A 56,670-nucleotide genomic window follows, 5' to 3' on the forward strand; every position below is an offset into this window, starting at 1 on the left:
CACGCGACATGCTCAAGCACTGGTGCACCTGCGTCATGCGTTCCAAGGTCGAACCCATGAAGGAGGTCGCCGCCATGGTCCGTCGCCACCTCGAGGGCATCGTCGCCTGGGCCCAGACCCGCCAGACCAACGGCTTCCTCGAAGCGCTCAACGGCCTGTTTCAGTCCGCCAAGCGCCGCGCTCGCGGCTTCACCCGCTTCACCACTATCAGAACCGTCATCTTCCTGATCGCCGGCAAGCTCGACTTCGCAGTGATCAACCCTCATGCCCGGCAACCCACTTGAAATTCAACAGAGCCCCTCGGTTGCATATGGCATAACGCTTTTCGCTTGATTGAGAACAGACCCTACGGCTACAGCCGCGAAGAATTCCTGGACATGCGCATCACCGATCTCTGCGCGCCGGAAGATGCATCCAAGCTGCTTCGTGATCTGCAGGCGGCGCGCGTGGTTTTTCCCTTCTCCGGAGAATGCCGTCACCGACGCAAGGACCAGCGCGTCATCGATGTGGATATGAGCTCGCATACCCTGGATTTCCGCGGCCACCCGGCCGCCCTGGTCATCGCCGAGGATGCCACCACGCGCAGGTGCGCGGAGGAGGCCCTGCGCCAAAGCGAGGCGCGCTTCCGGGCCACCTTCGAGCAGGCGGCAGTGGGGATGGCTCACTCTGATCCGCAAGGGAATTTCCTGCAGGTGAATCACAAACTCTGCGAGATACTCGGCTACAGTGCCGAGGAACTGCTGCGGATGCATTTCGTGGACATCACCCATCCCGACGACCTGCAAGCGGACGTGGCGCTGATGCAGCAGCTGCTCGCCGGCAAAATCCCGACCTACACCCTGGAAAAACGCTACATCCACAAGGATGGCCAACTGGTCTGGATCAATTTGACGGTGTCCCTGGTGCGGGACCCGGTGGGCAACCCGGATTACTTCATCGGCGTGATCGAGGACATTACCGAGCGCAAACGCGGCGAAGAAGCCCTGCGGGCCAGCGAGGAATTGCTGCGCACCGTGCTGGATAATCTGCCGGTGGGGGTCTGGCTGGCCGACAGGACGGGGCACATCTTTCAAAGCAACCAGCTGGGCAGGCGAATCTGGGCGGGCAGCAAATACGTGGGCATCGAGCATTTCGGTGAATACAAGGCCTGGTGGCTGGAGTCCGGCAAGCGCATCGAGCCGGAGGAGTGGGCCGTGGCCCGGGCGATCCGCAAAGGCGAGGTTTCCCTGAACGAGGAGATCGAGATCGAGTGCTTCGACGGCACCCGCAAGATCATCCTGAATTCGGCCGTGCCCATCCGCGACAAGCACGGCGAGGTCATCGGCGCCGTCAGCATCAATCAAGACATCAGCGAGCGCAAGCGGGCCGAAGCGGAAGTGCAGAGATTGAACACCGATCTGGAACAGCGGGTGACGGAGCGCACGGCGGCGCTGCAAGCCACCAATCAGGAACTGGAGGCGTTCAGCTATTCGGTGTCGCACGATCTGCGCGCGCCGCTGCGCGCCATCGACGGCTTCAGCCGCATCCTGCTGGAAGAATACCGGGATCGCCTGGATCCGGAAGCCCAGGGGCTGCTGGAACGCGTGCGCAATGCCACCGTGCGGATGACTCAATTGATCGATGACCTGCTCAGCTTGGCGCAGGTGAGCCGCAGCGAGATGCACCGGGAGCCGGTGGATCTGAGCGAAATCGCGCGCAGCTTCGCGCAGGAACTGCAGTCCAGTCAGCCGCAGCGGCAGCTGGAGTGGGTCATCGCCCCGGCGGTGGTGCTCCACGGCGATCGCCGCCTGCTGCGCATCGTCCTGGAGAACCTGCTGCGCAATGCCTGGAAATTCACCAGCAAGCAGGCGCAGGCGCGGATCGAAGTCGGCATCCTGCAGCAGGACGGGCAGCCAGTCTATTTCGTGCGCGACAACGGCGCCGGCTTCGACATGGCTTACGCCCACAAGCTCTTCGGCGCCTTCCAGCGCCTGCACGGGACGGCGGAGTTCGCCGGCACCGGCATCGGCCTCGCCACAGTGGCGCGCATCATCCACCGCCACGGCGGGCGCATCTGGGCCGAGGGCGCGGTGGGCCAGGGCGCGACATTTTATTTCACCGTGCCCGACGGGTTGGATCACCAAAGCTAACTTGATACATGTATGTGGAGCTCTCCGCCAACTCACAATCAAACACTAATGGCGAGAGTCGCGCCAATTTCCACAAGCTCCGCCTGTGATCCCTAAAACCCGCCGCTGGCCACGGTCTCCAGCACCTCGCGGATGTCCTGCTCGAAGGTGTCGAGCGCCGCCGTGCCCGCCGGGGACAGCTTGTCCTGCGGCAGGCTGTCCCGGATGTGCCGCGGGCGCAGGACCTTGATGGTGGTCTTGCCGCCCGCCTCGAAAAGCGCCATGCGGCAGGGCGCGAAGATTTCGAACTCGTTGGCCGTGCGGGTGACCTGGTAAGCCTTGCTCAGATTGCAAAACTCCACGAGCTGGATCGGATGCGCCTCGATGCCGCGCCCCTTGAGTCCTTCCTGCACGTTCAGGACGTTGATGATGGTGTAGTTCTTCCCCTCCAGGGCGGAGATCAGATTCTGCTTGGTGGCCTCGATCCCGCCGTCCACCGTCACCTGGTACATGAGGCGGTCGGCATGCACGGCCTCCGCGCTCCAGGCTGACGATGCCTGGCATAGCACAGCCAGGTACAGGGCAGCGAGCAGAAACATCTTCATCAGTGCTGTCGTCGATGCGGTTTTCTCCTGAACGGCCATGTCTCAATCCTCCTCCGTGGATGAATCTTGCTCAAGGGCGGAAGCTCAGGCCGACCACGCTCGCCCAGTCCGAGGTGAGCTGCACGCCGTTGACCCGCTGGTAGAGCGGCAACTGCACCAGGGCGTAGGCCTGCACGCGGTCGCCCAGGAGCATGCGCACGCCGGGGCTCAGGTACACGAACTCCCCACCCGAATCTTCCCTCTCCGCCTCCGGCCCCCGATCCCGGCCGCGCAGCACCGCGTTGACCTGCAGCATACCGGCTACCCGGTCTGGCAGCCCCAGCGACAGCCCGGTGTCGAGGTTCAGGCGCTGGCCCGGTTCGAAGCCCTCGCGCTCGCCCAGGGGCTTGGCCCACAGCACCTGGCCGAACCAGTTGAAGGCCCCGATGTGGCGGTTGAGATAGGCGCCGGCCAGCACGTCCGCGGTGCCGCTGCCCGGCTGCAGGGTGCGTTCGGCCAGATCGCCGTCGGCATTGCGGACGTGGAAGCGCCCGGTGGGCAGCTTGGCGCCCAGGAGGACGCCGGCGCTGGCCTCGCGACTGTGCAGTAAGCTGTAGCGCCCCAGCACGCGCGCGTCGCCCAGTCCGGAGAATTGCCACTGCTCCAGCAACTGTTCCCCATGATGATGGTGAATGTGCTCGTGGCTCCGGTTCATGGCCGGCAACTGCACGCTGAGCCCCCAGGTGCGGTTCCAGCTGTAGTCCAGGGTCAGGAGCAGGTTGCGGTTGATGGTCCGCAGTTCGTCGTGATGGCTGGGGATCTCGCCCGGCGCCACCTCCCGCCGCCCCGCCCGCCGCGTGTCCTGGTCGATGTACTCATGGCGCAGGTCCAGGCGCAGCCCTCGCTCCGCCCAGGTGCCCTGGGTCTCCCAATCGGTGTTGACCGAGCACAGCGCCGAGCCGCAGCTCGCCTGTGCTTCGCCGGCCAGTGCGATCATGCCCGTCAGAACCCAGATGCAACACAACTTTTTCATGCTCCCCCCTCTCCTGGCGGCTCGATTGGCTTTCGGCTGTCACGGCGTGCTTCAGGCGCCATGCAGCACATCTTATAACGTAGCCGTTTCAGCCCAGGGCGGCGTCTACCGTTTCCGTTGCCTGTGCCGCATGCACGTGGCGGGTACCGCGCCTACCAGGCGCAAGGACCCGGCTTGAAATCGGGGCAAGTGGTCCCGGCATCGGTGGCGACGTCCGTCAGCTCCGCTTCCTTGAAGTCCGCTGCGCTGAGATCCGCTCCGCGCAGGCTGACGCCGCGCATTTCCGTAAAGTACAGGCGGGCCGAATAGAGATCGGCGCCATCGAGCTTGGCACCATGGAGCATGGCAGCCTCCAGGTCCACATATTCCAGCTTGGCCTGCCGGAAGTCGGCGTTGCTCAGATCGGCGCGGGTCAGCCGGGCCCGATTGAGGTTGGCGCCTTCGAGCCGGGCACCACGCAGATCTGCGTTCATCAGGTTCACGCCGCCCAGGATGGCGCCGCGCAAATCGGCGCCCTGCAGATTGCAGCCGCTCAGGTCGGCGCCAACCAGATTGATGTTGCGTAGGGCGGCACCCGCCAGATTGGCGCCGCGCAGATCGGCCCCCAGCAGGCCGGCACCGATCAGTTCCGCGCCGCGGAGATCGCAGGCTGCGCAGGCGTTGCGGCTCAGCAGGGTTTGCCGGTTGGCCTGCACGTCGCCGGCACCGGCCACCTGCCCGGTCCAGGCCAGCACGGCACCGCAGAGGGCGGCCGCCATGCCGCACTTTCGCCGACGTTTCTCCGCATCTGCTCTCATGCCCATCTCTCCTCTCCTGCTTGCCCCGGAGATCGCGGACTCAGCCCGGGTGATGATGGTGCGCCACGCTGCTCGTCCGCGCACCCGGCATGAAGCGCGCCTGCACCGGCTGCTGGCCCTTCATCGCCACCGTCACGATCACCCGCAAATCCTGGCTCGGCTGGATGCGGGCATCCTTGCCGGCCAGCCCATGCTCGCCCGTCGGGCTCAACTTCACCAGGATCCGGCCGCCTGGGCCCACCACGGTCGCCGTGCCCTCGGCGCCTGCAGTCGACTGCGGCTGGTTGCCATGGTCCGTCATCCACACCTGCAATTCGCCGTTGCGCACCACCAGCTCCATGTGATAGAGCCCCACGGCCCGCAACTGGCCGCCGTGCGCCCCCTGCATGTGCTGCAGCACCTCGTCGCCATGCGCCCCCGCCAGCCCCGGGCTGAGCAGCAGACAACCGCCGATGAGCAGCACCTTGATTGTCGATCCGAATCGCCGCATATCCCGCTCCTTTGTTTGGAGAGCGGCCCACCGGGGCCGCTCCAGGTCAGACCACGCTAGACGGAGGTGCTGCGCGAAGCCTTGAGCCCTTCCCAGGATTCCGGCACCACCACGTGGTCGTGATGGCCGCCCGGGCTCGGCAAGCGGGCAACGATCTCGTTGGAATCCGCATGGATCACCACGAGCCCCGACTGCCCGCCCTGATGGCCGCTGTACACCGTCGTGATGTACTGGCCATCAACCGTGCAGTCGCAGGTGTGCGGGTCCGGGCCGGTGTCCCACTTGGCCACCACCTTCCAGGACTTGGGGTCCACCTTGCAGATGAAGCCGTTGTTGGGCTTGCGCGCCCAGATGGTAAAAAAGGCCCAGCGGGAATCCGGCACGTTGCCCATGTGCAGCGGCAGGTACTTGTCGCCGAAACCCTCCACGAAGGCCTCCTTCTTCCACTTGAGCGGATTCTCGTCCTCCGAGCGGTAGACGGCGATGTTGTTCTGCAGCACGTTGTTGCAGGCCAGGAAGTACTTGCCGCTGGTGATGAAGCCGGCTTCGTGCAGCGGCGTCAGCACCGACGGCACGCTGAAGGTCCAGGTGTAGCCCGACTGCTTGACCAGGGGGAAGTTGTCCGGCGCGCCCTTGGCCGTCGACAGCAGCGCCACTGGCTCCCAAGTCTTGGTATTGATGATGGCGCAGCAGCCCAGGCGACGCACCAGGATGGCGCCCAGTGGCAGGGTCGGATGCCAAGTGAAGGCATCCACGAAGACGGCGGTCGGATCGGCGGGCATCAGTTCCTCGCCGAGCATGGCCTCGTGGGTGGTTTTGATGCCCTTGCGGCCTTCCAGATCGAACTTGCCGGTGCTCGAATCCGGGAAGACGTGGGAAACGTTCACTTGGCGGGCCACCGGATCGTAGTCCAGGCGGAACGCCTTGACGATCTTCGGGTTGTCGTCGATGGTGGTGATCAGCACCATGTCCTTCTGGCCATCGGCGAAGGCCACGTACTTTTTGGCGTTCTCGCCGACACCGATGGACACATGTACCCCTAAGGCCATGCCGGTGGTCGCCGACACATCGTTGACTACCGTGATGGCATTCTGTGATCCGCTGCCATCATAGCGCATCTTGAACATCTTGAAGTCACCACGGTTGCGCCATTCGGGCGAATTTTCGTTGACGTAAGGCGCCATGGGCGGCTGCATGGTCTGGTAGAAATCGAAGCCCTTGAAGGGATCGCCCGAAGGCATGGCGGCGATGTGGTGCGGAATAGGCATGTTGACACCGGCCAGACCATAGTTGTACCAAGCCAGCGTTTCCGGCACGCTCAAATCCATGGCCTGGACCGTACCGTTGAATTTGCCCGGCAGCAGCACCACATTGCCCTTGAAGCGCTCAAACATCTTGTATTGCGCTTCTTTGGCCATTTCTGCCGCACTACGGGCCGCTGCATTGGCATCTCTCATACCCGGATAAGCACCGAATGTACCCAAGGCGCCGGCTGCAAAGGCGCCTTTGATAAAGTTTCTCCTGGAAATAGTCATTTCACCTTTCCTCCGTCTTCCTGCTGGATTAAATATCGCCCTTCTTCCAATTCTGTGCACCCACGAACACCTTCTCCACGGTGCCGTCCGCCTTCAAAACGAAGACTGTTGGCAAGCCTCTGAAACCCAGGCGATTGGATATGGCTTTCGGACTCAATGCGTCATTCGGAGCAACGTAAACAGCATTCATCAATCCGTGCTCCTTGTGGACCAGCTTGGCTGTCCTGATCGTGGCCTGCAACGCCTTGGACGGGCCCCCTTCCAAAGCAGTACCGACCGTGTCGGCATGAATGCTAAAGACCTGGACGCCGGGTGCATTCGTTTTTACAAATTGCTCCAGCTTCTTTACTTCGTTTATGGAAGCAGGCGCTCCGGAAATGAAGAACGCGATCACGCTCCGCTTTCCACTGATCAGCCGGTTGAGATCGACCTTGCTGCCGCTTTCGTCATACACATCGAAATCGGTCGGAAACTTTTGACCAATACCAATGCCTTTGGGAAACACATCTCCACCAACCTGCTCCGCCGTTGGAAAGACCCCGTCCTTGCTGTCCGCCAGCACGCTGCCCGCTGCGAGCAGTCCGGCAAGCCCGCACACGGCCACCAGGGAAGGCTTGCCCAGCGTTCCCCAGGCAAGTTTTCTGCTCTGCTTTTCCTCTGCTTTCATGGATATCCTCCTTCTCCTCAAGACCCTTAATCAGCATCGCAGCAGTCAAGGTGATTGGCCGGGTTACCCTGCCATTCTGCTACGTTCAAGTCATTGCAATCGCCATGCCATACTGGGTTTTCATGAATTTTCTTATTAATATGCATTTATGCTTGGTTTAATGCAGGCATTGGAATTAGTACGTTTCAAAGCGAAACAATCCATTTCACTTTTGAAAAAAAACGGCTTGCCCAAGCCGGACAAGCCGAAACATCTGCACGCTACCTTGCTGCGCGATCGGGCCTCACAGGCCCGGATACTTGAAGATCAGATACATCCACGCCTTGCGCGTATCCGCGTTCAAGCCGGTCGTGCCGGGGAACGCAGCGCCTTCGCCGTCTTTGGCTGAGTAGTCCGCGTATTTCGCGGCCAGCAGCAGGTTTTTGTTGGCCTGATACGTCGCCAGCAGGTCCAGCTCGTTGCCGTAATGCAGCCCCTGCGCGTCGGAGCGGTACTGGTGATAAACCGCCCATAGGTTCAGCGGGCCCGCCACGTTGGCACTGGCCGTCACATGCAGATCCTTCAAGCCGGTCGCTGGCGTCGCGGTGAACATGTTCGCCCAGCCATTCAGCGGATGCTTGGTGGCGAAGGGGGTTTGAAAGGCGTAAGTTGCCGTGTCGTTGGCGCCGAGGACTTCGTAATCGGCGCGCAGATACCAGCGCGCCGCGGCCACGCCGGCGCCCAGGTGCCAATAGCTGGCATCGACGTCCGGACGACCGTCCGCGTAATCGCTTTGCTTGGCGTACTCCGCCGTATACAGGATGCGGTACTGGCCGGGCGCGATGCCCTTGACGGTGCTCAGCAGGCTGGGATCCAGCGTCAGCTTGCCCGCGCCCGGCGCGGCGCCGTCCAGCCGGATGCCGTAGGTCTGGCTCGAAATGTTGCTGGCAGCGCCGTCGGGCTTGCTTTTGTCATCGTAGAGATAGCCGTAGGCCACCAGATGGGTGTTGCGGACGGGCTCCACGTCCGCATGCAGCACGTAGGTGCGCATCGGCTGCAGATTCAAGCCGGCCGGCAACTGGAAGTTGGCATAGCTCGACTTGGTACGGAACAGATAACCGGCGAACAGAGTGGTGTTCGGCAGGCTCTTATTCTCGACGGTGACCGCGTCGAAGGTCTGCGGGCTCTGCCGCCAGTCCACGCTGCCGAAGAAGCGCTGGTTGGCCAAGTTGACGAGTTGCCGGCCAAGACGCAGTTGGGTGTCCGGCAAGCCGGCATAGTTCAGGAAGGCCTGGTTCACCTTGGTCGACTCGGGATCGGCCACGACCGGATATCGGACCAAGCCGTTTTGCGTGTCGTTGTAGCGCTCCTCGTCCGCCAGGCTCACCACATTGCTGAACTCCAGTTTGGCGCTCAGCCCGCCGATGGGCTTGGTGCCGTAACCCAGGATGGTGCGCAGGGTAAAGGCATGTGCATCGCTCGGCTTGCCGTCCTGCTGGACGAACTCGTAGCGGGGCCGGAGCTCGACGTTGAACTGCCCCCCGGCCAGGGCGTTGACCAGCGCGTCGTCTGCCGCAACAGGCGGAATCATGCCCGCGCCCAGGCACAGCAGGACGCCGCGCTTGCAAAATGGGTTGCATTCGATAGCCATTGCTCCCCCTCCCCTGTTTGATCCATTGCGCCCGCCATCCGCCGGCGCGCACGCTTTTCGGGCCGGGCGAGTTCAGCGGGGACCGTGGCTGTTCATGACCGCAACAAAAGCCGCCATTGCTCCGATGGACAGGCCCGTGCTCCGATGGACAGGCCCGGGCTGCAGCAGCAATTCCCGTACCACGGCCGATGTTGGCTTTTGGGGATTTTTTCGGGGTTTTCCGGTATTCCGCCTGTTTCATCAAGAAACGTGTTTCGACTCGAAACAGGCCGCGTGCCCGGCTGGCGGGGCCAGGGACAGGGAGAATGGCTTCAGGTTGGGGAGAGGCAGGCCCGCACCCGGGCCTGGGGGCGACGGCTTCAGTCGCTGTCGGAGGGGGTATTGCATTCCGCGGCGGGGCCGCCCTCGGCTTGCAAGCCGTACTGGCGCATCTTCCGCCACAAGGTGGTACGGCCGATGCCAAGCTCCCGCGCCGCTTCGCTGATGCTTTCGAAGCGTTCGAGCGCACTCTCGATGAGCAGCCGCTCGGACAGGGCCAGGTTCAGCACGCCGCTGCGTTCCCGGTGCGGACTGGCCGACGTCTTGCTGTGCTTCAGCACCTCCTCCGGGAGGGCATCGACGTCGATCCAGTCGTTTTCATCCGCGAAAACGGCCATCTGCTCCACGAAGCTTTCGAGCTCCCGGATATTGCCCGGATAGCTGTAGCCGACCAGGTGGGACATGGCGCGCTCGGTAAGCCTGAGCTTCGTGCGGCCGTATTTCGCGGCGTACTTTTGCAGCAAGCTGTCCAGCAGGGAGATCAGGTCGTCGCCGCGCTCGCGCAGGGGCGGCAGGTGCAGGCGCACGCCCTTGATGCGATAGTACAAATCCTCCCGGAAGCGGCCGCTCTCGATCAGCGCGCCCAGATTCTGGTTCGATGCCGCCAGCACGCGGATGTCGATGGATTTCCATTGATTCGAGCCCACGCGGCGCACCTGGCGGTCCTGCAGCACGCTCAGCAGCTTGGCTTGCATGGCCGGCGACAGGGTATCGACTTCATCGAGGAAGATCGTCCCCCGGTCCGCCGCCTCGAAAAGACCCGTCCGGGATTCCGTCGCGCCCGTGAAGCTGCCGCGCACGTGGCCGAACAGTTCGCTCTCCAGCAGCTGCTCCGGCAGGCTGGCGCAGTTGATGCTCACGAAGGGAAATGCGGCGCGCGGGCTCCTGTCATGGAGCAGCCGGGCGATCCGGCTCTTGCCGGTGCCGGTCTCGCCGGTGATCAGCACGCTGAGGTCCGTCTGCGCGATGCGCTCCACGCGGATGAGCACGGCCCGCATCTCGGGACTGCCGCTCACCGGGACGTACGCCTGCGGCAGGGGCACGGCCTTGGCCGGCTGCCGGCTCACGCAATCGCGAAAGGCCGTGCAGGCATTGATCTTCTCGACGATATCCTTCTCCTGGAACGGCTTGGTGAGGTAATCGAAGGCTCCCAGGCGCATGGCCTCGACCGCCGATTCGATGCTGGCATAAGCCGTGATGACGATCACCGGCAGGGTCTCGTCGCGGGTCTTGATCGCCCGCAGCAGATCGATGCCGCTCATGCCCTCCATGCGCATGTCGGTGATGACCGCGTCGAAGGTCTCGGCGTCCAGCAGCGCCAGCGCCTCCGCACCGCTTGCCGCCTCGCCGGTTTCGAAACCGGCGTTTTGCAGCATGAGCGACAGGCTGCGCCTGAGGCTCCGCTGATCGTCCACCAGCAACACCCGCGTCATCTCGTGCTCCTCCGGCCGCTGTCCGTGTTTACTTCGGTCAGCGGCATTCGCAGAAAAAAGCGCGTGCCCGCGCCCGGGCGGCTCCAGATCCGGATCCGCCCCTGCCATTCGCTGACGAAACGCCGCACGATGGCCAGCCCCAGGCCCGCGCCCTGCGGACGCTGACTGTAGAATGGCTCGAACACCCTTTGCCGGTCATCTAGCGCAATGCCGCGCCCGCTGTCCCCCACCACGATCAGCAGCGCCCGCCCCTTCACCGCCGCCCTGACGAACACCCGGCCGCGCGGCCCGGTGGCCTGGACGCCGTTCAACAGGAGGTTCCACAACACCTCCTGCAAGCCATCGGCATCGAACATGATCCGGCCATTGCCGAGGACCCGCTGCTCGACGCTGATTTCAGCCTCCTCGTGGCGGATGTGCTGCTCCAGGCCGGCGCATACGCCGCGGACCAGTTCCGTGAGATCCACTTGGCTGACGACGCGCCGCGAGCCCTTGCCGAAACTCAGGAAATCGCGCGTCAGCTTGTCCAGGCGCCTGATCTCGTGGCCGATGATCTGCAGCGCCATGTCCGTCCGCTCGGCGCCGCCGCATGCCGCCTTGAGCACGGCGACGCAGTTGGCAATGGCGCTGACCGGATTGCGCACCTCGTGGGCCACCGTCGCCGCCAGCTGGCCCAGGACGGCGAGCCGCTCGCTGCGCAGCTTGCTCTCCTCCGCCGCCTGCAGCTGCGCATTCAGATCACACAGGTTCTCGTAGGTGCGCGCATTGCTGATGGCAATGCGCACCTGGCCCGCCAGCAAGGCGCCCTTTTCCAGGGTTCGGCGGCTGTACTGCACCTGCGCCGCCCGGAACAGCCCCATGAGGCCGATCAGGCGCCCCTCCTCCAGCAAGGGAAACACCGCCAGCGCCCCCCATCCATCCTGCCGATCCGGGTGCTGCGCTGGATCGCTGGCCAGCTCGTGCCAAAGGAAAGCCCGCGGCCCGTCGTCGAGTTTGTAGCGCCGCAGCAGGTTCGCGCCCAGGACATCGGCCTCGCAGTAGCAACCCTCGGCGCTGGCCCGCCCGATCCCCTCGCCGAAATAGCTGCTCGCCGGCACCAGCTCCTGGCTGGCCCCGTTCAGCAACCAAACGACAGCCCCGTCGCTGTCGAACAGCCGCGCGCTTTCACGGCACACCGCCTGGAGCACCTGATCGAGATCCAGGGTGGAGGTCAGCAGCGAAGACAGCCGGAACAGGGCGGACTGGAAGCGGCAGGCTTCCGACCAGCTCTGGTGCAGCAGGGCGTTGTTGATGATCGGGCCGACCTCCGCCGCCAACCTTTGCAGTTGCCCATAGCTGTCGGCCGGCGGCTCACCCGCATCGAGCTCCACCTCCAGATAACCCAGCGGCGCGCCGCCGGCCTGCAGCGCCAGAGCCACTTGCTGTGCTCCGGGAGCTGCTTCCGGGTGGTCCTTGGCAGGGCAGACGGCCAGCCTCTCCGCAGCCGACCCGCCAAGACGGGCGTTGGCCTGAAGCGGAAGCACCCGGATCGGCCAGGCGGCAGCCCACCGGTTCACCTTGAGCTGCATTTCGCAAACCTCGTCCGGGGACACCGTCAGGACCAGCTTGCAACGGGCCGGGCTGATGACCTGATTGAGGGCCCGGTACACCGCCGCCAGCGTGTTGTCCAGTCCTTCGGCGCTGATGGCTTCCTTGGCCATGCGATTGCGGACCATCAGCTCCTCGTTGGCGCACTTGAGCGCCGACTGGGCTTTGGTCAGGTACTGGTTGGCCTTCTTCAGCACGCCGCGCGATTCTTCCAGCTGCCGCAGCGCCCATAAATAGCCGGCCAGCACCATGAACAGGATGCTGATGTAAAACAGCACCTTGATCCCGTGCCACAGCCACCAGGCCGCATTCCACATGCCGGAATAGCCGAACAGGTAAGCGCTTTCGGCAAAGAGCAGCAGCAGCGCCGCGACCGCCAGCGGCAAGGCGGGACCTTGCTTCCGGTACTGGGCATACAAGCCGAGGGCGGCTACCAGATAGAACAGGGCCGCGAGCTCGTGCGCCACTTTTTCGGCCTGGGAAAACACATAGCCCTCGACGCTGCTCTCCACCAGGCTCAGCAGGCTGGACGTGTGCACGACAGCCACCAGCGCCGCCACGACCAGCGCGCTCGCCGCGATTTCCTTGCCGGTGGGCCGCCAGTGCTGCGGCACCATGCGGTGGGTGACGACGCCGACCAGGATCAGGATTCCGCCCGACAATGTCGAGAGCGTATGCAGCAGGACAAAGAGGTAGGGGCTGGCGAAGGGATTGCTGAAGGCGTGCAGGATATCCAGGATGCCCATGGCCAGAAAGGCCGCGCCGAAGAGCCAGAAATCGGCATACCGGCGCCGAGTGTTGATGGCGAAGATCAGCACTGCGATCATCAGCGCCACCAGCCCGCAGAAGAGCTCGACGAGGGCATGGGCCTTGACCTCGATGTACTGGACCTGCAGCATGGCCGCATCCGCCATGCCGAGCAGAAGCAGCGGCATGGCCAGGAGCAGCACCACCAGCAGGAGGCCGCTCCAGCGCAGCCAAGGCAGTTCCCTGCCCTGCCAAAACAGCGCCAAGCGCAACGCGGCCCCGGTATCCGCCGTCGCCGCACCCGTCAGTGGCTCCTTTGCCATTGCACCCCCACGCCCATGGCGCCGGCCCGCCCAAGCGGACCGGCTCGCCGTTGCGCCTTCAGAAACCATGCGTTTTCAATCTATCTTACCACAGCAGCCGGCAGCCCTCAGCAGCGTCCCAGAGAGCCCCGCCGGGCCAGAGCAGCGAAGGCCGTCGGCATGACCAGGAGGTTGAGCAGGGTGGAGCTCAGCATCCCGCCGAGCAGCACGAGCGCCAAGGGCCGCTCCAGCTCCTTGCCCACCGGATCGCCGATCATGAGAGGCAGCACGGCCAAGGCGGCGGTCAGGGCCGTCATGAGAATCGGCAGCAGGCGCTCCCTGGCCCCCTGCTCCGCCACCGCGCAAAAGTCCGCCGCGTCCCCCTGGCGCTGCGCCAGGGATTGGCAACGGGCGATCAGCAGGATGCTGTTGCGCGTAGCGATGCCAAAGAGGGCGATCAGGCCGACCAGGGAGGACACGTTCAGGGTCTCCCCTGCCAGCCAGAGCGCGGCCACGCCGCCGATCAGCGCCAACGGCACGTTGGCCATTACCAAGCTCGCCAGGCGCCAGTTGCGGAAGGCCTGGGTCATGATGATGAACATCAGCAGCAGGGCGCCGGCGCCGGACAGCATGAGGTTGCGGCTCGCGCGCTGCTGGCCGATGTAATCGCCGCCGAACTCCAGCGAGTAGCCGGCCGGCAGGACCACCTGCCGCTGGATGCGGGCCCGGGCCTCCTGCACGACGCCGTTCAGGTCCCGTCCCTCCACGTTCCACTGGACCACCGCGCGCCGCGCGCCGCCGTCGCGGTTGACCACGTACGGCTCCTGCACGGCCACCAGCTCCGCCACCTCGCGCAAGGGCACCAGGGTGCCTGCGGGGGTGCGCAGCGGCAGCTCGCCCAACCGGCCGGCGTCGGTGCGGGCGTTCTCGGCCACCCGGACGAAGAGGTCGAAAGCTTTGTCGTGCTCCTGCACCTTGGACACCGGCACGCCGTTGAGCGCCATGCCCGCCTGCCCGATCACCTCCGCCGGCGTCAGGCCGTAAGCGGCGGCGACGTCGCGCCGCACGCGGATGTCGATGCCCGGCACCAGGATCATCGGCTCACCCTGCAGGTCGACCACGCCCGGCGTCCCGCGCACCGCCGCCAGGATCTCCTGCTGCTTGGCCTGCAGCACCCGGAAGTCCGGCCCGTAGACCTTCACCACCACCTGCGCCCGGACCCCGGACAGGATCTCCGACATGCGGTGGGCGATGAATTGGGAGACGTTCACCGCCATCCCCGGAATGTCCGCCAGCCGCTCGCGGATGTGCTGCATCACCGTCGGAGTATCGGTCGCCCCCCGCTTCACGGTGATGTCGAATTCGCTGAAGTTGACCGGCTGCGCGTCCTCGTCCAGGCGCGAGCGGCCGGCGCGGTGGGCCACCGTCTCGATCTGGGGCAGCTCCTCGAGGCGCCGCTCCACCTCGCGCCCGACACGCAAGTTCTCCTCCAGCGAAGTGCCCGGCATCAGGGTGGCGGCGACGATGATGTTGCCCTCATGGAAAGGCGGCAGGAAGGACTGGCCCAAGCGCGGCAGCAAAGCCAGCGCGGCCGCCAGCGGCAACAGCATCAGGAGAACGAGCACGAGGCCGGGATGGCGCAGGCAGGGCCGGAGCACGCGCCGGTAACCCGCGATGAGCCCCGCCGCCAAGGGGCTCAGGTGATAGGCGCGCGGCGCGCGCTGCCGCCCGAGCAGGTAATAGGACAGCACCGGCACCAGGGTGAGCGCCACCACGAGCGAGCTGCCGATGGCCGCGAGATAAGCGATGGCCAGCGGCGCGAAAATGCGGCCCTCGATGCCCTGCAGGAAGAACACGGGCATGAAGGCCGCCACGATGACCAGCGTGGCGTAGATCACCGCGTTGCGGATCTCGCGGGAACCTTCATAAACGAGCTCCAGCGCCGGCCGCGGCGCCTCGCTCTGCCGGTTCTCGCGCAGGTGCCGCAGGATGTTCTCCACGTCGATGATGGCGTCGTCCACCACTTCGCCGATGGCGAAGACCAGGCCGCCCAGGGTCAGGGCGTTGATGCCCACCCCGGCAAGCCACAGCACCATGACGCCGGCAAGCAAGGAGGTGGGAATGGCCACCAGGCTGACCACCGTCGGCCGCCAGCGGAACAGGAAGAGGAAGAGCACCAGGGCGACGATGATGGAGGAATGGAGCAGCGCTTCCTGGAGATTGTCGATGGAGCTTTCGATGAAGCTGGCCTGGCGGAACACGTTCGGAATGAGCTGCACGTCCTTGGGCAGAGTGTCGGCCACCTGCCTGAGTACGCCCTCGACCGCGCGGGTGGTCTCCAGCGTGTCCGCCCCCCACAGCTTCGACACGGTGCCGATCACGGCGGGTCCCTGGTAGATCTGCGCGTCACCGCGCTTGATCTCGCTGCCGAAGCGGATCTCCGCCAGATCCGCCAGGGTAATGGGCTGGCCCTCCTGGCTGCGGACCAGGCTGGCCGAGACGTCCTGCAGCCCCTGCACGCGCCCGTTGGCGCGCACGAAATACTCCTCCTCGCTCGTGGGATAGACGAAGCCGCCGGGCGCGAGGGCGTTGCTGCCGCGCGCGGCGGCCACGATTTCGTTGAAGGCGACCCCGTACTTCTGCAACTGCAGCGGGTCCACCATGATCTGGTACTGCTTGACGCCGCCGCCGATCGCCGTCACCGACGCCACGCCCGGCTGCGCCAGCAGGCGGTTGCGCACCTCCCAGTCCACCAGACTGCGCAGCTCATGCTCGCGGAAGCGCCCGGACCAGTCGACCAGGCCGAACTTCAGCAGCCAGCTCACCGCCGAGGTGACCGGCATGAGCTGCGGCGCCGCCACGCCGTCGATCAGCTGCCCCTGGGTCATCTGCAGGCGCTCCTGGATGATCTGGCGCGCGCGGTACACGTCGACGCCCCAATCGAATACGATGGTGATGCGCGACAGGCCCACCGACGAGTTGGAGCGGATCTGCTCGATGCCGGGCGCACCCTGCAGCGCCACCTCCAGCGGCCGGGTCACCAGCGCCTCCACGTCCTGCGCCGCATAGCCGGGCGCCTCGGTCTGGATCTGCACCTGCGGCGGCGCAAACTCGGGAAACACGTCCAGCGTCATGCGCCCCGCCGCCGCCACCGCGGCGCCGGCCAGCAGAGCATACAAGAGCAGCACCGCCATGCGGTTGTTCAACGACCAGCGGATGATTGCATCGAACATGGCATCCTTCCTAATGGTGGTGATCGTCCCGGGGCTGCGGCTGTCCGCCCGCCGACATGCGGTAGACGCCCTCCAGGAGCATCTTGCCGCCGACGACCACCCGTTCGCCGCTCCGTACCCCGGCCACCTGCAGCCAGCCGTCGGCCGCCGACAGCACACGCACCGGCCGCCGCTCATAGCGGCCGCCGCCCCGCTGCACATAGACGAGCGGCGTGAGATGCTGCCCCAGGACGGCGTCGCGCGGCACCCACACTCCAGCGGAACGGCCCAGCTTCAGGTTCACCTGCACCACCTCGCCGATCGCCCCCGGCACCGCGCCGCCCAACGGCACGACGAAGCGGCCGCGCCGCGTCTTCTCATCCAGGCTGGGCAGCACCTGGCTGATGCGCCGCTCGAGGCTCCGGCCGTTGCCCAGCCGGACCTGCGCCAGCACTCCCTCCCGGATGGCGCCCTGCATGTCGGGGAAGAAATAGCCCTCCACCCGCAGCGGCAAGCGGGTGGACACCATGCGGGCGAGGGACCGTCCCATCACCACGTAATCCTTCATGGTCCTGTCGCCGGCGTTGACCAGCGAGCCCGGCTGCACGAAGACCTCGGTCACGATGCCCGGCTCCGGAGCGACCACCGGCAACTCCTCGCGGATGCGGCCGCTCTTCTGCAGCGCCTGGATATCCGCCTCCGACAGGCCCCACCATTTGAGATTGTCCACCGCGTCCTGCATGTAATTGGGCAGCCGGCCCTCCTCGCGCAGGGTGCTCAGCTTCTCCTCGTTGCTCAAGAGGGCCAGATAGGAACGCTGGGTCAGCACGAACTCCGGGCTGTAGATGGTCGCCAGCAGGGCGCCCTTGGCGACCCGCTGCCCCGGCCGCACCAACACCTGGCGGATCTCCCCGCTCACATAAGTGTTGACGTCCACCACGGCCGCCGGGTCCGGCACCAGTTGGCCCAGTGTCTGGACCAAGCCGCCTTTGCTGGCCTCCCGGGCCGGCACCGTCACCAGCAACCGCTCGATGCCCGGGCCCTGGCTGTCCGGCGCCACGATCACGGGCTGTGGGGCCGCCGCCTGCGCGGTGGAGCGCCCCTGGAAGGCGCCTGCGCTGCCGTGAGCCGCCGCCTCGCCCAGCGGGCCGCCGCACACGGCGAGCGCGAGTAGCATGAAGCTCGATCGCTTAATGTCCATGCGCCTCCCCCTCGAAACGCACCATGGCCGGCAGGCTGCCGGCCAGCCGCACGCCCGGCGGCAGCCGGCCCGGCTTCAGCCGCACCTGCTGGCGCTGGGTGACCGGATTCACCACGCCATAGACCTCCTGGACGACCGCGCTCACCACCGCCGGCTCGCGCCCCCAGTGCTGGATGAACACCCGCGCCTGCTGCCCCTTGCGGAGCCGCGCTGCCCGCACAGCCGGCACGCTGGCCTCGATCACGAAAGCATCAGGCTTGGCGATGCTCGCGAAAGTCGTGCCGGTGGCGGTGAACTGGCCGGCCTGCACGCCGGCGTTGAGGATCTGTTTGTTGGCCGCATTGATGGCGATCAGATAGCCCGAGACCGGCGCGGTCACCGCGATCCGGCGCACGGGCTCGCCGGTGGCCTCGAGCTGGCGGATGTCCCGGTCCGACATGCCGCGCCAGCGCAAGCCCATCCGCCCCTGCATCAGCTTCTCCTCCGCCGTCATGCTGATCTGCTTGATGGCCTCGCGGTTGGCGAAGGTGGCAATGTAAGTCCGCTGTACCGTCTCCAGCTCCGCGCTCTCCAGCTCGCCCAGCACCTCGCCTTGGCGCACCCGTTTGCCCAGGTAGAGATTGCGCAGGCCGACCACGCGGGCATTGACCCGCACTGCCACGTTGACCACCTTGCGCGGGTCCACGCCGATGCTGGCGGGATACAGTTCGCGCGGCAGCGCCGCCGCCCCATTGATCGCGTGCTCATGCCCCAGCGCCGGCCCAGCCCCCGCTGCCCCGCCCTTGAACACCCCCGCGTCCGAATGCGCCAGGGCCACGGCGGGAAAGAGCGACAGCGCGACGAGCGCCGCCAAGGAGCGAGATACGATCGACATGACAGACACCTCCCGGCTTGCAAGACGCATGCGGCACCGCCGGAGCTGCAACGGCCGTGCCAGCGGCGCTATGCGAGGAAGGGCTTGAAAAAACGGAGCTTGGAACGGGAGCGATGTTTCACTTGCGGATGTCGCGTTTCACAGTGAAACACGAGCGGAACAAGCAACAGGAGGCACTGACCAGGACTATGGCCAAGGACAGCGATGCGACCGAGCGGTCGTTCGGCGGTGGGGAAGATTAGATGACAGGCGAGGGAAATTGGTCGGGGCGAGAGGATTCGAACCTCCGGCTTCTGCCTCCCGAAGGCAGCGCTCTACCAGGCTGAGCTACGCCCCGATTCAGGACAAACTAGAAATCCCGGGCGACGGAGAAGTCCGCGAGAAAGGCGAGGGCTTCGCGTTCCGGGCTGGCGGGCAGGATCTCCAAGGCTGCTTTGGCCTTGGCTGCCAGCCGCTGGGCAAGTTGCACAGTGTACTGGATTGCCCCGGTGGAGGCAATAATCTCCAGCACCTGGGGCAGCTGCGCCAAGCCCTCCTCCTCCAGAGCCCGGCGCAGCAGCGCCTGCTGCTCGGCGTCGGCGTGGCGCATGGCGTGAATGTAGGGCAGGGTCGGTTTGCCTTCGGCCAAATCGTCGCCCACGTTCTTGCCGAGCTTGCCGGCTTCGGCGCTGTAATCCAGCGCGTCGTCGATGAGCTGGAAAGCGGTGCCGAGCAGGCTCCCGTACTGGGTCAGCGCCTCCTCCTCCGCCGCCGGCCGCTGGTTGACGATGGCGCCGATGCGGGCGGCGGCCTCGAAGAGCTTGGCGGTCTTCGCCTGGATGACGGCCAGGTAGGCCGCCTCGTCCAAATCCGGATTCTGGGCGTTTTCCAGTTGCCGCACCTCGCCTTCGGCAATCACGCTGGTGGCCTGGGCCAGGGTGTGCAGCACGCGCAAATCGCCGTCGGCCACCATGATCTCGAAGGCGCGGGCATAAAGGAAGTCGCCCACCAGGATGCTAGCGGCATTGCCCCAGATCTGGTTGGCGGTCGCCTGGCTGCGGCGCATTTCCGAGCCGTCCACCACGTCATCGTGCAGCAGGGTGGCCGTGTGGATGAATTCGATCACGGCAGCCAACGGAATGTGGCGCTGGCCGGTGTAGCCGAACAGGCGGGTGGCGAGGAGCAGCACGATGGGCCGCAGGCGCTTGCCGCCGCTGGCGATCAGGTAGGTTCCCAAAGCCGGAATGGTGGGCACGCCGGACTGGATCTGTCCCTGGATGGTTTTGTCCACAGCCGCCATGTCGGCGTTCACCAGCGCTTTGACGCGTTCGAGGTCCATGGGGGATTGCGAGTCCAATTTGGCTGCAAGAGCAGGATCAATCAATTCCATTATATGAAAAATGCGCCGCCGCTGTGGGAAAACTCAACGATCTTAGGGGCGCGCTTCCTCCAGTGTCAAGGATTATACGGAACACCGCACACAAAATCCCCACGGATGCCCCCAAGCGCCCCCGGCCAACGCCACCGGCGCGCCGAAGCCCGGAACGGCTTGGCGCCAGTTGACCTGCGTGGGCCTTGCGGGTAGTATTGCCGCCTTTACGGAGGCGCTGGCCGCATGCTTGCGCTTTCCAGATCGGACATTGTTTACAGGGGTTTTCTGGAGGTTGGGCCATGTACGCGGTAATCGAAACCGGCGGCAAGCAATACAAGGTGGCGGTCGGCGACTCCCTGCGGGTGGAGAAGCTGGACGGCGAAGAAGGCAGTGAAGTGACCCTGTCCCGCGTACTGATGGTGGGCAACGGCGAAAACGTACAGGTTGGCAAGCCCCTTCTCGACGGCGCCAAGGTGACGGCCGTGGTGGCTGCCCAGGGGCGCGGCGAGAAGATCCGCATCTTCAAGATGCGCCGCCGCAAGCACTACCGCAAGAGCCAGGGTCATCGCCAGTACTTCACCGAGCTGAAGATCACCGGCATCAACGCCTGAGACAGTTTTAGAGGATACGGACAATGGCACACAAGAAAGCAGGCGGTTCTTCCCGCAACGGTCGCGACTCCCAGTCCAAGCGCCTGGGCGTCAAGCGCTATGCCGGCCAGCTGGTGCTGGCGGGCAACATCCTGGTGCGCCAGCGCGGCACCAAGATCCACCCCGGCGAGAACGTGGGCATCGGCAAGGACGACACCCTCTTCGCCAAGGCCACCGGCCGGGTCGCCTTCGAGCAGCGTGGTCCGCAGGGGCGCAAGTACGTGCGGATCATTCCCGAAAGCGCCGCCTAAGCGGCTTTCCGGATCGGCACCGAACCCCGCGCAGGTTTCCTGGGCGGGGTTTTTGTTTACCAGGCTGCCGCGCGCCGGATACTTTGGTTATCCTGCCGCACGGATTAAAATAGCGCCCCTACCACCTTCGGCACAGGCCAGACCAAGATGCGTTTTATCGATGAAGTCAAAATCAAGGTTGCAGCGGGCCACGGCGGCGCCGGGGCGGTCAGCTTCCGCCGCGAGAAGTTCGCCCCGCTGGGCGGCCCCGACGGCGGCGACGGCGGCAAGGGCGGTGACGTGGTGCTGGAAGCCGTCGACGGCCTGAACACCCTGGTGGACTTCCGCTACCAGAAAAACTTCCAGGCGGAGCGCGGCCACGGTGGCCAGGGCCGCCAGAAGACCGGGCGCGCCGGCGCCGACAAGGTGATCCAGGTGCCCATCGGCACCGTGGTCTACGACCTGGACACGGGCGAGCTGCTGGGCGATCTGCGCGAGGCCGGGCAGCGCCTGGTGGTCGCCCGCGGCGGCTGGGGCGGCCACGGCAATCTGTTCTATAAATCCAGCACCAACCGCGCGCCGCGCCGCGCCGAGCCGGGCGGCGAAGGCGAGGCCCGCGAGCTGCGCCTGGAGCTGCGCCTGCTGGCCGACGTGGGCCTGGTCGGCCTGCCCAACGCCGGCAAGAGCACCTTCATCCGCGCCGTCAGCGCCGCCCGTCCCAAGGTGGCGGACTACCCGTTCACCACCCTCTATCCCAACCTGGGCGTAGTCAGCATCGAGCCTCACAAGAGCTTCGTGCTGGCGGACGTCCCCGGCCTGATCGAGGGCGCGGCCGAAGGCGCCGGCCTGGGCATCCGCTTCCTCAAGCATCTGACCCGCACCCGCCTCCTGCTGCACCTGGTGGACATCGCCCCCATCGACGGTTCCGACGTGGCGGAGAACGTGCGCACCATCGAACGGGAGCTGGCGCGCTACAGCGCCGCCCTCGCCGCCCGGCCCCGCTGGCTGGTCTTCAACAAGATCGATCTGATGCCGGCGGAGGAAGTCGAGGCCCGGATGGCCGCCATCGTCCAGGCGCTGGATTGGCAGGAGCCGGTCTATGCCGTGTCCGCCGCCACCGGCGCCGGCTGCCGCGAATTGTCCGAGCGCATCTATTACGCCCTGGAAAACCTGCCCGCCGCCCCGCCCCCGGAGGAAAGCCTTGAAGAGGCGGATTGGGGCACCACGCCCGAAGCGGCCGAGGAAGGCGGCTGGGAGGACGAGGACTGGGATGCGGATGAGGACGACTGGGACGCGGATTGGGAAGACGACACGCATGAACCGCGATGAACGCCTGAAGCGGGCGCGGCGCTGGGTGATCAAGATCGGCAGCGCCCTGCTCACCAACGACGGTCAAGGCCTGGACGAAGCCGCCATCGGCGACTGGGTAGCGCAGATGGTCGCCCTGCGCGCCGAAGGCATCGAGCTGATCCTGGTCTCCTCCGGCGCCGTGGCGGCCGGCATGCGGCGCCTCGGCTGGCGGCAGCGCCCGGAAACGGTGAACGAGCTGCAGGCGGCGGCCAGCGTCGGCCAGGCCGCGCTGGTGCAGGTCTACGAGGAACACTTCCAGCGCGGCGGCATCCACACCGGCCAGATCCTGCTCACCCACGAGGACCTGCGGGACCGCAGCCGCTATCTCAATGCCCGCGGCACCCTGCGCACCCTGGTGGAGCTGGGCGTGGTGCCGGTGGTCAACGAGAATGACACGGTCGCCACCGAGGAAATCCGCTTCGGCGACAACGACACCCTGGCCGCCCTGGTCAGCAATCTGGTGGAGGCGGACCTGCTGGTGATCCTGACGGACCAGGCCGGCCTCTATGACGCCGACCCGCGCGCCAACCCCGAAGCCAGGCTGCTGCCGGAGGTGGCGGCCGGCGACCCGGCGCTGGAGGCCATGGCCGGCGGAGCGGGCACCGGCATCAGCCGCGGCGGCATGATCACCAAGGTGCGCGCCGCCGCCCGCGCGGCCCGCTCGGGCGCCGCCACCATCGTGGTCGGCGGACGCGCGCCCGGGGTGCTGCTGGCCCTGCGCCGCGGCGAGCCGCTGGGCACTTACTTCAGCCCGCGCCTGGCCCGCCTGGCGGCGCGCAAGCAGTGGCTGGCCGGCCAGCTCCAGGTGCGCGGCCGCCTGCATCTGGACGCCGGCGCGGCGCGGGTGCTGCGCGAAGCGGGACGCAGCCTGCTGCCGGTCGGCGTGACCCGGGTGGAAGGCATGTTCCAGCGCGGCGACGTGGTCGCCTGCATCGACCCCGAGGGCCGGGAAGTGGCGCGCGGCCTGGTCAACTACAACTGGGAGGAGGCGCAAAGGCGCCGGGGACGGTCCAGCAAGGATCTGGCGGCGGAATTCGGCTCCCTGGACGAACCCGAACTCATCCACCGGGACAATCTGGTGCTCAGCGAAACGTGAAAAGCGACGCGGCGGAGCATGAAGCGGACTTGCCGCTCATGCTCCGCCTGCCATGCGCCCCGCCCTTCAGGCGCCCAGCGCCTTGATCCGGGCAACCAAGCGGCTCTTGGTGCGGGCGGCCTTGTTCTTGTGAATGATGTCCTTGTCGGCGATCCGGTCGATGACCGACTCGGCGAGCTTGAACTCGGCCTGGGCCTGCGCCTTGTCGCCCGACTCGATGGCCTTGATGACCTTCTTCACGTAGGTGCGCAGCATGGAGCGCTGACCGGCGTTGCGCAACCGGCTGACGGTATTCTGACGGGCCCGCTTGCGTGCTTGTGCACTGTTTGCCACGGTGTTTCTCCTAAAATGAAAGGGTTCGGCGGAGTCTTCAGGCACCCCCGCGGAAAGACCGCAAATTATTGGGGAAAAGGACCGGCTTGTCAAACCTGCCGCGCACTTCAGCTTCTCCCGGAATCATGCTAAAAATCCGCATGGCCGCCTCACGCCGGCCGAACGCCTTCTGAATTCCGATTGCGCAGCCCGCTGCTGCCCCCAAAGGACCAACTTGAGCAGAACCTTGCTAAAGGGCGTCATGACCATCGGCGCCAACACCATGGTGTCGCGCGTCCTGGGTTTCGTGCGCGACGTCATCCTGGCCCGCGCCTTCGGCGCCTCCGCCTTGGGCGACGCCTTTTTCGTCGCCTTCCGCATTCCCAACCTGTTCCGCCGCCTCTTCGGCGAGGGCGCCTTTTCCCAGGCCTTCATCCCGGTGCTGGGCGAGTACAAGGCCACGCGCTCCGACCGGGAAACCCAGGATTTCGTGGACGACGTGACCGGCTGGCTGAGCCTCGCGCTCGTCGTCGTGACCGCGCTCGGCATGCTGGCCGCTCCCTGGGTGGTCATGGTCATCGCGCCCGGCTTCAGCGCTCATCCGGACAAGTTCGCACTCACCGTCGAACTCCTGCGCATCACCTTTCCCTACCTCTTCTTCATTTCGCTGACCGCGCTGGCGGGCGGCATTCTCAATACCTACGGCAAGTTCTCGGTGCCGGCCTTCACTCCGGTCTTCCTGAACCTCGCCATGATCTTCGCTGCCCTGGTGCTCGCGCCCTGGCTGGGCAACCCTGCCGTGGCAGTGGCCTGGGGCGTGTTCCTGGGCGGCCTGGTGCAACTGCTTTTTCAGGTACCCTTCCTGCGCCAGATCGGCCGCTTGCCCCGCCCGCGGCTACGGCGCCGCGATCCGGGCGTGGCCAAGGTGCTGAAGCTCATGGGCCCGGCCATCTTCGGCTCCTCGGTGGCCCAGCTCAATCTCTTTCTCAGCACCATTCTCGCCTCCTTTCTGGCCACCGGCAGCGTATCCTACCTCTACTACTCCGACCGGCTGGTGGAGTTTCCGCTCGGGGTCTTCGGCGTGGCCCTGGGAACCGTGGTCCTGCCCGCTTTGTCACAGCAACAAGCCTTGCAGGACCATGAGCACTTCAACAAGACCCTGGACTGGGCCTTGCGCCTGGTGCTCATCATCGGCATTCCCGCCACCGTCGGGCTGCTGGTGCTGGGACAGCCGCTGCTCATCAGCCTGTTCCGCTACGGCGCTTTCGACATGCATGCGGTGGAAATGAGCCAGCGCAGCCTGATCGGCTACGGCCTGGGCATCGTGCCCATCATCGCCGTGCGGGTCTTGGCACCGGCCTTCTACGCGCGTCAGAATACCCGGACGCCGGTCAAGATCGCCGTGGTCGCCCTGATCGCCAACATGGTCTTCAGCCTGTTGCTGATCTGGCCCCTGGCGCATGCGGGCCTGGCCCTGGCCACATCCCTGGCGGCCGTGGTCAACGCCATGCTGCTGTACTTGGCGCTGCGCCGCGCCAGCGCCTATGCGCCGCGCCCGGGCTGGGTGGCGCTCGTCCTCAAGGTGATCGCGGCGAGCGCCCTCATGGGTGTGGCGCTATACTGGCTGCAGGGCGAGGCGGCCCAGTGGCTGACGCTCGACATGCCCGGCCGGTTGCTGTGGCTGGCCGGGCTCGTATCCGCGGGCATGGCCATCTTTTTTGTCGCGGCGTGGCTGCTGGCCATCCCTGAACTGAGGCAGTTGTTAAGGAGGAAAAAAACCCATGGCTGAGGTGAATTCCCGCGAGGCCGCCGGGCGAAGGCAACGCATCGTCAGCATCCGGCCGCTGGGCGAACACCGGATTTTCACCCTGGAAGAGGCGCTCGAGCTCTTTTCCCTGGTGCGGCGCATCACCGCGACCAGCGCCGCCGAACTGGAACCGGTCAGCGTGCGCCTGCGCGAGCCGTTCAGCTTCAACGATGAAATCACGGTCCTGGAAAAGGAATATGAACGCATCGTGCGCCGCTGGGTGGCGAAGATGGAACGGCTCGGCCTGGTCGTGAAGGGGCTGTGGCTGGTGGATTTCGATACCGGCGACGGCTATCTGTGCTGGAAATTCCCGGAGCTGGAGCTGGGCCACTACCACCCCTACGACAAGGGCTTCAGCGGCCGCCGCCCGCTGGCGGAAGTTCTCGCCGTGGAACAGCCGGACTGGGCCTGAGCCGCGGCCCTTACGCACCCCTACATCCCCGCGGGCTGGACGAGTCCGCCGGCAGCTTGTACCCTAGACGGCTTGTTCCTTGGGGCACTTTGCAGGCGCTCGCCCGAATATGCACAACAAGATCCGGATCTATACCAGGCCCGAGCAGATCCCCGGCCTCGAGCACGGCAGCGCGGTCACCATCGGCAATTTCGATGGCGTCCACCTGGGCCACCAGACCATCGTGCGCCGCGCCATGGCGCAGGGCCTGCCTGCCGTGGTCATGACCTTCGAGCCGCACCCCCGCGAGTTTTTCGATCCCGCGCGCGCGCCGGCGCGCTTGAGCAGCCTGCGCGAAAAGGCCGCCGCTCTGGAAACGCTGGGCCTGGAGCGGCTGCTCTGCCTGCCTTTCCGCCGGCAGCTGGCAGAACTTTCGCCGGAGGACTTCGTCAGCCGCATTCTGGTGCAAGGTCTGCATGCCCGCTGGGTGCTGGTGGGCCACGACTTCCGCTTCGGCGGTCAGCGCCGCGGCGACTTGGCGCTGCTGGAACGGCTGGGCGCCCGCCATGGCTTCCAGGTGGCAGTGACGCCGCCGGTGTGCCTGGACGGCGAGCGCATCAGCAGCACCGGTCTGCGCCAGCACCTGGCGGCCGGCGAGCTGGCCCGCGCGGAGCGGGAGCTGGGCCGGCCCTACGCCATTTGCGGCCGGGTCGTGCACGGCGACAAGCGGGGACGGGCGCTGGGCTTTCCCACCGCCAACCTGCCCCTCTACGGCCGCAAGCCGGTGATGACCGGCGTCTTCGCGGTGCTCGCCGAAACCTCCGACGGCCGGCGTCTGCCCGCCGTGGCCAACCTGGGCACGCGGCCCACGGTGGACGGCGCCCGCGCCGTGCTGGAAGTGCACGTGCTCGACGGCGCCCCCGACCTTTACGGCCAGCGGCTTTTCGTGCATTTTCTGTGTAAAATCCGCGCGGAGCGCCGCTTTTCCGGCCTGGACGAACTCAAAAACCAGATCGCCCGGGACGTGCAGGAAGCGCGCGCCCTGTTCCAGAGCCCAGCACTCAGGCAAAACCATGGATTATAAAGATACCCTCAACCTGCCGCAGACCGATTTCCCCATGCAGGGCAATCTGCCCAAGCGCGAACCCGCCATCCTGGCGCGCTGGCGCGACATGGGCCTGTATCAGCGGCTGCGGCGGCACAATGCGGGCAAGCCCAAGTTCATCCTCCACGACGGCCCGCCCTACGCCAACGGCAGCATCCACATCGGCCACGCCGTCAACAAGGTGCTCAAGGACATCGTCGTCAAGTCCAAGCAGCTGGCGGGCTTCGACGCCCCCTACGTGCCCGGCTGGGACTGCCACGGCCTGCCCATCGAGCTCAACGTGGAAAAGAAGCTCGGCAAGGTGGGCCAGAAGGTGGACGCCAAGACCTTCCGGCAAGCCTGCCGGGACTACGCGGCCAGCCAGGTGGAGGGCCAGAAAGCCGACTTCCAGCGCCTGGGCGTGCTCGGCGACTGGAACGATCCCTACCTCACCATGGATTATGGCTACGAAGCCAACATCATCCGCGAGCTGGGCAGGCTGACCCTCAACGGCGACCTCTACCGCGGCGCCAAGCCGGTGCACTGGTGCGTGGAGTGCGGCAGCGCCCTGGCCGAGGCCGAGGTCGAATACCAGGACCGCAGCGATCCCGCCATCGACGTGGCCTTCGCGGTGGCCGATCCGAGCGACCTGGCGCGTCGGGCGGGTCTGGCCGATCCGGTGGCGGCCCAGATCGTCATCTGGACCACCACGCCCTGGACCCTGCCCGCCAACCAGGCGGTGGCCGTGCATCCGGATCTCGACTACGTGCTGGTGCGCGCCGGCGACCGGCAGCTCATCCTGGCGGCGGCGCTCATGGAAGCGGCCCTGGCGCGCTACGGCCTGCCGGCGCCCGAAGTGCTGGCCCGCTTCCCGGGCCGCGCCTTGGAAGGTCTCGTGTTGCAGCATCCCTTCCTGGATCGGCTCGTGCCGGTCATCACCGGCGAGCACGTCACCCTGGACGCCGGCACCGGCGCCGTGCACACCGCCCCCGGCCACGGCCAGGACGACTACCAGGTCGGCCTGCGCTACAACCTGACGGTGGACAATCCCGTGGACGACCGCGGCGTGTTCAAGCCGGAAACCGCCTTCTTCACCGGCCAGCACGTCTTCAAGGCCAATCCGCAGGTGGTGGAACTCCTGCGCGAGCGCGGCGCGCTGCTGCACCTCGAGGACTATCCGCACAGCTATCCGCACTGCTGGCGCCATAAGACCCCGCTCATCTTCCGCGCCACCCCCCAGTGGTTCATCGGCATGGACCGCCACGGCCTGCGCGACAACGCCCTGCGCGCCATCGACGCGACCCGCTGGATCCCCGACTGGGGCCAGGGGCGCATCCACAGCATGGTGGCCAACCGCCCGGACTGGTGCATCTCGCGCCAACGCAGCTGGGGCGTGCCCATCGCCCTCTTCACCTGCAGCCACTGCGGCGAACCCCTGCGCGATGCCGACACCTTCGAGCGCGTGGCGCAGGCGGTGGAACAGGCCGGCGTCGATGCCTGGTATGACCGCCCCGCCGCCGATTTCCTGCCGGCCGATGCCCGTTGCGGGCACTGCAATGGGGCCGCCTTCGACAAGGTCACCGACATCCTGGACGTATGGTTCGACTCCGGCGTCTCCCACGCCTGCGTGCTGGAACAGCGCCCCGAGCTCCGCAGCCCCGCCGATCTCTACCTGGAGGGCTCCGACCAGCATCGCGGCTGGTTCCAGTCGAGCCTGCTCACCAGCGTGGCCACGCGCGGGCGCGCGCCCTACCAGGCGGTGCTCACTCATGGCTTCACCGTGGACGGCGAAGGCCGTAAGATGAGCAAGTCCCTGGGCAACGTGATCGCCCCGCAGCAGGTCATCGACAAGTGGGGCGCGGACATCCTGCGCCTGTGGGTGGCGGCCGAGGACTACCGCGGCGAGATCCGCATCTCCGAGGAAATCCTCAAGCGCCTTGGCGACAACTACCGGCGCATCCGCAACACCGCGCGCTACATCCTGGGCAACCTGCACGGCTTCGACCCGGCGCGCCATGCCCTGCCCGTCGACCAGTTGCTGGAGCTGGACCGCTGGGCGCTGGCCCAGGCCCACCGGGTGCAGCAGGAGGTGGTCGCCGCCTACGCCGACTACGCCTTCCTGCGCATCGCCCAGCGCGTCCACCACTTCTGCGCCATCGATCTGGGCGCCTTCTACCTGGACGTCCTCAAGGACCGGCTCTACACCACCCAGGCCGACTCGCGCGCCCACCGTTCGGCGCAGACCGCCATGTGGCACACCCTCGAAGCCATGACCCGCTGGCTGGCGCCGATCCTGTCCTTCACGGCGGAAGAGATATGGTCCCACCTGCCAGGCCGCGGCGCCGAGGACAGCGTGTTCCTGAGCGGCTACTACGCCCTGCCCGAGGTCGCCGACAGCGACGCCTTGCTGGCTGAGTGGGAGCAGCTCCTGGCGCTGCGCGGCGCCGTCAGCCAAGTGCTGGAGGGCTTGCGCCAGAGCGGCCAGATCGGCTCCGGCCTGGATGCCGAGCTCACCCTTTACGTGGACGATGCCTGGCGGGCGCGCATCGGCGCGCGTGCCGATGAGCTGCGCTTCCTCTTCATCACCTCCGACGTGGCGCTGCGGCCATTGGCGGAGCACGGCGATTTGCCTGAGATCCTGCCCGGCCTGGCGGTGGCCGCCCGCGCCACGAGCAATGCCAAGTGCGTCCGCTGCTGGCATCGCCGCGCCGACGTGGGCAGCCATGCCGAGCACCCGGCGCTCTGCGGACGCTGCGTCGAGAACGTCGCCGGCGCCGGCGAACGGCGGGGGTTCGTCTGATGCTGCGTTATCTCTGGCTGTCCGTGGCCGTCGTCGTGTTCGATCAACTGAGCAAGTGGTGGGCGGTGTCCGAACTCGCCCTGGGCGAGTCGCGCGTGCTCATTCCGCACTTCTTCAACCTGACCCTGGTGCACAACTACGGTGCCGCCTTCGGCATGCTGGCGCAGGCGGGCGGCTGGCAGCGCTTCCTCTTCGGCGGCATCGCCGCCCTGGCCGCCGCTGTCATCACCGCCATCCTGCGCCGTCTGCGTCCCGGCGCCGGCTGGGTGGCCGTCGCCCTGGGCCTCATTCTGGGCGGGGCGATCGGCAATCTGATCGACCGCATTTACCTGGGCTACGTCATCGACTTTGCCGACGTCTACTGGCGCACGCACCACTGGCCGGCCTTCAACCTGGCCGACAGCGCCATCACCATCGGCGCCGTCATGCTGGTCATCGACACCTTCCGGCGCAAATAGCCAGCCCTTGCACGGGCACCGGTCTCATCTACACTTGAAAGAGATGCCGGTGCCCACAAGGGGTGTGCCATGTTCACGATGCGCTTTCCGCTGTACCTCGTCATGCTGCTCTACGTCGGCGCCGCCGCGGCGGCCCCGCCGCAACCCCTGCCCGCCACCCGGATCGCACCGAACACCTACGTCCTCTACGGCCACATCGCCGAAGTGGACACCCATAACCGCGGCTTCAACGGCAACGCGGGCTTCGTCGTAACCGACGACGGCGTAGTGGCCATAGACGCCCTGGGCACTCCGCTGCTCGGCCAGCGCATGCTGGCCACCATCCGCCAGGTGACCGGCAAGCCGGTCAAATACCTGATCCTGACCCACAATCACCCGGACCACTCCTACGGCGCGGTTGCCTTCAAGGACGCCGGCGCCCGGCTCGTCGCCCACGCCGGCACCCGCGATTACATCAATTCCAGCAACCTGGAAGGCTCGGTCGCCTTCCGCAACGAAATCATTCCCGAGGACATGCAGGGCTTCCGGGCCGTGCCGCCGGACGAGGCCATCGCCGGCCCGCTCTTCGGCAAGCAGGTCTTCACCGCCGGCAAGCACCGCTTCGAAGTCTACAACGTCAACCATCACCACAGCTTCGGCGACCTCGTCATCCGCCAGCTGCCGGAAAACATCGTCTGGATCGGCGACCTCGCCTTCAACGGCCGCACCACCTTCATGGGCGACGGCCACTCCGCCGCCACGCTGGCCGGCATCGACTGGCTGCGCAAGACCTTCCCTGACGCCAAACTCATGGTCCCCGGCCACGGCCAGGCGCAAGAGCCACCCTTCCCCATGCTGGAGCGGACCTACAGCTACGTGCAGCGTCTGCGGGACAAGATGCGCAAGGCCGTGGAAGCGGGCATGACCCTGGAGGAGGCCGTCGGCCAGTGCGACTTCCCCGACTGGCAGAAGGTGCGTCTCTACGAGGAAAACCACAAGAAAAACTGCAACTTCGTTTATCAGGAGATGGAGCAGGAGATCGTCTTCGGCAAGCAGTAGCGAAGGCTGACCATCCCCGGCTTGCCCGTCCGAAACCTTGCGCCCCTGACGCACGCCCCGATCCCTGCGGGCACCGCGGGTGGCCCGGACGAGGGCGGCCGTTGGCAGCCCCGGGCATCAGCCTTGGCCGTGCTGCCGCCCATGCGCGCCTGCGGCCGGTCCAGCCGCATGGTCCCGGAGTAATGCTCGGGCCTTTGCCGCGCGCTCCCCTCGCCCGGCCCGCCCCCGGCGAGCGCCGCACCCGGGCGGGCCGACACAGTTCCCCAAGGAAGGCCGGATTGCAAGGAGTTGGGTTTTTGCTGTTCCACCCCCTTGTCCCGCCGAGCCGCGCGGGGCGGGACAAGGGAGAGCCCTTTTGCCGCCGGGCAACCTCCGACATCCAACTACTCCGCGGGCGCCAGCCCGCGCCAACAGGAAGGGCTTCACCAACTCACCCCATAACAAAAACGGGTTGCCGGCCGCTCGACCGGCAACCCGTCCCCTCATCCCCAGCCCTCAAAACGGAATATCCAACCCCGGCTCCACTTGCAGCAACAGTTTCCGGAACTGGTTCTTGATGCGCTCCAGCGCCTCCGGCGTGTCCGCCTCGAAGCGCATCACCACCGCCGGTTGCGTGTTGGACGCCCGCGCCAGCCCCCAGCCGTCGGGGAATTCCACGCGGATGCCGTCGAGGTCGATGATCTTGGCGTCCGGGAAATGGGCTGCGCGCTTGAGATCGTCGACCAGGGTGAAGTTGCGCCCTTCCGGGGTGTCCAGGCGCAGTTCCGGCGTCGAATAGCCCTTGGGCAGGGAGGTCAGCACCTCCTTGGGCGAGCGGCTGTCCTTGCTCAGCACTTCCAGCAGACGGGCGCCCGTGTACATGCCGTCGTCGAAGCCGTACCAGCGCTCCTTGAAGAAGATGTGGCCGCTCATCTCGCCGGCCAGCGGGGCCTGGGTTTCCTGCATCTTGCTCTTGATCACGCTGTGGCCGGTCTTCCACATCATGGCCTGACCGCCCGCCGCCGTGATGGCTTCGGGCAGATAGCGCGTGCACTTCACGTCGAAGATGATGGGCGCGCCCGGGTTGCGGGACAACACGTCCTGGGCCAGCAGGATCAGTTGCCGGTCCGGCCAGATGATCTCCCCGCCGGGCGCCACCACGCCCAGGCGGTCGCCGTCGCCATCGAAGGCCAAGCCGACGTCCAGGCCCTTTTCGTCCACCAGCCGGATCAGGTCCTGAAGGTTCTTCTCCACGGTGGGGTCGGGATGATGATTGGGGAAGGTGCCGTCCACCTCGGTGAAGAGCTCGTGCACCTCGCAGCCCAGCTCCCGGAACAGCTGCGGGGCAATGGCGCCGGTCACGCCGTTGCCGCAGTCGATGCCGATGCGCAGGGGCCGCGCCAGCTTGATGTCGCCCACGATGCGCTGGATGTAGTCCCAGTGGATGTCCAGGTTCTCCACATGGCCGTGGCCGGTCACGTAGTCGCCCGCCTCCATGCGCCGGCGCAGCCCCTGGATCTGCTCACCGTGCAGGGTGCCGCCGCCCAGCATGATCTTGAAGCCGTTGTAATCGGGCGGATTGTGGCTGCCCGTGACCATCACCCCGCCGTCGGCGTTCAGGTGGAACACGGCATAGTACAGGGTCGGCGTGGGCACCCGCTCCACGTCGATGACCAGGCAACCCGTGCTGGTCAGCCCCTTGCTCAGTTGGTCCAGGAAACGCGTTCCCGACAGGCGCCCGTCCCGCCCCACCACGATCCGCTGCAGGCCCCGGCTGCGCGCCTCGCTGCCGATGGCCCGGCCGATGTCGTAAACCACGGCATCGGTCAGGTCGCGGTCGACGATGCCGCGGATGTCGTACTCGCGGAAAATGCCGGCAGGGATGGAGGGGTTCACTTGACCAGCGGGAATGGGCATATTCGCTCCTGTGTGGTTATAAAAATAATTTTCTTATGATTGCCCAGGCCTATGGCCCATGCAAGGGACGAAGGTCCTAAACCAACGCGACGACCCAGCGGCAAGGCCGCTGATCGCAAGCGAACGCAGGCAAGTCAAACCCTATCGCAAACGGGCCGGATAGGCCAGAACGGAATATGTTTTCAAACGCGGAGATACGAAACGGAAGGAAAGCTGTCCCGCTCGGTTTTCACCAGGCGCTGGAGCCAGCCGGACAGGTGGTGGCAGCGGCGCCCAGGATGAGCGCGGGGCTGCCATCGCGCCAGCACCTGACGTTGGCGTCGTTCATGGCGAAGCTCAGCGTGTTGGTGCCCTTGGCGGCGAGACCCGCAGCGGACAGCACGAAGTTCTGGCCGTTGTTGCTGGTGGTGATGTTGTAGGTAAAGCGCTGATTCGCCGCCGGCCCCGGGTTCCAGCCCGGCAGCAGCGTCGAGACGGTGATGGCGCTGATGTCGGCGGCGGTCGTGCTGACGACGATATCGGCCGCTGGCGCGTTGGAGTGCGCGTAGCTGCGGAAATCCTGGTAATGCTGCTCCAGCAGGGTCTGCAACTGCAACAGATTGCTCTGCGCTTCCGTGCGCTTCGCCCGCAGAACGTAGGCGTTGTAGTTGGGGATGGCGATGGCCGCAAGAATGCCGATGATGGCGATCGCCATCATCAGCTCAATCAAGGTAAACCCTTTTTCTTTTTTATTCACCACTTACCCACCCAGGTCTTGTGTTCAGCAATGCGACAGGCCTGATGCCAAACGACTCGCCCAGGCGATTTGATTCAAGCAAATCATGTGCCCGGTCTGCCGGAGGGCAGCTTTCTTGAATGCACGCGAGGATCTGGGGTGGATGGGAGTCGCTGGATCAGAAAAAGTGACAAAGGCAGCAGCCGACATCGGGGCAGATTGACATTTTTTGTCACCTCGCGCCTCCGAGCGGAGCAGCAGATCGAGCTTTTAGACAAAATCCAGGCTTGGCACGCCCCTTGCTTTTACAAAAGCGGATACAAGGCAAGTGGGGCCGCGATGCATCAGCGCCAATCAGCCCGCATAACAGAACAAGGATTCATCCTGAATGCGCTGATGTTCGCGGCCGCCACTATCGGCACCTTGGCCGCCGTCGTCATCCCCAAACATCTGCATCTCAAGGAAAAAGCGTACGATGCGATGGCGGCCAGGATGCCAGGGTACTCCTGTCCCAAGCCATTGTTTGGCCAATGATTTGGGCAGAGCGGCTTGTTCCACGTCCAGACCACAAAGAAGGAGCATGAAATGATGAAGCTACGCAGCGCCAAGGCACGCAAGGAGCAGGGTTTTACCCTGATCGAACTCATGATCGTGGTGGCCATCATCGGCATCCTGGCCGCCATCGCCATTCCGCAGTTCAGCCAGTATCGTGAGCGGGCGTTCGACAAGGCGGCCCAGAGCGATGCCAAGAACTTCCTGACCTCTACCATCGCAAATATACAATAAGGAGTAACGGCCATGAAGAACTTGCGCTTTATCTTTGGCTTGGCCTTTCTCGTACCCGGCGTGGCCCTGGCCGCTGCCGCTACGCTGACCGTGGGTGGATCGGCCGTCAGCGGTGATCCCAAAGCCACTCAGGAACTTACAGTTACCAATGGAACGAACGTTCCCTTTACCCAGTTCAGCATGACCCTCTCCAAAGGTGTAGGCATCGTCGCAACAGATGCTGCCGGAGTGACGCCGGCGGTTACCGTCACCACCGGTCATTTCAACTCGCCCCGCGTTTATGCCGGCAGTACTGCTGGTGGCTCCGTCACCGAGTGCACGACTGCGAAGAAGACGGCTGGCGCAGGCGCAGTAACCGCGGCCACCTACTCAGCGGGTGTATGCTAAGCCTGCACGCGGTACAGCAACACCTCCTCGTCGCCTGGCGCTCCGGCTTGCGTAGCCGGAGTTTCCAGGCACTCTTTATTTTGGGCCTATTGGCCATGGGCGGAGCCTATCTGGCCGCCGAGTTTTCCGGCCGGCAACCCGCCACCGTGGCCCTCGACGTCGGCCTCTCGGCCATTCGCATCATCGGCCTCTTGCTGGTCCTCTTCTGGACCCAGGAATTGATCGCCCGCGAGGTGGAGCGGCGCACCGTCTTCTCCGCGCTGGCCTACCCTGCACCGCGCTCGGCCTACCTGCTGGGCCGCTACTTGGGTCTCTTGCTCCTCACCGCTGCCGCCGTGGTGCTTCTGGGTCTGCTGCTGCTCGGCACGGTGCACGTCGTCGCCGGCGGCTATGCGCAAGCGCAAATGGTGCACCTGGGCAAGGAACTCTGGCTGACCCTGCTCTACAATTTTCTCGATTTGGCGGTGGTGGCCGCCTTTGCCGTGTTCGTCACGAGCCTCTCCACCACCCCCCTGCTGCCCTTCGCCCTCGGCCTCGCCTTTGCCGTTGCCGGCCGCAGCCTCGGGCCCGCGTTGGAATTCCTGCTCGGCAATACGGACGCAGCCAAGCAGATCGCTGGCACCTATCAGCCGATTCTCGACGCAGTACGCTGGATCCTCCCCGATCTGAGCCGCCTCGACATTCGCCCGCTGACTCTCTATGGCCAATGGCCCGGCAGCGAGGCCATGCTCTGGCCTGCGGTCATGGCGCTGGGCTACCTGGCCATCCTGCTGGCTGCGGCCGTGCTGATCTTCAACCGCCGGGAATTCGCCTGATGCGCCTGCCTGCAGGAGCGGGCTTGCCCGCGATCAAGGTAATGCGATCCGCTCCTGCGCAAGGTAGTGGAAAAACCAGGTCTGCAGCATGACGGAACGCATTTTGGCCCTGCTCGCCCTCATCCTGGCTGTCACCGCGTATCTGGCCGGCGTGCAGCATGTCCGCGAGCTGCCGCGCCCCAAGGCCGCCGAAAGCACCCTCAGCGTCGCCGTGCCGCCGCTCCTGCAGGTGGCGCTGGCCGGCGGCGACCGTTATCTCGCGGCGAACATGGGCGTGTTCCGCGCCGTGGTGGCCGGCACGGATAAACTGGACCCCGCCGGCTACGCCGTGCTGGCCCGGGTACAGCAGGACGTCGCCAGGCTCAACCCGGCCCACGAGGACAACTACTACATCGCCCAATCCATCCTGCCCTGGATGGGCCAGGTCGAGGCCGCCCAGGACATCCTCCGCCGCGCCGCCGGGGCCCGGCCGCGCGACTTCCTGCCGCCCTTTTTCCTGGGCTTCAACACCTTTTACTTCCAGCACGAACCCATTGCCGCGGCCCGGGCGATGCGAGCCGCCGCCGACCGCGTCAGCGGCGAGCAGCGCCTCGCCCTGCTCAACATCTCGGCCAAGTATTACGAAAAAAGCGATGACCCGGCCTTCGCCATCGGCATGATCCGCGGCTTGGCCGAGAACAGCCGCAGCCCGGCCCTGCGCCAGTATCTGCAACTGCGCATCCAGCGCCTGGAAGGACTGCAGGCACTGCGCGCGGCGGCGGCGGAGTACCGCCGGCGCACCGGCCACCCGCTGCGCCGGCTGGACGATCTCGTGCAGGCACGCATCATGGATGCGCTGCCGCAGGATCCGCTGGGCCAGGGTTATATGCTCGACCCGGCGGGAGAGCCCGCGCTGGTCGCCTCGCCCCAAGCACGCCTCCAGTAGCCACAACACGGAATACACCATGTCCGAGCACGTCATCGAACTGGAAAAACTCAGCAAAGTCTACCGGGACAAACGCCTCAAGCCGGTGCAGGGATTGCAGGAGCTCAGTCTGCAGGTACGCGCGGGCGAGGCCTTCGGCTTCGCGGGTCCGAACGGCGCCGGCAAGAGCACCACCATCAAGATCCTCACGGGCATCCTGCGGCCGACCAGCGGCCATGCCCGCATCCACGGTTTGGACACCACCGACCACCGGGCCCGGCGCAAGCTGGGCTATGTGCCCGAAAACCCTTATCTCTACGATTATCTGACGCCGCTGGAGATGCTGCGCATGGGCGCGCGCATGCGCGGCATGAAAGGCCGCGGGGTGACCAGCCACTGCATGGGTTGGCTGGAACGCTTCGGGCTGGGGGCGGTGGCGAAGAAGCGCATCCGCACCCTGAGCAAGGGCATGACCCAGCGCGTCGCCCTGGGCCACGCCATGGTGGGCAATCCCGAGCTCCTGATCCTCGACGAGCCTCTGTCCGGCCTGGACCCCATCTGGCGGCAGGAAGTGGTGGAAACACTGATCGCCTACCGCAATCAGGGCGGCACCCTGTTCTTCTCGTCCCACGTCCTGACCGACGTGGAGCAGCTGGGCGACCGCTTCGGCATCATTCACCGGGGTCGCCTGCGCACCATCGGCTCGCCCACCGAGCTGCGCGGCGGCAGCAACGAGCAGATGATGATCGTCAGCCTGGGCACCTTCCCCGTCCCCGGCGCCCTGAGCCGTGCCAGCGGCGGCTGGGAGACCCAGGTCAAGGCGGATGCCCTCTGGAACAAGCTCCACGAGCTGGAGCAGGCCCAGCACCGCATCCTGGAGATCCGTCCGGTCGGCCTGCGCCTGGAACAAGCTTTCATGCGCTTCATCCAGGACGAGGACCTGAAGGACATCAGCCTGCAGAAGGCGGCTGCGGAACAGCCCCGCTAGTCGACCGCTCCTGCCATGCCGGGCAGCAAGCTGCCCCAGCACAATGCCCGGCAAGCGCCAACAACCACCCGCACCCTGCTTCTCCCAGCGAGGCCTCGATCCGGGTTGAACTCGCGCGCTGTCCCGGCGGGGATGCGGGTTGGAGAACCGATTCGCGGCGACGGCCGGTCGGCAGCGGCCGGACTGCCCGAGCTGCATGAGCCGGGTCGGTACCGCGTTCCGCCGCAGGAGCGGCTTGCCCGCGATGGAAATGCAAGCGCCGCTATCTGGATCATGGGGCAGCCCACGCCTACCGCATCGGGCAGCAGCGAAACCCAAAGTTCATGCCCAGGCATCATCCACGCTGGCCCTCACCCTGGCCTCTCCCGGAGGGAGAAGGCAGGCGGGGCGTGGACATGAGCTTAGTCACTAGAACAAATGGATAAGTTGACTGAAGCGGGCAGGTTGGGCTGAGCCTCGCGAAGCCCAACCTGCCTGCTACCTTCCAACCCGTCCCTCACACTCCCCCGGCCTGGCCACCCGCCGCGCCAAAGCCGCCGCCTCCGGATTGCCCGGCAACTGCTTGAGCAACGCCGTCGCCATTTCCTGCGCCTCCGCCCGCCGGCCGAGCTGGCAGGCCACTTCGGCCACATTGAAGCGCAGCTGCGCCCGGTCGCGGGCGAAGAGCGGGCGGCTCACCCCCTCCTTCAGCAAGGCGTAGCCTTGCAAATTCTTCCCCTGGTTGAAATACAGCTGCGCCAGACTGAGGCGGACGTCCACATGCTGCGGATTGTATGCCAAGGCGGTGCGAAGCAGCCGTTCGGCCCGCTGGGCGGCCTGTCCCGGCGGGAGCAGGTCCTGGTGCTGCAGCAGCAGCTTGGCCTGTTCCAGCAGGTTGCCGGGTTGGCGAGGATTTCCCGTCAAAGCGGCCTGGTAGTCCTGCAAGGCGCTCGTCATCAGTGCCGGCTTGATGGCGTTCTTCGGCCCCAGATCCAGGTCTAGCAGTTTGGCATCCTGCTCCGCCAGATAAACGTGCGGCAAGGCGGCGGCGGGACGGAGCACGGCCATGGCCCCGGCGAGCCGGTAGCGCAGTTGCTCCTCGGGCATGCCCAGCACATGCGCCAAGCTGGCGGCGGCAGCGCTGTGCGCCGTGAACAACAGGGGGATGAGCCCGTCCAAGGCCAGGATCGCAGCGGGCCATGACAATGCGAGAAGCAGCGCTGTGCGCGCCATTGCCGGGCGGATCTGCAGGCGCGGCAACAGCGGCCGGGTGGCCGGCGAGCCGGCATGCAGCTGATAGGCCCGGCCGAGCAGCAGGCCGGCCAGCAGGCTCAGGGGCAGGTTGAAGAAGATGAAGTTGACCACGGCGTGGGCGCTGATGCCCAGCACGCTCAAGTAGAGCCCGGCGGCCTCCACCCGCCGCGGATCATCGGGCCGGCTCCACTGCCGGTAGATCAGAAAGAGCAGCAGCAGCGGCAATGCCGCCAGGAACAGCAGATTGAGCGGTCCGCCCTCCTGCAGGAACTGCAGGTAATCGTTGTGGGCATAGGTGCCGGCCGACTCCAGCTCCTTGGCGTCGCGGTAAGCCGGGTAGTAGATGAAGTAGCTGCCCAGCCCCGTGCCCAACAGCGGATGATCCTCGATGATGTGCCAGGTGGAGCGCCACATGTCGAAGCGCGAGCCGACGGAACGGTCCTGCTCGATGTAATCGTCAGCCATGCGCGCCGAAAGCTGGCTGCCCGGCGCGAAAGCGGCGGAAATCGCGTTGGTGACGAGAAAGGTCGCCAGTGCCGCACCGAGCACGTAACCGGCCTTGCGCCGGAAGGCGGCCTGCCGTCGCACGGTCCACAGCGCCAGCGGGACGATCAGCAGCCAGGCAAGGGTGCCGCCGCGCGAAGAAGCGGCGAAGAAGGCGAAGAGCATGGCCGCCAGCAACGCCATGTAGCCAGCGCCGATCCAGTCGATCCGGCCGGCGGCGCCTCCTTCGGCCGCCCGCCGGTGCAGGAAAAACCGGACGAGAATGGGGAAGAACAGCAGGTTCAGGAAGGCGGCGTAGCTGTTCCAGTCCAGCAGAGGCCCGGTTGGGCGCGAGCCGGGCTGGACGGCGTACTGATAGAGCCCCCATCCTGCCAAGGCAGCGGCGCTCAGCACCAGCATGGGCCACAGGCGCGCCCAAGCCTCGTCGGGGTCCGGCATGAGCTGCCAGAGCAGATAGGCCAGCGGCAGGCTGCCGATGATCCAGAAGTAGAACCAGCTGGTATAAGGGGTGCTCGTCCACAGCAGGGTCGATCCGAGCCAGATCGCGTAAGCGAGCATGAACAGGGGAACCCCACCGCGCGGCAGGGGCAGCCCCTTGCCGTTGCGCCACCACAGGAGCAGCCCGCCCCAGAGCAGCAGCAGGAGCATGGACAGGGCCAGGAAGGGAATCTGCTGGCCATTGAAGGGCCAACTGGCCAAAAAGGCCAGGAACGGGAGAAAAACGAGCGTCAGCTGCATGGGCTTCAGTCTTGGCGGGGCGCGTGTTCCGGGCAACGGTATTGGAGATCGTCGGTGCCGAGCTGCGCGGCCTGGCTGCGGGGCAGGAAAACGCCGCACGTGCGGCATTGCACCATATCCTCGGGCTGCTTGCGCACGGGTTGCGCCAGTTCGGAGCGCGGCCGGCGCTGCAGGGCTTTGCCCCCCCGCCAGATCAGCCAGACGATCAGGATGGCCAGCAGGTATTTCATGGCATCAGCCGCAAGCAAGGGCAAGAAACGGCCGACCTAGCCCGGAAGCAACGGGTTCCTGTGCCGTGAGAAGCCGCAAATCGTTCATTCTGCTTCCATTTTCATGCCGGCGCATGGCAGTCGGAGGCGGGTCGTTATCAGTTGTCCAATGTATCCCATATACTGAAGGAAGTCACGATCCCCGTCCGCTTCGGAGCCCGCCGGCATGCGCGCCAAATTCGCTGTTTACGCCCTTCTCCTGCTTGCGCTGGCGGCGGCGGGGATTTTCGCTTACCAGCAAACCCGCATCACGGTGGCGGTGGCGCGTCCCAGCCGAGGGACGGCGGTCGAAGCCGTCTACGCCACCGGCACCGTCGAGCCCGTGCGCTGGGCCAAGGTGAGCCCCAGGGTGGCGGGACGCATCGTGGCCGTCCTGGCCGCCGAGGGAGAGCGCGTGGCCCGCGGCACCGTACTTGCCCGCCTGGACGATCAGCAGGCGCGCGCCAACCTGGAGCAGCTGGCGGCCCGCGAGCGCTTCTTGCGCAACGAGGTGGCGCGCCTGGCGCCGCTGGCGCGGGAACAGTACGTCAGCCAGCAGGACTATGAGCGGGCCGTGAGCGAGCACCGGCAGGCGCAAGCGGCCCTCGCGGCGGCGCGGCAGCCTTTGGCGGACCTGATCCTGCGCTCCCCGCTCGATGGCGTCGTACTGCAGCGGGACGGCGAAGTCGGCGAGGTGGCGGACACCAAGGACGTGCTCTTCTGGGTCGGGCAGGAGCGGCCGCTCCGGGTGACGGCGGAGGTCGACGAAGAGGACGTGCCGCTGGTGCGACCCGGCCAGCGCGCGCTCATCAAGGCCGACGCCTTCGCCGAGCGCAGCCTGGCGGGCCGGGTGCAGGAGATCACTCCCCGGGGCGACCCGGTGAACAAGAGCTACCGGGTGCGCATCGCCCTGCCCGACGATACCCCCCTGCGCATCGGCATGACCACCGAGGTCAACATCATCGTGCGCGAGCAGCGCGATGCATTGCTGGTGCCCAGCAGCGCGGTGGCCGACCGGCACGTCTGGGTCGTCCGGGACGGCAAGGCGCGGCGCGTGCCCGTGCGCACCGGCGTCGTGGGCGACAGCCGCACCGAAATCCAGGCGGGCCTGCGGGGCGACGAAACCGTGATCGTGCACCCGCCATCCGCGCTGCGCGACGGCGACGCAGTGCGCATCGCGCCACCGCGCACCTGAGGCCGCCATGCCGCTCATCCTCGACATCGCCCTGACCCACCTGCGCAACCGCAGGCGCCAGACCCTGGTGTCCATCCTCGGGGTGGCCCTGGGGGTGGGCTTTTTCATCGCCATGGCGGCCCTGATGCAGGGCTTCCAACGCTACTTCATCGCCAAGGTGATCGACGTCTCGCCGCACATCATCGTCAAGGACGAATACCGGAGCCCACCCGTGCAGCCGCTGCAGCGGCTCTTCCCCGACGGCGCCATCGCCCTGCGCGGCCTCAAGCCCAAGGAGGAACTGCGCGGCATCCGCAATGCCGCGGCCATGGTGGACGCCCTGTCCCGCCTGCCGGGCGTGGCGGTGGCGCCGACCCTGCGCGGCCAGGTCTTCCTGCGCTACGGCAGCCGCGACGTCTCCGCCACCCTGGTGGGCATCGAGCCGGAACGCGAGCGCCGGGTCACCAATCTGGAGCGCGACCTGGTGGACGGCCGCCTGAGCGCTTTGTACAGCACGGCCAACGGCATCATCCTGGGCGAAGGTCTGGCCGACAAGCTCGGCATCGGGCTGCACGATACCTTGTCGGTCATCTCGCCGGCCGGGGTGATCCTGCGCATGCAGGTGGCGGGCATCTTCCGCACCGGCATCACCACCCTCGACAACTTCGAGGCCTATGCGCTGCTCAAGAAATCCCAGATCCTGCAGGACCGGCCCAATGTGATCAACCAGATCCGCCTGCGCCTGCGGGACGTGGGCCAGGCGCGCCGGCTGGCGGCCACCATCGAGTCCCGCTACGGCTACCGCAGCGAATCCTGGGAAGAAACCAACAAGAACGTGCTCGGCATCTTCGTCATCCAGAACGCAGTCACCTACTCCTCCACCGGCGCCATCCTGGTGGTGGCCGCCTTCGGCATCTTCAACATCATCTCCACCGTGATCCATGAAAAGACCCGCGACATTGCCATCCTCAAGTCCATCGGCCTGGCGGAAGGCGACATCCGCCGGATCTTCCTGCTGGAAGGGCTGGCCGTGGGCGTGGTGGGCACGCTCCTGGGCTGGCTGCTGGGCTACGGCCTGACGCTGCTGCTGTCCACCATCCACTTCACGCTGGAAGGCTTCATCAAATCCGAGGGTTTCGTGCTCTATTACTCTTTCACCCACTATCTCATCGCCGGCGCCTTCGCCCTGGTGGCCGCCACCCTGGCCGCCTATCTGCCGGCACGCAAGGCCGCCCGGCTCAACCCGGTGGACATCATCCGGGGCGGCGCGTGAGCGGAGTCCTGCTGGAAGCCCGCGGCGTCACCCGTGTCCTGCCAGGGCCGGTACCGGTCACGCTGGTGGCCGACGTCGACCTGCGCATCGAGCACGGCGAGTTCGTGGCCATCACCGGTCCTTCCGGCTCCGGCAAGTCCTCCCTGCTCTATCTGCTCGGTCTGCTGGACGTGCCCAGCCGCGGCGCCATCTACCTGGAAGGCCGGGACACCTCCGCCCTGAACCGTACGGAATTGGCGGCGCTGCGCCTGCGCAAGCTGGGTTTCGTCTTCCAGTTCCATTTCCTGCTGCCCGAGTTCAGCGCCCTGGAAAACGTCTTGATCCCCATGCGCAAACTGGCGGCCCAGCCGGAACGGGATATGCGGGCGCGCGCCGCGCGCCTCCTGGAAGAACTCGGCCTCGGCGCGGAGCTGCACAAAAAACCCGAGCAACTCTCCGGCGGCCAGCGCCAGCGCGTCGCCATCGCCCGCGCCCTGGCCAACGACCCCTTGCTCATCCTGGCGGACGAACCCACGGGCAACCTGGACAGCAAAAACGGTCAGATCGTCTTCGACATTTTCCAAAGACTGGTCCGGGACAATGGCCAGACCGTCATCACCGTCACCCACGACCCGCAGCTGTCGCAACAGACCCAGCGGCAGATCAGGCTGGTGGACGGAAGGGTGGTGGAATAACGTGCAAGAGCGAGGCGGCGGAGCGCCGAGGATCACTTTCGCGCCTTCGGCTGCACCGTGCGCCACCCGGCTTTCCTCAAAGCCCCATTTCCACCGTCACCACCTTGTTTGGCCCATAGCGCTCCAGCGTCGGCCAAGCCAGCGGCAGGCCATTGGCCTGCAGCCACTGATCCAGAGCGCGGTAGGCCTTGATCGGAGCGATGGCGGGATGGGCCTTGACCTGCACCATCACCACCCGGCGCCGCGGAATGTTGTCCACCTTCATGTCGGCAGGCACCGGCGTGTCCGGGGCCAGAAAGTAGCCGGCCCGCGCACGGCGCGCCCTTTCCGGCACCTGACGCGGATCATCGTAAAACACGCCCATGGGCCCGCCGTGCGGCACCCGCGCCAGCTTCAGACTCTTTTCCAGATCCTGCAGCCGTTCATCCACTTGGTAGTAGCCGCCCTGAAAGGGCAGGTAAACGTAACGGTACGGACCGGTCTCCGTCACCGTGACGGTGGGCTTGGCGAAAATGCCCAAGAAATAAGCAATGACCAGCAGAGGGATGACGAACGCCAGCAAGGCGCCCAGCCAGCCGCTGGACCAATGTTTGGGGCCTGAGCCAATCCTTTCCTCGACTTGTTCTTCTTCCATCCTAGGCATGCGTCAACAAACTCCTGAAAAGCTCCCAACGAAACTGCGGACCCGGGTCCCATTTGCGTCCGGGCGCCACGTCCTGATGACCGACGATGCGCGCGTCCGTGATGGCCGGATAGCGCTGCTGCAATTGCCGGCAGAGCCGGGCGCAGCGCAGGTACTGGGCACGGGTGAACGGATCACTTTCGGTCCCCTCCAGTTCGATCCCGATGCTGAAATCGTTGCAGTTCGAGCGTCCTTCCCAGAGCGACTGCCCGGCATGCCATGCGCGCGCCTCGGTGCTCACGAACTGGGTCAAGCGCCCGCGCCGGTCGATGAGGAAATGGGCGGACACCTGCAGCTCCTGGATTTCCCGGAAATACGGATGCACCGCCACGGGCAGTTCGTTGCGGAAGAAGCACTCCACGTAACCCTTGCCGAACTCCCCGGGCGGCAGGGAAATCGCGTGGATCACGATCAGATCGACTTCCGTGCCCGGCGGCCGTGCATTGTAATTGGGCGACGGCACCTGCCGGGCATGCCGGTGCCAGCCGGCGGCATCGAAACTGTCCCTCATGGCGGCTCCAGCGGCGGCAGGGCCAAGGCCTCCGTCACCGCTTGGTGCAATGCCGCTGGCCGGGCTTCGCAGACGATCGGGCGCCGGTAGTGGCCGTCCTGGAACAGAAACAGCGCCGGCAGATGGAAGACCTCGTACTCTCGCACCAAGCCCGGATTTTCCACGGCATCCACCTCCCACACCTGCAGGTCGTCGCGCAACATTTCGTACTCGCGCAGCAAGCCCTTGAAGGCGCGGCAACTGGCACAGGCGGGCGCGGTGAAGAGCAGCAGGACCATGCCGCGCTGCTCGCGCAGGCGGGCGTAGAATTCGAATTCGGAGATCTGTTCCACGGTCGGGGGCTGAAGCAGTGGGACTCAATGCAGCGGCGGCCGTTCTTCCACGATCTCGGCCAAGAGCGCCCGGATCATGGCGGCGTCGGGTGCATCGGGCACGAAATGCAGATATTGCTGCAGATCGGCCGCTGCTTCCTGGCTTCTGCCGCCATGATAGTGCAGCAGGCCGCGATCCCGGTACTCGGTATAGCGGCGCGGGTCGATCAGCAGAATCCGGTCGATCATCTCCGCCGCCCAGTTTTCCTGACCGGACTGGATGAAATAGCCCTTCAGATTGTTGAGGATGCGCACCCAGATGGCGCGCGGCGTGGCCGGCTGCAGCATGGCGCGCTCGAAGCGCAGCGTATCCCCGTACAGTTTCTCCAGGCGTTGCCGGCATTCCTGCTCGCTCAGCAACTGCCCCCCCTGGTAAACGTCGATGGGCTGAATCTGCCCGCCGCTTTCCAGCCCGACCAGAAAGTGGCCGGGGAAGTTGATGCCCACCAGCGGCAAGCCGGCTTGCCGGCCGATCTCCAGGTAAAATACCGCCAGGCTGATGGGGATGCCGACGCGCTGCGCCAGGACCTCGCTCAAGTCCGAATAGGATGGCTGATAGGCCCCACTCGGACTCGCCTGAAAGGCGCACTCCTGGAAAAACACCTGGTTCAAGACTGCCACCGCGTGCCGCGGATCAGCCATGTCCGCGGCCAACACCCGCACCCGTGCCGACTGCTCCGTGACGAAGGCTTCCGCCGCCGCGAGGTCGGGCGGACGGCTGTCGAGCACCGAAATCAACAGGCCCACCGCCAGGAGGTGCCCGCCCCCGCCCTCGTCGCGCAGCAACTGCTCCAGTTCCCGCACAAGCCGTTGCTTACCGTACCACATAGTCCTGTCCCATGTTCCGCTCGCAGGCAAACAGCCTCATCCATACGGTGATCGACGCCGGGCACGCCTTTCAATGCCACCCAGTATAGCAGAATCTCCCCGGCATACGGGCAGCTAGCGTATGTATGCCTCGGTCACGTAGCGCCGCATCATGCGATGGCTGTTGAAAAAGGAGGCGCTCTTGCAAATGGCGCCTTTCATGACGGCGATCCAGGCCGGCCGGTCGTCGCGATAAAGTGGCAGCACCGTTTGCTGCAGCTTGTCATAGAGGTGCAGCGCGTCAGAGCCGTTGGCGGCATCCGAGGCATTGCCGACGGCCCAGCCGTTCACCCCTTCCAGGCAGCCCTCGATCCACCAGCCGTCCAGGACGCTCAAGCTGGGCACGCCATTGAAAGCCGCCTTCATGCCGCTGGTGCCGGAGGCCTCCAACGGACGCAACGGCGTATTCAGCCAGACGTCCACGCCGGCCACCATGGCCAGCGCCGTGCTCATGTCGTAGTTGGGCAGATAGGCAATCGGCAACACGTCCGCCAGTTCGCGCATGCGGGCATGCAGAAACTCGATCAGGCGTTTGCCGCCCTCGTCCCGCGGATGCGCCTTGCCCGCCAGCACGAGCTGGAACGGGTGCTCGCGCGCGATGGCCCGCAGGCGCTCCACATCGGAAAAGAGCAGATCAGGACGCTTGTAGGCGGTCATGCGCCGGGCAAAGCCCACAAGCGGCAGTTCGGGATCCAGTTCCACGCCGCTCGCCGCCCGGACCCGCTCGATCAGCGCCTGCTTGGCCTCCGCATGCGCCATCCAGATCTCGCCGTCGGGAATGCGGTCGGCACGCACCAAAAGCTCCGGCTCATGGGCCCAGCCGAGCAGATGGGCATCATAGAGCCGGGCGAAGCTCGGCGCGGTCCAGGTGAAAGGATGCACGCCATTGGTTACCGCGTGCACGCGGTAACCGGGAAACAGCTTGCCGGAGATCTCGGCATGGCGCTTGGCGACGCCATTGACGTATTCGCTCAGGTTGAGCGCCAGCCGGGCCATGTTCAGCGCCTCCTCGCCCGCCAACGACTTCAGGGTCGGCAACTCGACGAAAGCCCCAAGCACCTTTTGCACCAGATCATAGGGAAACTTGTCGTGCCCCGCCTCCACCGGCGTATGCGTGGTAAAGCTGCACAGCTCCCGGACCCGCGGGATGTCGTAGGACGATTCGCCGGGACGCAGATCCTCCGATGCGTAAGCATAGCGCCGCAGCAGTTCCAGCCCCAAAAGGGCGGAATGGCCTTCGTTCATATGGTGATGGAGCACTCTGAAGCCGAGGGCCTGCAGGATGCGCATGCCGCCGATCCCCAGGACGATCTCCTGCTTGAGCCGATAGGTCGCGTCACCGCCATAGAGATAGTGGGTGATTTCGCGGTCGTCGCTGCGATTGTGATCGAGATCGGTGTCCAGCAGGATCACCGGCTGCTTGCCGCTGCGATAGCCCTCCAGCAGATAAAGCCAGCCGCTGACCCAGACCGGGCGCCCCTCGATGGTCACCGCGACCATGGCCTCCAGCGGCGAGGCCCAGCGCTCCGGCGTCCAGGGGTCCAGGCGCTCGACCTGCCGCCCCTGGCTATCGATTTCCTGGCGAAAATAGCCGGCGCGGCTCACCAGACTGACGGCGACGAAAGGCAGCTCCAAGTCGGCGGCGGAACGCACCGTGTCGCCCGCCAGCACGCCCAGGCCGCCGCTGTAGGTGGGGATCTCGTTGCGCAGGGCAATTTCCATGGAGAAATAAGCCACGCGCGGCACCCGAACAAATTCGTCGATCATCGCTGCTCCCGGGCCACTGCCGCCCCAGCCGCTATTTGAGTCCGGCATCCTCGGACACGGCCAAGCCCACGGCAGTCCAGTCCATGTCCGCGCGTCCCTTGGCCAGCGCCGAGAGCATGCGGTCATGCAAGAGGCTGGCGAAGGGCATGGGCACCCGGGCCGTGCTCGCGGCATCCAGCACCAAGTTGAGGTCCTTGGCGCCCAAGGCCAGCCTGAAGCCGGCCGGCGCGTAAGTCTCCTCGGCAATCATTTTGCCGTAGTTCTGATAAATGGGACAGGCGAAGATGGTCTGCGCCAGCATGGACGCGATCTGGCCGCGCTCGATGCCGTGCTTCTCCGCCAGCGTGAAGGCCTCCGCCATTGCCTCCATGGCCGAGACGATGAGAAAATTGCCCGCCACCTTGACCACATGCGCCGCCTCGGGCGCCGCGCCGAAATCGAAGATGCCCTGCCCCAGCGCATCGAGCACGGGGCGAACCCGCTCCTTGGCCGCCTGCGGTCCGGACGTGCAGACCCACAGCTTGCGCGCGGCCGCGGCATCCGGCCGGCCAAAGACCGGCGCGGCCACATAGGCTGCCCCCCGCGCTTGATAATGGGCGGCGAGGCGCTGGGCGATGGCTGGCGACACGGTACTCATGGACAGATGCACGCCCCCTGGGCCCAGCTGTTCCCCGAAGCCGTCCGCACCCAGCGTGACCGCCTCCAGGGCCTGGTCGTTGGCAACCATGGTGATCACGATCCCGCCCGGCGCCGCCACGTCGGCCGGCCGCCCGACGAGCTCAGCCCCCTGCTCGGCCAGCGCGGCGGCCTTTGCCGGAGTACGGTTGTACACGCGCAGCCGGTAACCAGCCCGCAACAGGTTATGCGCCATGGGCAGCCCCATGTGGCCCAATCCGACAAAGCCGACGGCTTCGCTCATATCCAGCCCTCCTCACCAGCGGATGAACACAGTCGCATTCTGCTGCCACTGGGGACAGTGGGCAACGGACCTTATGGGTAAGGCAGGTACACCCCCAAAAAAACACGCCCGGATCTTGCCGACCCGGGCGCGCTCGTGCGCATGCCGCGCTGTTCCGCAGACAAGCGGCTAGAACGGAATATCGTCTTCGAAGTCGTCCTGCATGGGCTCGGGCGACTTGCCGGCGCGCCGGGGCGTCTGGTCGAAGTCTTCGTCCATTCGCTCTTCCATCACACCGGCCCCGCCGCCACCGCCGCCGCCCAGCAACTGCAGGCGGTCACCGACGATCTCGGTCGTATAACGCTCCTGACCTTCCTTGTCGGTCCACTTGCGCGTCTGCAGGCGGCCTTCCACGTAAGCCATGCGGCCCTTGCGGAGGTACTCGCCCGCCACTTCCGCCTGACGCCCGAAGAGGACGACCCGGTGCCACTCGGTGCGCTCCTGCTTGTTGCCGTCCTTGTCCTTGAACTGCTCGCTGGTCGCCAGGCTGAGCGTCGCGATCGCGCTGCCGTTCGGGGAGTAGCGCACCTCCGGGTCCCGCCCCAGATGGCCCACCAGTATCACCTTGTTTACACCCGCCATGGAATCATCTCCTGTTACATTAATGCGCCGCGGACTGCCGCAACGCCCTGCGCACGGACAGCCGCGGCACGGCCACCCCCAAGAACAGCAACACCGCCAGCAACATGATGCCCGCCGCCGCCGTCAAGGCCCCGCCGGCACCGTGCGCATACTGGTAGACACCACCACCGAGCAGCGGACCCAACACCCGTCCCAGGCTGCTGGCCGACTGATAAAAGCCCAGCGCCACGCCCTGCTCCGCCTGCGCGCTGTTCAGCGATACCAGCGCGCTCAGGCTGGGATTGGTCATGCCCACGCCGAGCGCCAGCGGAATCATGACCAGATAGAGTCCGACCACCCCGGGCAGCGACGCCATCCACAACAGCCCCAACGCCGTCAGTGCCAGCCCCACGCTGGCCGTCCGCGACTCGCCGAGCCGGGGAATCAGCCGCCTGATCAGCCCACCCTGCACCAGCACGATCAAGATGCCTACATAAGCGAAGAACCAGCCCACTGTGGTCATGCTCCAGCCCAGGTGCGCCTTGCCGAAGAGCGGCAGCACCGTCTCGAAGGCGGAAAAGGCCGTCATGCTCAGCAACGCCACCAACACCAGCAGCGCCACCCCGACGCCTTTCACGGCATGCTGCCAAGTGGCCACCGCCAAGGGGTGCACGTAAGGCTTGTAGGGAGCCGCCGTCGGTACCCGCGACTCTTTCAGAATCACCATTGCCATTATAGCATTTATTCCCGCCAGTGCGGCGGCCACTAACGGGGTGGTCTGCAGGCCGAACTGGGACAGCACGCCACCCAGGGCCGGCCCCACCACGAAGCCCATGCCGAGCGCCGCACCCAAAAGGCCCATGCCCTTGGCCCGGTCCTCGGGCTTGGTAATGTCGGCCACATAGGCGTGCGCCACGCTGATGTTCGCGCCGGCCACGCCAGCCAGCGCGCGGGCCAGCAGCAGCACCGTCACGCTGCCGGCCAAGCCGTAGATGAGGTGCGCCGCGGCCGAGCCCCACAGGCCGATCAGCAGCACCGGCTTGCGGCCGATGCGGTCGGACAGGCGGCCCCAAATGGGTGCGAAGAGGAACTGCATCAGGGAGTAGATGGCCAGGAGCCAGCCGATGGCCAAGCCGCTGGCGCGGAAAGCGTCGGCATAGAGCGGCATGAGCGGGATCACCATGCCAAAGGCCAGCAGATCCAGGAATACCGTCAGCACGATGACCCCGAGCGAGGCCCGTTGCCGATGTGTTCCCGGATTCGAATCGCGTACCGCGCCACGTTCCTGCATGCCCACCTCCTCTCCTGTCCTCCGGCCAGCACCCCAAAGCGCCGCTATGCCTGCTGTTACGCAGGTTATATAATAACACATTAATATTTGGAGCACGTATGGAAAGCATCAAGATCCGCGGGGCACGTACGCACAACCTGAAGAACGTCCACCTGGACCTGCCCCGCGACCGCCTGATCGTCATCACCGGCCTGTCAGGCTCCGGCAAGTCCTCGCTCGCTTTCGATACCCTCTACGCCGAGGGCCAGCGCCGCTATGTCGAAAGCCTGTCCGCCTACGCACGCCAGTTCCTGGCCCTCATGGGCAAGCCCGACGTGGACAGCATCGAGGGACTGAGCCCGGCCATCTCCATCGAGCAAAAGTCCACTTCCCACAACCCGCGCTCCACCGTCGGCACCATCACCGAGATCTACGACTATCTGCGTCTCCTCTACGCCCGCATCGGCGAACCCCACTGTTGCGGCCGCCCCATCCAGGCCCAGACCGTGAGCCAGATGGTGGACCAGGTGCTCGCCTTGCCGGCGGAGCGCCGCGTGCTGATTTTGGCGCCGGTCGTTCAGGACCGCAAGGGCGAGCACGAGCAGGTCATCAAGCAGCTGCGCAGCCAAGGCTTCGTGCGCGCCCGCATTGATGGCCAGGTAGTCGACCTGGAACAGGTCCCGCCCCTCGACAAGAAACGCAGCCATCGGGTGGAAGTGATCGTCGACCGCCTGAAGATCCGTCCCGATGCCGCCAGCCGCTTGGCCGAGTCCTTCGAAACGGCCCTGCAGCTGGCGGAAGGCCAAGCCATCGTCAGCGTGCTGGCTGATGGCGGCGGCGCGGAACAGGAGCTGCTGTTTTCCGAGAAATACGCCTGTCCGAGCTGCGGCCTGTCTTTCCCGCCGCTGGAACCGCGCATGTTCTCCTTCAACAACCCGGCTGGCGCCTGTCCGCGTTGCGATGGCTTGGGGCAGCTGACCTTCTTCGATCCGGACCTGGTGGTGCCCAACCCGGACCTGACCTTGGGCGAAGGGGCCATCCGGCCGTGGGAGCGCCGCTTCAGCGAAAGCTATCACCAGATGCTGGAGTCCCTCGCCGCCCACTACCGCTTCGACCTGGGCACGCCTTGGCGCAAGCTGCCCGAATCCGCGCGCCAAGTCATCCTGTACGGCTCCGGCAAGGAACAGATCGCCTTCCGCTACGGCCACCATGTCCGTCGCCATGCCTTCGAAGGCGTCATTCCCAACCTGGAACGCCGTTATCGGGAAACGGAGTCGAGCTTCCTGCGCGAGGAACTGGCGCGCTTCATGAATAATCGCCCCTGCCCCGAATGCCACGGCTCCCGCCTGCGCCGCGAGGCACGGCAGGTGCTGGTTGGCGGCCAAGCCATCCATGAAACCACCCACCTGGCCATCAGCGATGCCGGCCGCTTCTTCGAGCATCTCGAACTGCACGGCCAGCGGGCTGTGATCGCCGAGCGCATCTTGAAGGAAGTACGCGAACGGCTCCAGTTTCTGGTCAATGTCGGCTTGGACTACCTCAGCCTGGACCGCGCCGCCGACACCCTGTCCGGCGGCGAGGCGCAACGCATCCGGCTCGCCTCCCAGATCGGCGCGGGGCTGGTCGGCGTCATGTACGTGCTCGACGAGCCGTCCATCGGCCTGCATCAGCGCGACAACGACCGCCTGCTGGCCACGCTCAAGCGCCTGCGCGACCTCGGCAACACCGTCATCGTGGTGGAGCATGACGAGGAGGCCATTCGCGCGGCCGACTACATCGTCGACATGGGGCCGGGAGCGGGCGTGCACGGCGGTGCGGTCGTCGCCGAGGGCACGCCGGAAGAGATACGCGCCAGCGCCGACTCCCTGACCGGCAAGTACCTGTCCGGCCAACTGGAAATCGCCGTACCGCACCAGCGGACAGCCCCCGATCCCGCGCGGCGGATCCGCATTCGCGGCGCCACCGGCCACAATCTCCAATCGGTGGACGTGGACATTCCGGTGGGGCTGCTGACTTGCGTGACCGGGGTCAGCGGTTCAGGGAAATCCACTCTGATCAACGACACCCTCTTCCTGGCCGCCGCCCGGCGCCTGAGCGGCGTCAAGGCCATGCCGTCGCCCTTCGGGGAGATCGAAGGGCTGGAGCACTTCGACAAGGTCATCGACATCGACCAGTCCCCCATCGGCCGCACGCCGCGCAGCAACCCGGCCACCTACACGGGTCTGTTCACCCCCATCCGCGAACTTTTCGCCGGCACCGCCGAGGCGCGAGCGCGCGGCTACGGGCCGGGGCGCTTCAGCTTCAACGTCAAGGGCGGCCGTTGCGAGGCCTGCCAAGGCGACGGCGTGATCAAGGTGGAAATGCACTTCCTGCCGGACATCTACGTCCCCTGCGACGTCTGCGAAGGCAGGCGCTACAACCGCGAGACCCTGGAAATCCTGTACAAGGGCAAGAACATCCACGAGGTGCTGTCCATGACCGTGGAAGATGCCCGCCAGTTCTTCGACCCGGTTCCCGCCGTGGCCAAGCGCCTGCAGACCCTCATCGACGTCGGCCTCGGCTACATCGAACTCGGCCAGAGCGCCACCACTCTCTCGGGCGGCGAGGCGCAACGAGTCAAGCTGTCGCGCGAACTGTCGCGGCGCGATACCGGCCGGACCCTCTACATCCTGGACGAGCCCACCACTGGTCTGCATTTCCACGACATTGCCCTGCTGCTGCGAGTGCTGCATAGCCTGAAGCAGGCCGGCAACACCCTGGTCATCATCGAGCACAACCTGGACGTGATCAAGACAGCGGACTGGATCATCGATCTGGGCCCGGAGGGCGGCAGCCGCGGCGGCCAGATCATCGCCGTCGGCACTCCGGAGGCGATTGCCGCCCACCCCGAGTCACACACCGGCCGCTATCTCAAACCCCTGCTGGACAAGGACCGCGCCTCCTAGTCGGCAAGCGGCGGCGATAAAAAAAGCCGGGCAGCTGCCCGGCTTTTCTTGTCCTCATGCCCAATTTACTCGACCGTCTCCGGCGCCTTGGCTGCGGGTGCGCGCTCCACCAGCTCCACGATGGCCATCGGGGCCCGGTCGCCGGCCCGGAAGCCGTTGTGGATGATGCGGGTGTAACCACCCGGACGGCTCTGGAAGCGTGGGCCGAGCTCGTCGAACAACTTCACCACCATCTCCCGGTCGCGCAGGCGAGCGAAGGCCAGCCGACGGTTGGCCACGGTGGGGTTCTTTGCCAAGGTGATCAGCGGCTCGGCAAAGCGCCGCAGCTCTTTGGCCTTGGGCAGGGTGGTCTGGATCACCTCATGCCGGAACAGGGAGGTGATCATGTTGGAAAACATCGCCTTACGATGGCTGCTGTTGCGATTGAGTTGGCGACCGCTTTTACGATGACGCATACGGGATTCCTCTAGTACTTATTGGCCCGAAGCCGATTCAGCCTCGTAGTTCAGGGCGGGCTTCGGACGATCCTTCAGTTCCTGCGGCGGCCAGTTTTCCAGGCGCATCCCCAGGGAGAGGCCGTGGCTCGCCAGAACGTCCTTGATTTCCGTCAAAGACTTCTTGCCCAGATTGGGGGTCTTCAACAACTCATGCTCGGTTTTCTGGACCAGATCACCAATGTAATAAATGTCCTCGGCCTTGAGACAGTTGGCCGAGCGCACCGTCAACTCCAGATCGTCCACGGAGCGCAGCAGGATCGGGTCCATGCCGGCAGCCTGGGCCGCCGCAGCCGGGGCCGAGATTTCACCCTGCATGGCCACGAACACCGACAGCTGGTCCTGCAGAATGTGGGCAGCCTGTTGCAGGGCGGCTTCGGGATCGATCACGCCATTGGTCTCGATGTCCAGGACCAGGCGATCCAGATCGGTGCGCTGCTCCACGCGGGCACTTTCCACCGCATAGGTCACGCGCAGGATCGGGCTGAAGTTGGCATCGATGTTGATCACGCCGATCGGGCGCTCGCCGCCCGCCAAGGCCCGCGCCACCGCCGGCTGATAGCCGCGACCGTAGCCGATCTTCAGGCGCATGGTGAGTTCCACGTCCTTGGTCAAGTTGGCGATCACGTGCTCGGGATTGGCCACCTCGATGCCGTGTTCGGCCGCGATGTCGGCAGCCGTCACCGTGCCGGGCCCGCGCTTCTTGAGCACCAGCACGGACTCGCTGCGGCCGCCGCTGCGGATGGCCACGCCCTTCAGGTTGAGCAGGATGTCGACGACGTCTTCCTGCACGCCCTCCACGGTCGAATACTCGTGCAGGACGCCGTCGATTTCCACCTGGGTAATGGCGGACCCGCTCAGCGACGACAGCAGGACCCGACGCAGCGCATTGCCGAGGGTATGTCCATAGCCACGCTCCAAGGGCTCCAGCGCGATGCGTGCGCGAAACGGCGACACCTTCTCCACTTCGATGCTGCGCGGCTTCAGTAATTCTGCAGTAACAGACATGAGCTTTCTCCAGCCGGAAGCCGATTACTTGGAATACAGCTCCACGATAAGGTGTTCGTTAATTTCAGCCGGCAGATCCGTGCGCACCGGCAGAGTCTTCACCGTGCCGCGCAGCGCCTTGCTGTCAACGTCGATCCATTCCGGGAAACCCCGACCTTCGGTCGCTTCCAGAGCCGCCTTGATGCGCAGCTGCTCCTTGGCCTTCTCGGCGATCTCCACCACGTCGCCGGCCTTCACCTGGTAGGAGGGAATGTTCACCCGGCGACCATTCACCATGACCTGGTTGTGGCGCACCACCTGACGCGCCTCGGCGCGGGATGCGCCAAAGCCCATGCGATAAACGATATTATCCAAGCGCCGCTCCAGTAACTGGAGCAGGATCTCGCCGGTGACGCCCTTGGAGCGGTCGGCCTGCTCGTAATAGCGGCGGAACTGGCCCTCCAGCACACCGTAGATACGGCGGACCTTTTGCTTTTCGCGCAATTGCACGCCGTAGTCCGAGGTGCGGCCGCGGCGCTGGCCATGCTGGCCGGGCGCATAGCTGCGCTTTTCAACAGGGCACTTGTCCGAGAAGCACTTGTCGCCCTTCAGGAAGAGCTTGCCACCTTCCCGACGGCACAGACGGCACTTGGCATCAGTGTACTTAGCCACGCATAACCTCCAAAAGAAAAATTCTTATACCCGCCGCTTTTTGGGCGGGCGGCATCCATTATGCGGGATCGGCGTCACGTCACGGATGCTGTTGACCTTGAAACCCGCGGTGTTCAGTGCACGCACGGCGCTCTCGCGGCCCGGGCCGGGGCCCTTGACCTCCACGTCCAGGTTCTTGACGCCAAACTCCTGCGCCTTCCGCCCCGCCGCCTCGGCCGCCACCTGGGCAGCGAAAGGCGTGCTCTTGCGCGAGCCGCGGAAACCCGAACCACCCGCCGTCGCCCAAGCAAGCACGTTGCCTTGGCGATCGCTGATGGTCACGATGGTGTTGTTGAAGGAGGCATAGATATGGGCGACCCCATCCGCCACGTTCTTCTTGACCCGCTTACGGACGCGGGCGGATGCCTGTTGTGCTTTGGCCATGAAAACGATTCCTCAACGGATGATTTGGTTAACGGCTGATCGGTTTGGCCGGCCCCTTGCGGGTGCGGGCATTGGTCTTGGTGCGCTGGCCGCGCACGGGCAGGCCGCGGCGATGGCGCAGGCCACGGTAAGAGCCCAGATCCATCAGGCGCTTGATGTTCATCGACACCTCCCGCCGCAGGTCGCCTTCGACGGTGAGCTTGGCCACCTCGGCACGAATGCGCTCGACTTCAGCCTCGGTCAGGTCCTTGACCTTGGCACTGCGATGCACCTGGGCAGTATCCAGGATCTTCTGCGCGGTGGTGCGGCCGATGCCGTAAATGTAGGTCAGACCGATCTCGGCCTGCTTGTTGTTCGGAATGTTGACGCCAGCAATCCGGGCCATCTAATGCTTCTCCCAAAAGAGGTCCTTAACGGAAACCGCCAAGAATATAACTTCTACTCAGCAAAATCAACCCTGGCGCTGCTTGTGACGGGGATCGGTGCAGATGACACGCACCACGCCCTCGCGCTTGATGATCTTGCAATTACGGCACAGCTTTTTGATGGACGCGCGAACTTTCATAGCTTCCTCTCTTCAGATTGTTACTTCGCCCGGTAGGTGATTCGACCTCGGGTGAGGTCGTAGGGCGTCATTTCCACGGTAACTTTGTCGCCCGGCAGAATGCGGATGTAGTGCATGCGCATTTTGCCCGAGATATGGGCTGTGACAATATGTCCATTTTCCAGTTTCACCCGGAAG

55 protein-coding genes and 1 tRNA gene (1 of these 56 only partly in view) are annotated in these 56,670 nt (G+C 65.7%); 22 read left to right on the forward strand and 34 right to left on the reverse strand.

Translation table 11 applies throughout. The features are described from left to right. Both G579_RS16560 and G579_RS18255 read left to right on the forward strand, forming a co-directional pair. Window positions 1-284: transposase (locus G579_RS16560; protein WP_028989862.1), on the forward strand; the 284-nt coding region annotated here is incomplete at its 5' end. A 45-nt stretch (window positions 285-329) separates the two neighbouring features. Beyond that, the gene (locus G579_RS18255; protein ID WP_051181160.1) at window positions 330-2,129 is read left to right on the forward strand and encodes a PAS domain S-box protein; all 1,800 of its coding nucleotides are present in this window, start codon (window positions 330-332) and stop codon (window positions 2,127-2,129) included. Between the two features lie 92 nt (window positions 2,130-2,221). Here G579_RS18255 and G579_RS0107995 read toward each other — a convergent pair whose 3' ends face one another. The 14 genes from G579_RS0107995 to G579_RS0108065 all read right to left on the reverse strand — a co-directional run bounded on the left by G579_RS0107995 (window position 2,222) and on the right by G579_RS0108065 (window position 19,836). After that, on the reverse strand, window positions 2,222-2,752 hold the full coding sequence (locus G579_RS0107995; protein ID WP_155989774.1) for a DUF302 domain-containing protein: 531 nt from the start codon (window positions 2,750-2,752) through the stop codon (window positions 2,222-2,224). Between the two features lie 31 nt (window positions 2,753-2,783). Further along, window positions 2,784-3,725: a hypothetical protein gene (locus tag G579_RS0108000; RefSeq protein ID WP_051181163.1), complete on the reverse strand. Its 942-nt coding sequence runs from the start codon at window positions 3,723-3,725 to the stop codon at window positions 2,784-2,786. Window positions 3,726-3,877: 152 nt separating this feature from the next. Continuing rightward, the gene (locus G579_RS16570) at window positions 3,878-4,522 is read right to left on the reverse strand and encodes a pentapeptide repeat-containing protein (protein ID WP_162142986.1); all 645 of its coding nucleotides are present in this window, start codon (window positions 4,520-4,522) and stop codon (window positions 3,878-3,880) included. A 40-nt stretch (window positions 4,523-4,562) separates the two neighbouring features. Then, window positions 4,563-5,012 carry a hypothetical protein gene (locus G579_RS16575; protein ID WP_051181172.1) on the reverse strand — a complete coding sequence of 150 codons (450 nt, stop codon included), beginning with the start codon at window positions 5,010-5,012 and terminating at the stop codon, window positions 4,563-4,565. A 56-nt stretch (window positions 5,013-5,068) separates the two neighbouring features. Then, window positions 5,069-6,406: a hypothetical protein gene (locus tag G579_RS0108015; RefSeq protein WP_211218689.1), complete on the reverse strand. Its 1,338-nt coding sequence runs from the start codon at window positions 6,404-6,406 to the stop codon at window positions 5,069-5,071. A 169-nt stretch (window positions 6,407-6,575) separates the two neighbouring features. Further along, window positions 6,576-7,214 carry a TlpA family protein disulfide reductase gene (locus tag G579_RS0108020; RefSeq protein WP_081662673.1) on the reverse strand — a complete coding sequence of 213 codons (639 nt, stop codon included), beginning with the start codon at window positions 7,212-7,214 and terminating at the stop codon, window positions 6,576-6,578. A gap of 283 nt (window positions 7,215-7,497) precedes the next feature. Beyond that, complete coding sequence (locus tag G579_RS16580; protein ID WP_051181173.1) at window positions 7,498-8,844, reverse strand: alginate export family protein; 1,347 nt, start codon at window positions 8,842-8,844, stop codon at window positions 7,498-7,500. Between the two features lie 359 nt (window positions 8,845-9,203). Next, complete coding sequence (locus G579_RS0108030; RefSeq protein WP_028989772.1) at window positions 9,204-10,595, reverse strand: sigma-54-dependent transcriptional regulator; 1,392 nt, start codon at window positions 10,593-10,595, stop codon at window positions 9,204-9,206. After that, window positions 10,592-13,252, reverse strand: a complete 2,661-nt coding sequence (locus G579_RS16585; protein ID WP_155989775.1) for a sensor histidine kinase — start codon at window positions 13,250-13,252, stop codon at window positions 10,592-10,594. The genes G579_RS0108030 and G579_RS16585 overlap by 4 nt, the downstream gene beginning before the upstream one ends. A gap of 107 nt (window positions 13,253-13,359) precedes the next feature. Beyond that, complete coding sequence (locus G579_RS0108040; RefSeq protein WP_028989773.1) at window positions 13,360-16,464, reverse strand: efflux RND transporter permease subunit; 3,105 nt, start codon at window positions 16,462-16,464, stop codon at window positions 13,360-13,362. A 10-nt stretch (window positions 16,465-16,474) separates the two neighbouring features. After that, window positions 16,475-17,644, reverse strand: a complete 1,170-nt coding sequence (locus G579_RS16590; protein WP_155989776.1) for an efflux RND transporter periplasmic adaptor subunit — start codon at window positions 17,642-17,644, stop codon at window positions 16,475-16,477. Next, window positions 17,634-18,518, reverse strand: coding sequence for an efflux RND transporter periplasmic adaptor subunit (locus G579_RS16595; RefSeq protein WP_051181181.1), 885 nt, complete (start codon window positions 18,516-18,518; stop codon window positions 17,634-17,636). Before G579_RS16595 ends, G579_RS16590 begins: the two co-directional genes overlap by 11 nt. Window positions 18,519-18,778: 260 nt before the next feature. Then, window positions 18,779-18,855 (reverse strand) — tRNA-Pro (locus G579_RS0108060). Window positions 18,856-18,867: 12 nt separating this feature from the next. Then, window positions 18,868-19,836, reverse strand: a complete 969-nt coding sequence (locus tag G579_RS0108065; RefSeq protein WP_028989774.1) for a polyprenyl synthetase family protein — start codon at window positions 19,834-19,836, stop codon at window positions 18,868-18,870. 332 nt (window positions 19,837-20,168) lie between these two features. Between G579_RS0108065 and rplU the strand changes: the two genes are divergently transcribed. The 4 genes from rplU to proB all read left to right on the forward strand — a co-directional run bounded on the left by rplU (window position 20,169) and on the right by proB (window position 23,195). Next, complete coding sequence (rplU, locus tag G579_RS0108070) at window positions 20,169-20,480, forward strand: 50S ribosomal protein L21 (RefSeq protein ID WP_028989775.1); 312 nt, start codon at window positions 20,169-20,171, stop codon at window positions 20,478-20,480. 23 nt (window positions 20,481-20,503) lie between these two features. Next, a complete protein-coding gene (rpmA, locus tag G579_RS0108075; RefSeq protein WP_028989776.1) occupies window positions 20,504-20,770 on the forward strand; it encodes a 50S ribosomal protein L27 in 267 nt (88 codons plus the stop codon). Between the two features lie 147 nt (window positions 20,771-20,917). After that, the gene (cgtA, locus tag G579_RS0108080; RefSeq protein WP_028989777.1) at window positions 20,918-22,078 is read left to right on the forward strand and encodes an Obg family GTPase CgtA; all 1,161 of its coding nucleotides are present in this window, start codon (window positions 20,918-20,920) and stop codon (window positions 22,076-22,078) included. Continuing rightward, the gene (proB, locus tag G579_RS0108085; protein WP_028989778.1) at window positions 22,065-23,195 is read left to right on the forward strand and encodes a glutamate 5-kinase; all 1,131 of its coding nucleotides are present in this window, start codon (window positions 22,065-22,067) and stop codon (window positions 23,193-23,195) included. Before cgtA ends, proB begins: the two co-directional genes overlap by 14 nt. A 66-nt stretch (window positions 23,196-23,261) precedes the next feature. Here the strand turns inward: proB and rpsT are convergent, their stop codons facing one another. Continuing rightward, a complete protein-coding gene (rpsT, locus tag G579_RS0108090) occupies window positions 23,262-23,528 on the reverse strand; it encodes a 30S ribosomal protein S20 (RefSeq protein WP_028989779.1) in 267 nt (88 codons plus the stop codon). A 214-nt stretch (window positions 23,529-23,742) separates the two neighbouring features. Between rpsT and murJ the strand changes: the two genes are divergently transcribed. The 6 genes from murJ (at window position 23,743) to G579_RS16600 (ending at window position 31,085) form a co-directional block, all read left to right on the forward strand. Beyond that, entirely contained in the window at window positions 23,743-25,296 is a 1,554-nt protein-coding gene (gene murJ, locus G579_RS0108095; protein WP_028989780.1) for a murein biosynthesis integral membrane protein MurJ, read from the forward strand. Next, window positions 25,289-25,726 carry a DUF2203 family protein gene (locus tag G579_RS0108100; RefSeq protein WP_051181183.1) on the forward strand — a complete coding sequence of 146 codons (438 nt, stop codon included), beginning with the start codon at window positions 25,289-25,291 and terminating at the stop codon, window positions 25,724-25,726. Before murJ ends, G579_RS0108100 begins: the two co-directional genes overlap by 8 nt. 109 nt (window positions 25,727-25,835) lie before the next feature. Beyond that, window positions 25,836-26,789, forward strand: a complete 954-nt coding sequence (locus G579_RS0108105) for a bifunctional riboflavin kinase/FAD synthetase (RefSeq protein WP_051181185.1) — start codon at window positions 25,836-25,838, stop codon at window positions 26,787-26,789. Next, window positions 26,779-29,589 (forward strand): isoleucine--tRNA ligase, encoded by a 2,811-nt coding sequence (ileS, locus tag G579_RS0108110; protein WP_028989783.1) that lies wholly within the window; start codon window positions 26,779-26,781, stop codon window positions 29,587-29,589. The genes G579_RS0108105 and ileS overlap by 11 nt, the downstream gene beginning before the upstream one ends. Beyond that, window positions 29,589-30,047, forward strand: a complete 459-nt coding sequence (gene lspA, locus G579_RS0108115) for a signal peptidase II (RefSeq protein WP_028989784.1) — start codon at window positions 29,589-29,591, stop codon at window positions 30,045-30,047. Before ileS ends, lspA begins: the two co-directional genes overlap by 1 nt. Window positions 30,048-30,116: 69 nt before the next feature. After that, the gene (locus tag G579_RS16600) at window positions 30,117-31,085 is read left to right on the forward strand and encodes an MBL fold metallo-hydrolase (protein WP_051181187.1); all 969 of its coding nucleotides are present in this window, start codon (window positions 30,117-30,119) and stop codon (window positions 31,083-31,085) included. Between the two features lie 495 nt (window positions 31,086-31,580). Here G579_RS16600 and G579_RS0108125 read toward each other — a convergent pair whose 3' ends face one another. Both G579_RS0108125 and G579_RS18260 read right to left on the reverse strand, forming a co-directional pair. After that, window positions 31,581-32,981, reverse strand: coding sequence for a phosphomannomutase/phosphoglucomutase (locus G579_RS0108125; protein WP_028989785.1), 1,401 nt, complete (start codon window positions 32,979-32,981; stop codon window positions 31,581-31,583). A 229-nt stretch (window positions 32,982-33,210) separates the two neighbouring features. Further along, window positions 33,211-33,720: a type IV pilin protein gene (locus G579_RS18260; RefSeq protein WP_155989778.1), complete on the reverse strand. Its 510-nt coding sequence runs from the start codon at window positions 33,718-33,720 to the stop codon at window positions 33,211-33,213. A gap of 135 nt (window positions 33,721-33,855) precedes the next feature. Between G579_RS18260 and G579_RS0108135 the strand changes: the two genes are divergently transcribed. The 6 genes from G579_RS0108135 (at window position 33,856) to G579_RS16615 (ending at window position 37,576) form a co-directional block, all read left to right on the forward strand. Next, a complete protein-coding gene (locus G579_RS0108135) occupies window positions 33,856-34,230 on the forward strand; it encodes a hypothetical protein (protein ID WP_155989779.1) in 375 nt (124 codons plus the stop codon). Between the two features lie 51 nt (window positions 34,231-34,281). Next, window positions 34,282-34,482: a prepilin-type N-terminal cleavage/methylation domain-containing protein gene (locus G579_RS19725; RefSeq protein WP_028989787.1), complete on the forward strand. Its 201-nt coding sequence runs from the start codon at window positions 34,282-34,284 to the stop codon at window positions 34,480-34,482. Between the two features lie 12 nt (window positions 34,483-34,494). Further along, the gene (locus G579_RS0108145; protein ID WP_028989788.1) at window positions 34,495-34,869 is read left to right on the forward strand and encodes a hypothetical protein; all 375 of its coding nucleotides are present in this window, start codon (window positions 34,495-34,497) and stop codon (window positions 34,867-34,869) included. 95 nt (window positions 34,870-34,964) lie between these two features. Beyond that, window positions 34,965-35,684, forward strand: coding sequence for an ABC transporter permease subunit (locus G579_RS0108150; RefSeq protein ID WP_028989789.1), 720 nt, complete (start codon window positions 34,965-34,967; stop codon window positions 35,682-35,684). 88 nt (window positions 35,685-35,772) lie between these two features. Then, entirely contained in the window at window positions 35,773-36,609 is an 837-nt protein-coding gene (locus G579_RS16610) for a hypothetical protein (protein WP_051181192.1), read from the forward strand. Window positions 36,610-36,628: 19 nt separating this feature from the next. Continuing rightward, the gene (locus G579_RS16615; RefSeq protein ID WP_038018944.1) at window positions 36,629-37,576 is read left to right on the forward strand and encodes an ABC transporter ATP-binding protein; all 948 of its coding nucleotides are present in this window, start codon (window positions 36,629-36,631) and stop codon (window positions 37,574-37,576) included. Between the two features lie 477 nt (window positions 37,577-38,053). On the opposite strand, the gene G579_RS16620 is transcribed toward G579_RS16615, so the two are convergent. After that, window positions 38,054-40,051, reverse strand: coding sequence for an O-antigen ligase family protein (locus G579_RS16620; protein ID WP_051181194.1), 1,998 nt, complete (start codon window positions 40,049-40,051; stop codon window positions 38,054-38,056). A gap of 5 nt (window positions 40,052-40,056) precedes the next feature. Beyond that, window positions 40,057-40,281, reverse strand: a complete 225-nt coding sequence (locus G579_RS19005; RefSeq protein ID WP_028989790.1) for a PP0621 family protein — start codon at window positions 40,279-40,281, stop codon at window positions 40,057-40,059. 205 nt (window positions 40,282-40,486) lie between these two features. Between G579_RS19005 and G579_RS16625 the strand changes: the two genes are divergently transcribed. From G579_RS16625 to G579_RS0108185, 3 genes are read left to right on the forward strand one after another with little or no spacing between them, the layout of a single operon-like run. Further along, a complete protein-coding gene (locus tag G579_RS16625; RefSeq protein WP_038018950.1) occupies window positions 40,487-41,494 on the forward strand; it encodes an efflux RND transporter periplasmic adaptor subunit in 1,008 nt (335 codons plus the stop codon). 7 nt (window positions 41,495-41,501) lie between these two features. Next, window positions 41,502-42,746 carry an ABC transporter permease gene (locus G579_RS0108180; RefSeq protein WP_028989791.1) on the forward strand — a complete coding sequence of 415 codons (1,245 nt, stop codon included), beginning with the start codon at window positions 41,502-41,504 and terminating at the stop codon, window positions 42,744-42,746. Continuing rightward, window positions 42,743-43,420, forward strand: coding sequence for an ABC transporter ATP-binding protein (locus tag G579_RS0108185; protein ID WP_028989792.1), 678 nt, complete (start codon window positions 42,743-42,745; stop codon window positions 43,418-43,420). Before G579_RS0108180 ends, G579_RS0108185 begins: the two co-directional genes overlap by 4 nt. 76 nt (window positions 43,421-43,496) lie before the next feature. Here the strand turns inward: G579_RS0108185 and G579_RS0108190 are convergent, their stop codons facing one another. From G579_RS0108190 to G579_RS16635, 8 genes are all read right to left on the reverse strand, one after another. Further along, window positions 43,497-44,063, reverse strand: a complete 567-nt coding sequence (locus G579_RS0108190) for a GyrI-like domain-containing protein (protein ID WP_155989780.1) — start codon at window positions 44,061-44,063, stop codon at window positions 43,497-43,499. After that, window positions 44,056-44,613 (reverse strand): 1,6-anhydro-N-acetylmuramyl-L-alanine amidase AmpD, encoded by a 558-nt coding sequence (ampD, locus tag G579_RS0108195; RefSeq protein ID WP_028989794.1) that lies wholly within the window; start codon window positions 44,611-44,613, stop codon window positions 44,056-44,058. Before ampD ends, G579_RS0108190 begins: the two co-directional genes overlap by 8 nt. Continuing rightward, window positions 44,610-44,945: a thioredoxin family protein gene (locus tag G579_RS0108200; RefSeq protein WP_028989795.1), complete on the reverse strand. Its 336-nt coding sequence runs from the start codon at window positions 44,943-44,945 to the stop codon at window positions 44,610-44,612. Before G579_RS0108200 ends, ampD begins: the two co-directional genes overlap by 4 nt. Window positions 44,946-44,969: 24 nt before the next feature. Then, window positions 44,970-45,812, reverse strand: a complete 843-nt coding sequence (locus tag G579_RS16630) for a SirB1 family protein (RefSeq protein ID WP_081662678.1) — start codon at window positions 45,810-45,812, stop codon at window positions 44,970-44,972. Between the two features lie 114 nt (window positions 45,813-45,926). After that, complete coding sequence (gene glgP, locus G579_RS0108210) at window positions 45,927-47,618, reverse strand: alpha-glucan family phosphorylase (protein WP_028989796.1); 1,692 nt, start codon at window positions 47,616-47,618, stop codon at window positions 45,927-45,929. A 31-nt stretch (window positions 47,619-47,649) separates the two neighbouring features. Continuing rightward, window positions 47,650-48,537 carry an NAD(P)-dependent oxidoreductase gene (locus G579_RS0108215; RefSeq protein WP_028989797.1) on the reverse strand — a complete coding sequence of 296 codons (888 nt, stop codon included), beginning with the start codon at window positions 48,535-48,537 and terminating at the stop codon, window positions 47,650-47,652. 168 nt (window positions 48,538-48,705) lie between these two features. Then, entirely contained in the window at window positions 48,706-49,158 is a 453-nt protein-coding gene (locus G579_RS0108220; RefSeq protein WP_028989798.1) for a single-stranded DNA-binding protein, read from the reverse strand. A 19-nt stretch (window positions 49,159-49,177) separates the two neighbouring features. Then, the gene (locus G579_RS16635) at window positions 49,178-50,428 is read right to left on the reverse strand and encodes an MFS transporter (RefSeq protein ID WP_051181205.1); all 1,251 of its coding nucleotides are present in this window, start codon (window positions 50,426-50,428) and stop codon (window positions 49,178-49,180) included. Window positions 50,429-50,526: 98 nt separating this feature from the next. Here G579_RS16635 and uvrA point away from each other — a divergent pair, with 98 nt between their 5' ends. Further along, the gene (gene uvrA, locus G579_RS0108230; RefSeq protein WP_028989799.1) at window positions 50,527-53,352 is read left to right on the forward strand and encodes an excinuclease ABC subunit UvrA; all 2,826 of its coding nucleotides are present in this window, start codon (window positions 50,527-50,529) and stop codon (window positions 53,350-53,352) included. Between the two features lie 65 nt (window positions 53,353-53,417). Here the strand turns inward: uvrA and rplQ are convergent, their stop codons facing one another. The 7 genes from rplQ to infA form a co-directional block, all read right to left on the reverse strand. Next, window positions 53,418-53,807 carry a 50S ribosomal protein L17 gene (gene rplQ, locus G579_RS0108235; protein WP_028989800.1) on the reverse strand — a complete coding sequence of 130 codons (390 nt, stop codon included), beginning with the start codon at window positions 53,805-53,807 and terminating at the stop codon, window positions 53,418-53,420. An 18-nt stretch (window positions 53,808-53,825) separates the two neighbouring features. Further along, the gene (locus tag G579_RS16640; protein WP_038018956.1) at window positions 53,826-54,854 is read right to left on the reverse strand and encodes a DNA-directed RNA polymerase subunit alpha; all 1,029 of its coding nucleotides are present in this window, start codon (window positions 54,852-54,854) and stop codon (window positions 53,826-53,828) included. Window positions 54,855-54,878: 24 nt separating this feature from the next. Further along, window positions 54,879-55,505: a 30S ribosomal protein S4 gene (gene rpsD / locus G579_RS0108250; RefSeq protein WP_028989802.1), complete on the reverse strand. Its 627-nt coding sequence runs from the start codon at window positions 55,503-55,505 to the stop codon at window positions 54,879-54,881. Between the two features lie 24 nt (window positions 55,506-55,529). Then, window positions 55,530-55,928: a 30S ribosomal protein S11 gene (rpsK, locus tag G579_RS0108255; RefSeq protein WP_028989803.1), complete on the reverse strand. Its 399-nt coding sequence runs from the start codon at window positions 55,926-55,928 to the stop codon at window positions 55,530-55,532. A gap of 28 nt (window positions 55,929-55,956) precedes the next feature. Next, window positions 55,957-56,313, reverse strand: coding sequence for a 30S ribosomal protein S13 (rpsM, locus tag G579_RS0108260; protein WP_028989804.1), 357 nt, complete (start codon window positions 56,311-56,313; stop codon window positions 55,957-55,959). A 66-nt stretch (window positions 56,314-56,379) separates the two neighbouring features. Continuing rightward, window positions 56,380-56,493, reverse strand: a complete 114-nt coding sequence (gene rpmJ / locus G579_RS0108265) for a 50S ribosomal protein L36 (RefSeq protein WP_028989805.1) — start codon at window positions 56,491-56,493, stop codon at window positions 56,380-56,382. 20 nt (window positions 56,494-56,513) lie between these two features. Then, window positions 56,514-56,670 carry the 3' portion of a translation initiation factor IF-1 gene (gene infA, locus G579_RS0108270; RefSeq protein ID WP_028989806.1) on the reverse strand. The gene runs 62 nt beyond the window's last position, so the window shows 157 of its 219 coding nt (coding positions 63-219); the start codon falls outside the window, past its right edge; it ends in the stop codon at window positions 56,514-56,516.

Origin of the sequence: Thermithiobacillus tepidarius DSM 3134 (assembly GCF_000423825.1) — a bacterium.
In the GTDB taxonomy this organism is placed as follows: domain Bacteria; phylum Pseudomonadota; class Gammaproteobacteria; order Acidithiobacillales; family Thermithiobacillaceae; genus Thermithiobacillus; species Thermithiobacillus tepidarius.

Coding starts and splice junctions, on each gene's coding strand:
- G579_RS0107995 (WP_155989774.1), bottom strand. CDS start 2,752: ATGGCCGTTCAGGAGAAAACCGCATCGACGACAGCACTGATGAAGATG.
- G579_RS0108000 (WP_051181163.1), bottom strand. CDS start 3,725: ATGAAAAAGTTGTGTTGCATCTGGGTTCTGACGGGCATGATCGCACTG.
- G579_RS16570 (WP_162142986.1), bottom strand. CDS start 4,522: ATGAGAGCAGATGCGGAGAAACGTCGGCGAAAGTGCGGCATGGCGGCC.
- G579_RS16575 (WP_051181172.1), bottom strand. CDS start 5,012: ATGCGGCGATTCGGATCGACAATCAAGGTGCTGCTCATCGGCGGTTGT.
- G579_RS0108015 (WP_211218689.1), bottom strand. CDS start 6,406: ATGTTTGAGCGCTTCAAGGGCAATGTGGTGCTGCTGCCGGGCAAATTC.
- G579_RS0108020 (WP_081662673.1), bottom strand. CDS start 7,214: ATGAAAGCAGAGGAAAAGCAGAGCAGAAAACTTGCCTGGGGAACGCTG.
- G579_RS16580 (WP_051181173.1), bottom strand. CDS start 8,844: ATGGCTATCGAATGCAACCCATTTTGCAAGCGCGGCGTCCTGCTGTGC.
- G579_RS0108030 (WP_028989772.1), bottom strand. CDS start 10,595: ATGACGCGGGTGTTGCTGGTGGACGATCAGCGGAGCCTCAGGCGCAGC.
- G579_RS16585 (WP_155989775.1), bottom strand. CDS start 13,252: ATGGCAAAGGAGCCACTGACGGGTGCGGCGACGGCGGATACCGGGGCC.
- G579_RS0108040 (WP_028989773.1), bottom strand. CDS start 16,464: ATGTTCGATGCAATCATCCGCTGGTCGTTGAACAACCGCATGGCGGTG.
- G579_RS16590 (WP_155989776.1), bottom strand. CDS start 17,644: ATGGACATTAAGCGATCGAGCTTCATGCTACTCGCGCTCGCCGTGTGC.
- G579_RS16595 (WP_051181181.1), bottom strand. CDS start 18,518: ATGTCGATCGTATCTCGCTCCTTGGCGGCGCTCGTCGCGCTGTCGCTC.
- G579_RS0108065 (WP_028989774.1), bottom strand. CDS start 19,836: ATGGACCTCGAACGCGTCAAAGCGCTGGTGAACGCCGACATGGCGGCT.
- rplU (WP_028989775.1), top strand. CDS start 20,169: ATGTACGCGGTAATCGAAACCGGCGGCAAGCAATACAAGGTGGCGGTC.
- rpmA (WP_028989776.1), top strand. CDS start 20,504: ATGGCACACAAGAAAGCAGGCGGTTCTTCCCGCAACGGTCGCGACTCC.
- cgtA (WP_028989777.1), top strand. CDS start 20,918: ATGCGTTTTATCGATGAAGTCAAAATCAAGGTTGCAGCGGGCCACGGC.
- proB (WP_028989778.1), top strand. CDS start 22,065: ATGAACCGCGATGAACGCCTGAAGCGGGCGCGGCGCTGGGTGATCAAG.
- G579_RS0108100 (WP_051181183.1), top strand. CDS start 25,289: ATGGCTGAGGTGAATTCCCGCGAGGCCGCCGGGCGAAGGCAACGCATC.
- G579_RS0108105 (WP_051181185.1), top strand. CDS start 25,836: ATGCACAACAAGATCCGGATCTATACCAGGCCCGAGCAGATCCCCGGC.
- ileS (WP_028989783.1), top strand. CDS start 26,779: ATGGATTATAAAGATACCCTCAACCTGCCGCAGACCGATTTCCCCATG.
- lspA (WP_028989784.1), top strand. CDS start 29,589: ATGCTGCGTTATCTCTGGCTGTCCGTGGCCGTCGTCGTGTTCGATCAA.
- G579_RS16600 (WP_051181187.1), top strand. CDS start 30,117: ATGTTCACGATGCGCTTTCCGCTGTACCTCGTCATGCTGCTCTACGTC.
- G579_RS0108125 (WP_028989785.1), bottom strand. CDS start 32,981: ATGCCCATTCCCGCTGGTCAAGTGAACCCCTCCATCCCTGCCGGCATT.
- G579_RS19725 (WP_028989787.1), top strand. CDS start 34,282: ATGATGAAGCTACGCAGCGCCAAGGCACGCAAGGAGCAGGGTTTTACC.
- G579_RS0108145 (WP_028989788.1), top strand. CDS start 34,495: ATGAAGAACTTGCGCTTTATCTTTGGCTTGGCCTTTCTCGTACCCGGC.
- G579_RS0108150 (WP_028989789.1), top strand. CDS start 34,965: ATGGGCGGAGCCTATCTGGCCGCCGAGTTTTCCGGCCGGCAACCCGCC.
- G579_RS16610 (WP_051181192.1), top strand. CDS start 35,773: ATGACGGAACGCATTTTGGCCCTGCTCGCCCTCATCCTGGCTGTCACC.
- G579_RS16615 (WP_038018944.1), top strand. CDS start 36,629: ATGTCCGAGCACGTCATCGAACTGGAAAAACTCAGCAAAGTCTACCGG.
- G579_RS16620 (WP_051181194.1), bottom strand. CDS start 40,051: ATGCAGCTGACGCTCGTTTTTCTCCCGTTCCTGGCCTTTTTGGCCAGT.
- G579_RS19005 (WP_028989790.1), bottom strand. CDS start 40,281: ATGAAATACCTGCTGGCCATCCTGATCGTCTGGCTGATCTGGCGGGGG.
- G579_RS16625 (WP_038018950.1), top strand. CDS start 40,487: ATGCGCGCCAAATTCGCTGTTTACGCCCTTCTCCTGCTTGCGCTGGCG.
- G579_RS0108180 (WP_028989791.1), top strand. CDS start 41,502: ATGCCGCTCATCCTCGACATCGCCCTGACCCACCTGCGCAACCGCAGG.
- G579_RS0108190 (WP_155989780.1), bottom strand. CDS start 44,063: ATGCCTAGGATGGAAGAAGAACAAGTCGAGGAAAGGATTGGCTCAGGC.
- ampD (WP_028989794.1), bottom strand. CDS start 44,613: ATGAGGGACAGTTTCGATGCCGCCGGCTGGCACCGGCATGCCCGGCAG.
- G579_RS16630 (WP_081662678.1), bottom strand. CDS start 45,812: ATGTGGTACGGTAAGCAACGGCTTGTGCGGGAACTGGAGCAGTTGCTG.
- glgP (WP_028989796.1), bottom strand. CDS start 47,618: ATGATCGACGAATTTGTTCGGGTGCCGCGCGTGGCTTATTTCTCCATG.
- G579_RS0108215 (WP_028989797.1), bottom strand. CDS start 48,537: ATGAGCGAAGCCGTCGGCTTTGTCGGATTGGGCCACATGGGGCTGCCC.
- G579_RS0108220 (WP_028989798.1), bottom strand. CDS start 49,158: ATGGCGGGTGTAAACAAGGTGATACTGGTGGGCCATCTGGGGCGGGAC.
- G579_RS16635 (WP_051181205.1), bottom strand. CDS start 50,428: ATGCAGGAACGTGGCGCGGTACGCGATTCGAATCCGGGAACACATCGG.
- uvrA (WP_028989799.1), top strand. CDS start 50,527: ATGGAAAGCATCAAGATCCGCGGGGCACGTACGCACAACCTGAAGAAC.
- rplQ (WP_028989800.1), bottom strand. CDS start 53,807: ATGCGTCATCGTAAAAGCGGTCGCCAACTCAATCGCAACAGCAGCCAT.
- G579_RS16640 (WP_038018956.1), bottom strand. CDS start 54,854: ATGTCTGTTACTGCAGAATTACTGAAGCCGCGCAGCATCGAAGTGGAG.
- rpsK (WP_028989803.1), bottom strand. CDS start 55,928: ATGGCCAAAGCACAACAGGCATCCGCCCGCGTCCGTAAGCGGGTCAAG.
- rpsM (WP_028989804.1), bottom strand. CDS start 56,313: ATGGCCCGGATTGCTGGCGTCAACATTCCGAACAACAAGCAGGCCGAG.
- rpmJ (WP_028989805.1), bottom strand. CDS start 56,493: ATGAAAGTTCGCGCGTCCATCAAAAAGCTGTGCCGTAATTGCAAGATC.